The sequence below is a fragment of the Streptomyces sp. NPDC000880 genome (genome assembly GCF_053599675.1).
This window is the reverse complement of the sequence record NZ_JBSFMS010000004.1, coordinates 1-57,671: the sequence shown is the minus strand read 5'-3', so window position 1 is coordinate 57,671 and position 57,671 is coordinate 1. Positions and strand designations below refer to the sequence as shown.

42 protein-coding genes and 3 pseudogenes (1 of these 45 running past the window's edge) are annotated in these 57,671 nt (G+C 69.0%); 28 read left to right on the top strand and 17 right to left on the bottom strand.

Features of this window, described 5'->3' with window-relative positions; translation table 11 throughout:
* Positions 1-311, top strand: partial view of an arginine deiminase gene (locus ACWDO5_RS02430; RefSeq protein ID WP_450527697.1) — the final stretch only. It extends 922 nt beyond the left edge of the window; the window shows 311 of its 1,233 coding nt (coding positions 923-1,233); its start codon lies beyond the left edge, outside the window; the stop codon is at positions 309-311.
* A 105-nt stretch (positions 312-416) separates the two neighbouring features.
* The gene (gene argF / locus ACWDO5_RS02425) at positions 417-1,424 is read left to right on the top strand and encodes an ornithine carbamoyltransferase (RefSeq protein ID WP_450527695.1); all 1,008 of its coding nucleotides are present in this window, start codon (positions 417-419) and stop codon (positions 1,422-1,424) included.
* Positions 1,425-1,439: 15 nt separating this feature from the next.
* Here the strand turns inward: argF and ACWDO5_RS02420 are convergent, their stop codons facing one another.
* Positions 1,440-1,862: an ATP-binding protein gene (locus ACWDO5_RS02420; RefSeq protein WP_450527693.1), complete on the bottom strand. Its 423-nt coding sequence runs from the start codon at positions 1,860-1,862 to the stop codon at positions 1,440-1,442.
* Between the two features lie 223 nt (positions 1,863-2,085).
* Here ACWDO5_RS02420 and ACWDO5_RS02415 point away from each other — a divergent pair, with 223 nt between their 5' ends.
* Together ACWDO5_RS02415 and ACWDO5_RS02410 are read left to right on the top strand one after the other, a co-directional pair.
* Positions 2,086-2,913 carry an enoyl-CoA hydratase family protein gene (locus ACWDO5_RS02415; protein WP_450527692.1) on the top strand — a complete coding sequence of 276 codons (828 nt, stop codon included), beginning with the start codon at positions 2,086-2,088 and terminating at the stop codon, positions 2,911-2,913.
* Between the two features lie 233 nt (positions 2,914-3,146).
* Positions 3,147-5,603: a bifunctional salicylyl-CoA 5-hydroxylase/oxidoreductase gene (locus ACWDO5_RS02410; RefSeq protein ID WP_450527690.1), complete on the top strand. Its 2,457-nt coding sequence runs from the start codon at positions 3,147-3,149 to the stop codon at positions 5,601-5,603.
* On the opposite strand, the gene ACWDO5_RS02405 is transcribed toward ACWDO5_RS02410, so the two are convergent.
* Both ACWDO5_RS02405 and ACWDO5_RS02400 read right to left on the bottom strand, forming a co-directional pair.
* Positions 5,590-6,405 carry a PaaX family transcriptional regulator gene (locus ACWDO5_RS02405; protein ID WP_450527689.1) on the bottom strand — a complete coding sequence of 272 codons (816 nt, stop codon included), beginning with the start codon at positions 6,403-6,405 and terminating at the stop codon, positions 5,590-5,592. The two genes, ACWDO5_RS02410 and ACWDO5_RS02405, sit on opposite strands and share 14 nt — an antisense overlap.
* Positions 6,406-6,409: 4 nt before the next feature.
* On the bottom strand, positions 6,410-8,026 hold the full coding sequence (locus ACWDO5_RS02400; protein ID WP_450527687.1) for an AMP-binding protein: 1,617 nt from the start codon (positions 8,024-8,026) through the stop codon (positions 6,410-6,412).
* Between the two features lie 99 nt (positions 8,027-8,125).
* On the opposite strand from ACWDO5_RS02400, the gene ACWDO5_RS02395 reads away from it, so the two are divergent.
* The 5 genes and pseudogenes from ACWDO5_RS02395 (at position 8,126) to ACWDO5_RS02375 (ending at position 13,246) form a co-directional block, all read left to right on the top strand.
* Positions 8,126-9,310: an acyl-CoA dehydrogenase family protein gene (locus ACWDO5_RS02395; RefSeq protein ID WP_450527685.1), complete on the top strand. Its 1,185-nt coding sequence runs from the start codon at positions 8,126-8,128 to the stop codon at positions 9,308-9,310.
* A gap of 12 nt (positions 9,311-9,322) precedes the next feature.
* Positions 9,323-9,721 carry a RidA family protein gene (locus tag ACWDO5_RS02390; RefSeq protein WP_450527683.1) on the top strand — a complete coding sequence of 133 codons (399 nt, stop codon included), beginning with the start codon at positions 9,323-9,325 and terminating at the stop codon, positions 9,719-9,721.
* Between the two features lie 111 nt (positions 9,722-9,832).
* Positions 9,833-11,380, top strand: a complete 1,548-nt coding sequence (locus tag ACWDO5_RS02385; protein ID WP_450527681.1) for an MFS transporter — start codon at positions 9,833-9,835, stop codon at positions 11,378-11,380.
* 259 nt (positions 11,381-11,639) lie between these two features.
* A pseudogene (locus tag ACWDO5_RS02380) lies at positions 11,640-11,912 on the top strand (SpoIIE family protein phosphatase); the annotation flags it as partial.
* 110 nt (positions 11,913-12,022) lie between these two features.
* The gene (locus ACWDO5_RS02375; protein WP_450527791.1) at positions 12,023-13,246 is read left to right on the top strand and encodes a serine hydrolase domain-containing protein; all 1,224 of its coding nucleotides are present in this window, start codon (positions 12,023-12,025) and stop codon (positions 13,244-13,246) included.
* A gap of 118 nt (positions 13,247-13,364) precedes the next feature.
* On the opposite strand, the gene ACWDO5_RS02370 is transcribed toward ACWDO5_RS02375, so the two are convergent.
* A complete protein-coding gene (locus tag ACWDO5_RS02370) occupies positions 13,365-14,894 on the bottom strand; it encodes a helix-turn-helix domain-containing protein (RefSeq protein ID WP_450527679.1) in 1,530 nt (509 codons plus the stop codon).
* A 49-nt stretch (positions 14,895-14,943) separates the two neighbouring features.
* Complete coding sequence (locus ACWDO5_RS02365; protein ID WP_450527678.1) at positions 14,944-15,300, bottom strand: VOC family protein; 357 nt, start codon at positions 15,298-15,300, stop codon at positions 14,944-14,946.
* A gap of 273 nt (positions 15,301-15,573) precedes the next feature.
* Here ACWDO5_RS02365 and acnA point away from each other — a divergent pair, with 273 nt between their 5' ends.
* The gene (gene acnA, locus ACWDO5_RS02360) at positions 15,574-18,291 is read left to right on the top strand and encodes an aconitate hydratase AcnA (protein WP_450527676.1); all 2,718 of its coding nucleotides are present in this window, start codon (positions 15,574-15,576) and stop codon (positions 18,289-18,291) included.
* 81 nt (positions 18,292-18,372) lie between these two features.
* Here acnA and ACWDO5_RS02355 read toward each other — a convergent pair whose 3' ends face one another.
* Entirely contained in the window at positions 18,373-19,284 is a 912-nt protein-coding gene (locus ACWDO5_RS02355; RefSeq protein WP_450527675.1) for an FG-GAP repeat domain-containing protein, read from the bottom strand.
* A gap of 217 nt (positions 19,285-19,501) precedes the next feature.
* Positions 19,502-23,341, bottom strand: a complete 3,840-nt coding sequence (locus ACWDO5_RS02350) for a GH92 family glycosyl hydrolase (RefSeq protein WP_450527674.1) — start codon at positions 23,339-23,341, stop codon at positions 19,502-19,504.
* Between the two features lie 512 nt (positions 23,342-23,853).
* On the opposite strand from ACWDO5_RS02350, the gene ngcE reads away from it, so the two are divergent.
* The 12 genes from ngcE (at position 23,854) to ACWDO5_RS02290 (ending at position 38,489) form a co-directional block, all read left to right on the top strand.
* Positions 23,854-25,302, top strand: a complete 1,449-nt coding sequence (ngcE, locus tag ACWDO5_RS02345; protein WP_450527672.1) for an N-acetylglucosamine/diacetylchitobiose ABC transporter substrate-binding protein — start codon at positions 23,854-23,856, stop codon at positions 25,300-25,302.
* A 50-nt stretch (positions 25,303-25,352) separates the two neighbouring features.
* Positions 25,353-26,276: a carbohydrate ABC transporter permease gene (locus tag ACWDO5_RS02340; RefSeq protein WP_450527670.1), complete on the top strand. Its 924-nt coding sequence runs from the start codon at positions 25,353-25,355 to the stop codon at positions 26,274-26,276.
* A gap of 1 nt (position 26,277) precedes the next feature.
* Positions 26,278-27,195 (top strand): carbohydrate ABC transporter permease, encoded by a 918-nt coding sequence (locus ACWDO5_RS02335; RefSeq protein WP_450527669.1) that lies wholly within the window; start codon positions 26,278-26,280, stop codon positions 27,193-27,195.
* A 93-nt stretch (positions 27,196-27,288) separates the two neighbouring features.
* Entirely contained in the window at positions 27,289-27,765 is a 477-nt protein-coding gene (locus ACWDO5_RS02330; RefSeq protein WP_450527667.1) for a MarR family winged helix-turn-helix transcriptional regulator, read from the top strand.
* A gap of 2 nt (positions 27,766-27,767) precedes the next feature.
* Positions 27,768-28,172 carry a hypothetical protein gene (locus ACWDO5_RS02325; RefSeq protein WP_450527665.1) on the top strand — a complete coding sequence of 135 codons (405 nt, stop codon included), beginning with the start codon at positions 27,768-27,770 and terminating at the stop codon, positions 28,170-28,172.
* 263 nt (positions 28,173-28,435) lie between these two features.
* On the top strand, positions 28,436-29,635 hold the full coding sequence (locus ACWDO5_RS02320) for an ROK family transcriptional regulator (protein WP_450527659.1): 1,200 nt from the start codon (positions 28,436-28,438) through the stop codon (positions 29,633-29,635).
* A gap of 121 nt (positions 29,636-29,756) precedes the next feature.
* Positions 29,757-30,869 (top strand): substrate-binding domain-containing protein, encoded by a 1,113-nt coding sequence (locus ACWDO5_RS02315; RefSeq protein ID WP_450527656.1) that lies wholly within the window; start codon positions 29,757-29,759, stop codon positions 30,867-30,869.
* 178 nt (positions 30,870-31,047) lie between these two features.
* Positions 31,048-31,836: an ATP-binding cassette domain-containing protein gene (locus ACWDO5_RS02310; protein WP_450527655.1), complete on the top strand. Its 789-nt coding sequence runs from the start codon at positions 31,048-31,050 to the stop codon at positions 31,834-31,836.
* Entirely contained in the window at positions 31,833-33,122 is a 1,290-nt protein-coding gene (locus ACWDO5_RS02305) for a sugar ABC transporter permease (RefSeq protein ID WP_450527654.1), read from the top strand. Before ACWDO5_RS02310 ends, ACWDO5_RS02305 begins: the two co-directional genes overlap by 4 nt.
* Positions 33,123-33,323: 201 nt before the next feature.
* Positions 33,324-35,237, top strand: coding sequence for a 1-deoxy-D-xylulose-5-phosphate synthase (gene dxs / locus ACWDO5_RS02300; protein WP_450527652.1), 1,914 nt, complete (start codon positions 33,324-33,326; stop codon positions 35,235-35,237).
* A gap of 142 nt (positions 35,238-35,379) precedes the next feature.
* Entirely contained in the window at positions 35,380-36,897 is a 1,518-nt protein-coding gene (locus ACWDO5_RS02295; protein ID WP_450527650.1) for an amino acid permease, read from the top strand.
* Between the two features lie 95 nt (positions 36,898-36,992).
* On the top strand, positions 36,993-38,489 hold the full coding sequence (locus ACWDO5_RS02290) for an ArnT family glycosyltransferase (protein WP_450527648.1): 1,497 nt from the start codon (positions 36,993-36,995) through the stop codon (positions 38,487-38,489).
* Here the strand turns inward: ACWDO5_RS02290 and ACWDO5_RS02285 are convergent.
* Positions 38,465-38,851 carry an NTP pyrophosphohydrolase gene (locus ACWDO5_RS02285; RefSeq protein WP_450527647.1) on the bottom strand — a complete coding sequence of 129 codons (387 nt, stop codon included), beginning with the start codon at positions 38,849-38,851 and terminating at the stop codon, positions 38,465-38,467. The two genes, ACWDO5_RS02290 and ACWDO5_RS02285, sit on opposite strands and share 25 nt — an antisense overlap.
* Positions 38,852-38,964: 113 nt before the next feature.
* Between ACWDO5_RS02285 and ACWDO5_RS02280 the strand changes: the two genes are divergently transcribed.
* The gene (locus tag ACWDO5_RS02280) at positions 38,965-40,116 is read left to right on the top strand and encodes a hypothetical protein (protein WP_450527645.1); all 1,152 of its coding nucleotides are present in this window, start codon (positions 38,965-38,967) and stop codon (positions 40,114-40,116) included.
* Between the two features lie 103 nt (positions 40,117-40,219).
* Here the strand turns inward: ACWDO5_RS02280 and ACWDO5_RS02275 are convergent, their stop codons facing one another.
* The 5 genes from ACWDO5_RS02275 to ACWDO5_RS02255 form a co-directional block, all read right to left on the bottom strand.
* Complete coding sequence (locus ACWDO5_RS02275; protein ID WP_450527643.1) at positions 40,220-42,352, bottom strand: 3-hydroxyacyl-CoA dehydrogenase NAD-binding domain-containing protein; 2,133 nt, start codon at positions 42,350-42,352, stop codon at positions 40,220-40,222.
* A 100-nt stretch (positions 42,353-42,452) separates the two neighbouring features.
* Entirely contained in the window at positions 42,453-43,673 is a 1,221-nt protein-coding gene (locus ACWDO5_RS02270) for a thiolase family protein (protein ID WP_450527641.1), read from the bottom strand.
* Positions 43,674-44,006: 333 nt separating this feature from the next.
* On the bottom strand, positions 44,007-45,281 hold the full coding sequence (locus ACWDO5_RS02265) for an HRDC domain-containing protein (protein ID WP_450527639.1): 1,275 nt from the start codon (positions 45,279-45,281) through the stop codon (positions 44,007-44,009).
* A 78-nt stretch (positions 45,282-45,359) separates the two neighbouring features.
* Positions 45,360-46,022: a LuxR C-terminal-related transcriptional regulator gene (locus ACWDO5_RS02260; RefSeq protein WP_450527637.1), complete on the bottom strand. Its 663-nt coding sequence runs from the start codon at positions 46,020-46,022 to the stop codon at positions 45,360-45,362.
* Between the two features lie 537 nt (positions 46,023-46,559).
* Complete coding sequence (locus tag ACWDO5_RS02255; protein ID WP_450527635.1) at positions 46,560-47,231, bottom strand: DUF3000 domain-containing protein; 672 nt, start codon at positions 47,229-47,231, stop codon at positions 46,560-46,562.
* 197 nt (positions 47,232-47,428) lie between these two features.
* On the opposite strand from ACWDO5_RS02255, the gene hemE reads away from it, so the two are divergent.
* Positions 47,429-48,436, top strand: a complete 1,008-nt coding sequence (hemE, locus tag ACWDO5_RS02250) for a uroporphyrinogen decarboxylase (RefSeq protein WP_450527789.1) — start codon at positions 47,429-47,431, stop codon at positions 48,434-48,436.
* A gap of 18 nt (positions 48,437-48,454) precedes the next feature.
* Positions 48,455-49,594, top strand: a complete 1,140-nt coding sequence (locus ACWDO5_RS02245; RefSeq protein ID WP_450527787.1) for an acyltransferase family protein — start codon at positions 48,455-48,457, stop codon at positions 49,592-49,594.
* A gap of 42 nt (positions 49,595-49,636) precedes the next feature.
* On the opposite strand, the gene ACWDO5_RS02240 is transcribed toward ACWDO5_RS02245, so the two are convergent.
* Positions 49,637-51,019: an FAD-dependent oxidoreductase gene (locus tag ACWDO5_RS02240; RefSeq protein ID WP_450527633.1), complete on the bottom strand. Its 1,383-nt coding sequence runs from the start codon at positions 51,017-51,019 to the stop codon at positions 49,637-49,639.
* A 28-nt stretch (positions 51,020-51,047) separates the two neighbouring features.
* Positions 51,048-52,007, bottom strand: a complete 960-nt coding sequence (locus tag ACWDO5_RS02235) for a DUF4349 domain-containing protein (RefSeq protein ID WP_450527632.1) — start codon at positions 52,005-52,007, stop codon at positions 51,048-51,050.
* 130 nt (positions 52,008-52,137) lie between these two features.
* Between ACWDO5_RS02235 and hemG the strand changes: the two genes are divergently transcribed.
* Together hemG and hemQ are read left to right on the top strand one after the other, a co-directional pair.
* Positions 52,138-53,559, top strand: coding sequence for a protoporphyrinogen oxidase (gene hemG / locus ACWDO5_RS02230; RefSeq protein WP_450527631.1), 1,422 nt, complete (start codon positions 52,138-52,140; stop codon positions 53,557-53,559).
* Between the two features lie 4 nt (positions 53,560-53,563).
* Positions 53,564-54,283 (top strand): hydrogen peroxide-dependent heme synthase, encoded by a 720-nt coding sequence (hemQ, locus tag ACWDO5_RS02225; protein WP_450527629.1) that lies wholly within the window; start codon positions 53,564-53,566, stop codon positions 54,281-54,283.
* 64 nt (positions 54,284-54,347) lie between these two features.
* On the opposite strand, the pseudogene ACWDO5_RS02220 reads toward hemQ, so the two are convergent.
* Positions 54,348-54,946, bottom strand: a pseudogene (locus ACWDO5_RS02220) (sugar ABC transporter substrate-binding protein); the annotation flags it as partial.
* Positions 54,947-55,371: 425 nt separating this feature from the next.
* Here ACWDO5_RS02220 and ACWDO5_RS02215 point away from each other — a divergent pair.
* Complete coding sequence (locus tag ACWDO5_RS02215; protein ID WP_450527627.1) at positions 55,372-56,772, top strand: OFA family MFS transporter; 1,401 nt, start codon at positions 55,372-55,374, stop codon at positions 56,770-56,772.
* Positions 56,773-56,802: 30 nt separating this feature from the next.
* On the opposite strand, the pseudogene ACWDO5_RS02210 reads toward ACWDO5_RS02215, so the two are convergent.
* Positions 56,803-57,253: pseudogene (locus ACWDO5_RS02210) on the bottom strand (substrate-binding domain-containing protein); the annotation flags it as partial.
* Positions 57,254-57,671: the final 418 nt, after the last annotated feature.

The following is a 57,671-nucleotide window of genomic DNA, read 5'->3' as shown; positions in this document are numbered from 1 at the left end:
CCCTCAAGGTCACCGATCATCCGGCCGAGCACATGCACAGCGCGATCGCCGCCGCGCTGGGGCTGAAGGAGATCCGGGTGCTCACACCGACGCAGGACGTGCACTCGGCGGAGCGCGAGCAGTGGGACGACGGCTGCAATGTGCTCGCCGTCGAGCCGGGCGTCGTCGTGGCGTACGAGCGCAATGTCACCACAAACACCCATCTGCGCAAACAGGGCATCGAAGTGATCGAGATCCCCGGCAGTGAGCTGGGCCGGGGCCGCGGAGGCCCCCGCTGTATGAGCTGTCCGTTCGAACGCGATGCCGTGTAGTGCCGTACCCTCCGCCCCGCGGCCCCGTGGAGGAGGCTGTATAGCAATGCGGAGGCTCGTATACACTTCCAGGGTTACCGCATTCGCGATCCAGGAGCAGCCACCATGGCGATACATCTCGAAGGCCGCCACTTCCTCAAGGAGCTGGACTTCACCGCCGAGGAGTTCCGCGGCCTGATCGATCTGGCCGCCGAGCTCAAGGCTGCCAAGCGAGCGGGCACCGAGGTCCAGCGGTTGCGCGGCAAGAACATCGCGCTGATCTTCGAGAAGTCGTCGACCCGTACGCGCTGCTCGTTCGAGGTCGCGGCGGCCGACCAGGGCGCTTCGACGACGTACATCGACCCGGCCGGTTCGCACATCGGAAGCAAGGAGTCCGCCAAGGACACCGCGCGGGTGCTTGGCCGCATGTTCGACGCCATCGAATTCCGAGGGGACGGCCAGGCCACCGTCGAGGAGCTCGCCGCGTACGCCGGGGTGCCGGTCTACAACGGTCTCACCGACGACTGGCACCCCACCCAGATGCTCGCCGACGTGCTCACCATGACCGAGCACAGTGACAAGCCGCTGGAACAGATCTCCTTCGCCTACCTCGGGGACGCCCGCTTCAACATGGGCAACTCCTACCTGATCACCGGCGCGCTGCTGGGCATGGACGTACGGATCGTCGCGCCCAGGTCGTACTGGCCGGCCGAGGAGATCGTGACCCGTGCCCGCGCGGCCGCCGAGACCAGCGGCGCCCGGATCACCCTCACCGAGGACATCGCCGAGGGAGTCCACGGCGCGGACTTCGTCGCCACCGACGTCTGGGTGTCGATGGGCGAGCCCAAGGAGATCTGGGACGAGCGCATCAAGGTGCTCGGTCCGTATGCCGTGACCATGGACGTGCTGCGCGCCACCGGCAACGCGGACGTGAAGTTCCTGCACTGCCTCCCCGCCTTCCATGACCTCGGCACCAAAGTCGCCCGCGAGATCCATGAGAGCCACGGCCTGACCGAGCTCGAAGTCACCGACGAGGTCTTCGAGTCGGAGCACTCCGTCGTTTTCGACGAGGCGGAGAACCGTATGCACACGATCAAGGCGGTCATGGTCGCCACACTCGCCGCCGCCGGATAGTCATGCGGCAGGAGGTCAGCTCCGCGACGGGAGCGTGAACCAGACCGCCTTGCCCCCGTCGGTGAGGCGGTGCCCGCAGTCCGAGCTCAGTGTGCGTATCAGCAGCAGCCCCCGGCCGTGCTCCTGCCAGACGTCGGGTACCGAGCCCGGCCTGGGCCAGTGGCCCGGCGGGGCGGGGTCGCCGTCATGAACCTCCACCTGGCAGCCCGTCGCCAGGAGTTCCACCACCAGCTCGATGGGGGTCTCGCCACTGGTGTGCTCCACCGCGTTGGCGACGAGCTCCGCCGTGAGCAGCTCGGCCGTGTCCCTGTCCGCCGACACCTCGATGTCCGCCAGCGCCGTACGGATCAGGGCGCGGGCGATGGGCACGGCGGCCGCGGTGTGCGGCAGCGCGATGCGCCACGAGGCGGGGACGGGCAGGTCGGAGCGTTCGAGCAAGGCGTGGGGTCCATTCGAGGTTCGACGTCGTGCTTTCAACCTTATGAAGCGCAAGACGCCGGACAAGGGGTCGGGGTCCGTCACGGATAGGACCTGTGCCACAACTGGGACGGGACCTTTGCATGGATACTCGGCGTATCGCGTAGTCGTGACGGAAGTCACGTAAGGGTGATAGCTTCAAGAGGGCAGGCAGCAGCCCGCCCGCTGAAGGAGGCCACACTCCATGAGCCCCTTTTCCAGCTCCGCGCAGCGCACCGAACAGTGGCGCCATCTGCGGCTCACGACGGACGACGGGGTGGCGACCGTCACTCTCGCCCGTCCCGAGAAGCTCAACGCCCTCACCTTCGGCGCCTACGCCGACCTGCGTGATCTGCTGGCAGAGCTGGCGCGGGAGCGGTCCGTACGAGCACTGGTGCTGGGCGGGGAAGGGCGCGGGTTCTGCTCCGGCGGTGACGTCGACGAGATCATCAGCGCGACGCTCTCCATGGACACCGCCAAGCTCCTCGACTTCAACCGGATGACCGGGCAGGTCGTACGGGCGCTGCGCGAATGCCCCTTCCCGGTGATCGCGGCGGTCCACGGCGTCGCGGCAGGGGCCGGCGCGGTGCTGGCGCTGGCCGCGGATTTCCGTATCGCGGACCCGTCGGCCCGTTTCGCGTTCCTCTTCACCAAGGTGGGGCTCTCGGGCGGCGACATGGGCGCGGCCTATCTGCTGCCGAGGGTGGTCGGCCTCGGCCACGCCACCCGGCTGCTGATGCTCGGCGAACCGGTCCGCGCGCCGGAGGCCGAACGGATCGGCCTGATCAGCGAGCTGACGGAGGAGGGCCGGTCGGACGAGCGGGCCGCGGAGCTGGCCCGCCACCTCGCGGAGGGCCCGGCCCTGGCGTACGCCCAGACCAAGGCGCTGCTCACGGCCGAGCTCGACATGCCGCTCGCGGCGTCGGTCGAACTCGACGCGTCGACGCAGGCGCTGCTGATGAACAGCGAGGACTACGCGGAGTTCCACGCCGCTTTCACGGAGAAGCGCCCGCCGAAGTGGCGGGGGCGCTGACGATGCCACGCCGCCCACCCCGGGGCTCCGCCCCGGACCCCGCGCGGGGGCTCCGCCCCCGGACCCCCGCGCCTCAATCGCCGGCGGGGCTTGAATTGCCCGGGCGGGCTTCACAATCCGGCTCGGCCGCATATCCAGCCCGTCCGGCGATTGAGGACACTCCCTCTACGCCCGGCGGGCGTGGGGGGACCCCCAGCGGGCGTCCGGGGTCTGGGGCGGAGCCCCAGTTCGGGATGGGGGTACTCCCCCTGGCTTCGCCGGGGGCACCCCCACCCAGGCGAAGCTCTGGGGGAGGGCTGGGTGGGGCAAAACCCCCCGCGCCGCAGGCGGCCCGGACCTCCGGCTCCCCGGCCGAGCAGAGGGTCCGGGTCCCCCAGCCCGGCCGGCCGACGGCCACCGCGCCCGAGGCACGCCGACGCGCCCTCCGCGTTGCCGTCATCGGCGGTGGACCCGGTGGGCTGTATGCCGCCGCGCTGCTCAAGCGGCTCGGTCCCGAACGCGACATCACCGTCTGGGAGCGCAACGCCCCCGACGACACCTTCGGCTTCGGCGTCGTCCTCTCCGACGAGACCCTCGGCGGGATCGAGCACGCCGACCCCGTCATCTACCGCGCGCTGCAGGACGAGTTCGTACGGTGGGACGACATCGACATCGTCCACCGCGGCCGCACCCTCACCTCCGGTGGCCACGGCTTCGCCGCCCTCGGGCGGCGCAGGCTGCTGGAGATACTGCACGGGCGCTGCGAATCCCTCGGCGTACGCCTCCGCTTCCGCACCCCCGCCCCGCCCGCCGCCGAACTCGCCGCCGCGTACGACCTGGTCATCGCCGCGGACGGGGTGCACAGCCTCACCCGCGAGGCGCACGCCGACACATTCGCGCCGGGTGTCACCACCCACCGCTGCCGCTACATCTGGCTCGCCGCCGACTTCGCCTTCGACGCCTTCCGCTTCGAGATCGCCGAGACCGAGCACGGGGTGATGCAGCTGCACGGCTACCCGTACGCCCCCGATGCCAGCACCGTCATCGTCGAGATGCGCGAAGAAGTTTGGCGGGCCGCCGGCTTCGATACGGCCGACGAGCAGGAGTCCACCGGACTCTGCGCCAAGATCTTCGCCGAAGCCCTCGGGGGCCGCGGCCTCCGCTCCAACAGCTCCTCCTGGATCGCCTTCCGCACCGTCGTCAACGGCCGCTGGTCCCACGGCAATACGGTGCTTCTCGGCGACGCCGCCCACACGGCCCACTTCTCCATCGGCTCCGGCACCAAGCTCGCCGTCGAGGACGCCCTCGCGCTCGCCGCCTGCGTCGAGGAACAGCCCGACCTGCCCACCGCACTCGCCGCGTACGAGACCGAGCGCCGCCCGGTCGTCGAGTCCACGCAGCGAGCGGCGGCCGCCAGCCTCCGCTGGTTCGAGGAGCTCGCCGGCTACCTCGACCAGCCGCCGCGGCAGTTCGCCTTCAATCTCCTCACCCGCAGCCGCCGCGTCACCCACGACAACCTGCGGCTGCGCGACCCGGCGTTCACCGACGCCGTCGAGCGCGACTTCGGCTGCCCGCCCGGCACACCGCCGATGTTCACCCCCTTCAGACTGCGCGGACTGACCCTCCGCAACCGGGTCGTCGTCTCGCCCATGGACATGTACTCCGCCGTGGACGGCGTCCCCGGCGACTTCCACCTCGTCCACCTCGGCGCACGGGCACTCGGCGGAGCCGGTCTGGTGATGACCGAGATGGTCTGTGTGAGCGCCGAGGGCCGCATCACCCCCGGTTGCACCGGCCTCTACACCCCTGAACAGGGCGCTGCCTGGCGGCGCGTCACCGACTTCGTGCACCACCACTCGCCCGGCACGGCGATCGGCGTCCAGCTCGGCCACTCCGGCCGCAAGGGCTCCACCAAGCTGATGTGGGAAGGCATTGACCAGCCGCTGGACGAGGGGAACTGGCCCCTCGCCGCCGCTTCACCGCTCCCGTACCTCCCCGGCGTCAACGAGGTCCCGCACGCACTGGACCGCGCCGGACTCACCGACATCCGCGAGCAGTTCACCGCCGCGACCCGGCGCGCCGCCCACAGCGGGTTCGACCTGCTCGAACTCCACTGCGCCCACGGCTACCTACTCTCCGGGTTCCTCTCCCCGCTCACCAACCGGAGGACGGATGCCTATGGCGGTTCCCTGGAAAACCGTCTCCGCTTCCCGCTCGAAGTCTTCGACACCATGCGCGGCGCCTGGCCCGACGACCGGCCCATGACCGTCCGTATCTCCGCCACCGACTGGGCACGCGGCGGCACCACAGCTGAGGACGCGGTCCACATCGCCCGCGCCTTCGCCGCCCACGGCGCGGACGCGATCGACGTCTCGACGGGACAGGTCGTCCCCGACGAACAGCCGGAGTACGGCCGCTCGTACCAGACCCCGTACGCCGACCGGATCCGCAACGCCCTCGGGATCCCCGTCATCGCGGTCGGCGCGATCTCCTCCTGGGACGACGTCAACTCTCTCCTGCTGGCGGGCCGCGCGGACCTCTGCGCGCTGGCCAGGCCGCATCTGTACGACCCCCACTGGACCCTGCACGCGGCAGCGGACCAGGATTACGCGGGAACGGCGGCGCTGTGGCCCGATCCCTACCGGCCGGGCAGTCGCAAACCTCCGACCGGCCGCACCGACGCCCCGAAACCGCGGCTCACTCTGAGCTGAGCTGTACGAACTCCGCGCCCGCGTCCCGCAGCAGCTCGTGCAGCCGCGCGAAGACCTCCGCCGACCGTCCGCCGGGCCAGCCCTGCGGCAGCAGTTCGGCCGGCAGCCCCGGATCGATGTACGGCAGCTGCCGCCAGGAGTCCAGCGCCGGCAGATAGTCGCGGTAGGCGTCCCGTGCCGGCACCTCACCGCGAGCCTGCCACGCCCGCAGCACCGGCTCGTACAGATCCAGGAACTCCTCGTGCTCCTTGGCGATCGCGCCCAGATCCCACCAGCGCGCCACCGCCTCCGCCGTCGCCGCGAAGCCCAGATGCTCGCCGCGGAACAGCTCGACGTACGGATCGAGCTGGAGGCGGCGCAGCGTGTGCCGGGTCTCCTCGTACAGCCACGCAGGCGCGATCCAGACCCCGGGCGCCGCCGACCCGAAACCGAGCCGCCCCAGCCGCGAACGGAGCAGATGGCGCTTGTGGCGCTCGGCCTCGGGCACCGAGAAGACGGCGAGCACCCAGCCGTCGGACAGCACAGGGGCGTGCCGGGCATAGATCCGCCGGTCACCGTCGTCGAGCAACTGACGGGCGGCGGGCGACAGGGCGTAGCCGGCCGCACCGTCCGGCGTGCGTTCGGGGACGAGCAGGCCGCGGCGTTTGAGCCGGGAGACCGAGGAGCGCACGGACGGCGCGTCGACGCCGAGAACCGCCAGCAGACGAATGAGTTCGGCCACGGGGAGCGGCCCCTGCCGTTCGCGTCCGTAGGCGCCATAGAGGGTGACGATCAGGGAACGGGGAGTGTGCTGCTCGGCCACGTGATCACTTTAGGGCCCGTAGGCGGAAGCGCTGCAGCTTGCCGGTGGGGGTGCGCGGAAGCGCGTCGAGGAAGACGATCTCACGCGGGCATTTGTACGGTGTCAGTCGCCGCTTCACCGAGTCGGTGAGTGCGGTGGCGGTGTCCTCGCCGGCCCCGACCCCCGCACGCAGCACGACGTACGCCACCACGATCTGTCCTCGCAGCTCATCGGGGCGGCCGACCACCGCGGCCTCCGCCACGTCCGGGTGGTGCAGCAGCGCGTCCTCCACCTCGGGCCCCGCGACGTTGTAGCCGGCCGAAATGATCATGTCGTCGGCGCGGGCGACGTAACGGAAGTAGCCGTCGGGTTCACGCAGGTATGTGTCACCGGTGAGATTCCAGCCGTCGTGCACATAGTCCAGCTGCCGGAGGTCGGTCAGATAGCGGCAGCCCACCGGGCCGCGCACGGCCAGCAGGCCCGGCTCCCCGTCCGCTACCGGTCGGCCGGAACGGTCCACCACCCGCGCCTGCCAGCCGGGAACCGGAATCCCGGTGGTGCCAGGTCTGATCTCGCCGTCCGCCGCCGAGATGAAGATGTGCAGGAGCTCGGTCGTGCCGATGCCGTTGATGATGCGCAGCCCGGTCCGTTCCTGCCAGGCCTGCCAGGTGGCGGCGGGCAGATTCTCACCGGCCGACACACACCGCCGCAGCGAGGCGGTGTCGTGCCCGTCGAGGCCGTTCAGCATTACGCGGTACGCGGTGGGCGCGGTGAACAGGACCGACACCCGGTGCGCGGCGATCGCGGGCAACAGCTGTGCCGGGCCCGCCTGTTCGAGCAACAGCGCGGACGCGCCCGCCCGCATCGGGAAGATCACCAGACCGCCGAGCCCGAAGGTGAAACCCAGCGGCGGGCTGCCCGCGAAGACGTCGTCGGGCTGTGGCCCCAGCACCTGTGCGGAGAAGGTGTCCGCGACGGCCAGCACATCCCGGTGGAAGTGCATGCATCCCTTGGGGCGGCCGGTCGTGCCCGAGGTGAAGGCGATCAGCGCGACATCGTCGGCCGCGGTCGCCACCGCCTCGTACGGCCCACGGGTCCCGGCGGCGGCGAGCCGCAGCAGATCGTCGGGGGAGTCGCCGCCGTAGCCCGTGATGCGCAGCCCCGGCACCTCGGCCTTCGCCAGATCGTCGAGTGAGCGGATGTCGCACAGGGCGTGGCTGACGGCGGCGATCTCGCACACCGTGGCCAGCTCCTTGGCGCGCTGCTGGGCGAGGACGGTGACCGCCACCGCGCCGGCCTTCATCACCGCCAGCCAGCAGGCCGCGAGCCAGGGCGTGGTGGGGCCGCGCAGCAGGACGCGGTTTCCTGGGACGACTTCCAGGTCGGAGGTGAGGACATGGGCGATCCGGTCGACCTGGTCGCGCAGCTCCGCGTACGTCCAGATCTCGCCGCCCCCGGTGCGGAAGACGGGCCGGTGGGCGCCGAAGCGGTCGATCGTACGGTCCAGCAGCTCGGCCCCGCAGTTGAGCCGCTGCGGATAGCGCAGAGAGGGCAGCTCGAAGAGGAGTTCCGGCCACTGCCCGGCGGGCGGGAGATGGTCGCGCGCAAAGGTGTCGCGGTGGGCCGAGGGTGACAGCTCCATGGTTCGCCCCCTTCTCGTAGTGGGGTCGCGAATCGAGCGTATCGTGAAGGTGACGACAGTCAACGGTCCGCGATAGATGCGTCAGAAATGGGGGCACGAATGCCCGTATTCTCGCTCGATCCGGTACAGACTTCCTGGTGTGCGCGATTGCGTACGCTGGCCGCCGAGAAGCTGCGTCCGCTCGCGGAGAAGGCGGAGCCGGGCCGCGTCAACCGACCCTTGGTGGCCGCTCTTGGTGAACTGGGGCTGCTTGAGCGGCTGTTCGGAGCGGCGGTGGGCTCCCGAGGCGGAGCCGGAGCAAGAGCGCTCGAGCTGTGCCTGCTGCGCGAGTCCCTCGCCTACGGATGCACGGAGGCCGAGACCGCCCTCGCCCTCCAGGGGCTGGGCAGCTACCCCATTGTCCAGGCGGGCACGGCCGCGCAGCGGGAGCGCTGGCTCCCCGAGGTGATCGCGGGCCGCGCCGTCGCCGCCTTCGCGCTCAGCGAGCCTGACGCCGGCTCGGACGCGGCCGCTCTCGCCCTCAAAGCCGTTCCGGATCAAGGGGGTTGGCGGCTGAGCGGGGAGAAGCGCTGGATCTCCAACGCCCCCGAGGCCGACTTCTACACCGTCTTCGCCCGTACGACACAGGGCGCGGGCGCCCGGGGTGTGACCGCCTTCCTCGTCCCCGCCGACCGGCCGGGCCTTGCCGGGACCGCACTGGAGATGCTCTCGCCGCATCCCATCGGTGCGCTGACGTTCACTGATGTCCCGGTGACCAAGGACGATGTGCTCGGCGACGAGGACCGGGGCTTCCGTGTCGCGATGAACACCCTGAACCTCTTCCGTCCCAGCGTCGGCGCGTTCGCCGTCGGAATGGCCCAGGCGGCCCTGGACGCGGCGCTCGGCCACACCGCCCTCCGCAGCGCCTTCGGCGGTCCCCTCAAGGACCTTCAGTCGGTCGCCCACCGGGTCGCGGAGATGGCCACCCGCACCGAGGCCGCGCGGCTTCTCGTCTACGCGGCGGCCGCGGCGTACGACGAAGGCGCCCCCGATGTGCCGAAACGGTCCGCGATGGCGAAGCTGCTCGCCACGGAGACCGCGCAGTACGTCGTGGACGCCGCCGTCCAGCTGCACGGCGCACGCGCGCTCCAGCGCGGCCATCTGCTGGAACATCTGTACCGTGAGGTCCGAGCGCCCCGGATCTACGAGGGCGCCACCGAGGTCCAGCGCACGATCATCGCCAAGGAGCTGTACGCCGAAGAACTGCATGCCCAGGAGCTGCACGCCGGCGGACCGTACGCATAAGGAGCCGTACGCATGAGCCTGCACCGCCACAATCCGGCCGAGCTCTCGCCGCCCACCGGCTTCTCCCACGCCGTCACCGCCACCGGCACACGGATCGTGTTACTGGCCGGGCAGACCGCCCTCGACACCGAGGGCAAGATCGTCGGCGAGACGCTGCCCGAGCAGTTCGAGACCGCGCTGGCCAATATCCTCACCGCCCTCGCGGCCGCCGGCGGCGCCCCGCAGGACCTGGCCCGTGTCACCGTCTACGCCACCGATGTTGCCGACTACCGCGCGCATGCCCCCGAACTGGGCCGGATCTGGCGGCGGTTGGCAGGCCGTGATTACCCCGCTATGGCGGTGATCGGGGTGGTCCGCCTCTGGGACGACGTAGCGCTGGTGGAGCTGGAGGGGTTGGCCGTGCTCCCCTGACGGGCCGGTCGGCGGCGGGTCTTGATCGATTGGTGGCGGCCCCGCGCCGGGTTTACCGTCGACTAGTAGACGGAATCGTCTACTACCCTCGTAAGAGGGACGCGATCCGCCATGACGCCCCCGCAGCCGACACCCACCTCGCAGACCACCGCCCCGAAGAAGAAGGGCGGCGGCGATGAGATCGCACTTCTCGTCATCGCCTCCTGTCAGTTGATGGTGGTTCTCGACATCACCATCGTGAACATCGCTCTCCCGCACATCCAGAGCTCGCTGAACTTCTCAACCACGAGCCTGTCCTGGGTGGTCAACGCCTATACGCTCACGTTCGGCGGTCTGCTGCTCCTCGGCGGCCGCGCCGGGGACATCCTGGGCCGCCGCAGGGTCTTCATCTTCGGAGTCCTGCTGTTCGCGTTCGCCTCCCTGCTCGGCGGGGTGTCCCAGAACTCCGGTCAGCTCCTGGCCGCGCGCGCCCTGCAGGGCGTCGGCGGCGCCATTGCGTCACCGACGGCGCTCGCGCTGATCACCACGACGTTCACCGAAGGCCCGGCCCGCAACCGGGCGTTCGGCGTTTTCGCCGCGGTCTCGGCCGGCGGCGGCGCGATCGGTCTGCTGGCGGGGGGCATGCTCGTCGAATGGCTCGACTGGCGCTGGGTGTTCTTCGTCAATGTGCCGATCGCCCTGCTCATCGTTCTGGCGACCCCCCGCCACATCAAGGAGTCCGAGCGCCATCCCGGCCACTTCGACCTGACCGGCGCGCTGACCTCCACGCTCGGCATGGTCGCACTGGTCTACGGCTTCATCCGGGCCGCGCAGGAAGGCTGGCGCGACGGGTTCACGCTCGCGTCGTTCGGGGCCGCTCTGCTGCTCCTGGCCGCCTTCATCCTGGTCGAACGCCGATCGAAGCAGCCGATCACCCCGCTGCACATGTTCGCCGACCGTAACCGCGCGGGCACGTACGGAATCATGCTCAGCCTGGCTGCCGCGATCTTCGGGATGTTCTTCTTCCTCACGCTCTTCGTGCAGAACGTGCTGGGCTTCAGCCCGCTGGAAGCCGGACTCGCCTTCCTCCCGGTGAGCGCGGTCATCGCCGTGGGGGCGGGTATCGCCTCCCAACTCCTGCCCAGATACGGCCCGAAGCCCTTCATGGTGACAGGCGCCATCCTGGCCGCGGCGGGCCTGTCCTGGCTGACCCTGACCGACATCCACTCCACGTATCTGGGCAGCATCCTGGGCCCGATGCTTCTCTTCAGCCTCGGCATGGGCATGAACTTCGTCTCTCTGACGCTGATGGCCGTCTCCGGGGTGCCCACACACGAGTCGGGTGCGGCATCCGGCATGCTCAACGCCACCCAGCAGGTGGGCGGCTCGCTCGGCCTGTCCATCCTGGTCACGGTGTTCGGCACGGCCGGCCGGAACGAGGCCGTGGAACAGCTCCCGCGCTTCCTGTCCCAGGCCGGTCCCAGGGAGCGGCTGTTCTTCGAACGCACCGGTCAACTCCCGCCGCCCTGGGGCGACGAAGTGCTTGCCTCCGGAGTCTCCGCCGCCTTCGTCGTGGCCGCCATCTTCACGGTGATCGCCGCGGTGATCGCGCTGCTGGCCATCCAGGTCCGTCCCGCAGACCTGGAACGCCTGCAGGGAGGTATCAGCCCGGGGCCCTGAGGCTCGCCCCGGCTCCGCCTTGCCGCAATCCGGTCTGCGACTTGCCAATACGGGCAGGCGCGAGTCGCATGGAACTGGGGAGAGGGCCAGGGCCCGGAGGAGGCGATCATGTGAGCGGGAGCCCGGCCGAGAGTCGGCTCCGCGCTGCTCCTGACCAGGGTTCTCACCGACGGGGTGTCCCGCACGCATGTGACCGCAGTCAGCCGCTGCACATGGCACCGTCTGATGATCCACGGAAAAGTCATGGGTGTCGTGGGCGCTCGGCACCGGCGTCGGCGGATACGAAATCATCTCGCGCAGCCTCCAACCCGGTGACACGCTGCTGCTGTTCACCGACGGCTTGGTCGAGCGGCGCGGAGAGGACATCGACTCCTCGCTCGCCCGCCTCGCGCGCGTACACGCCGCCCCCGGCAGCACCGTCGACGAACTGCTCGACATCGTGCTCGGCGAACTCGACGCCGCCCACGCGGAGGACGACGTGGCGGTCATGGCGGCCGCCATCCGACGCCGGCCGGTGGTGGAGCGTCACTGACGGCACCGCCAACCGGCGGGCGCCGCGATGCGAGGGCGCCTCGGCGGGCCTAGCGTGGTAGATGGGTCTTGTCCTCGTCTGCCAGGAGGCTTGCCGTGAGGAAGTCGCAGATGCGTTGGCGCAGGGCGTGTGTGGGGCTGGCCGCGGCCGCGATGCTGGGCGTACCGGCGTCCACAGGGAGCGCGTACGGCGCACCCGCCTTGGAACCGTCCCTCTCCGCGTCGTCCTCCACCGATACCGAGTTCCCCGAGCTCAGCCCGGCCGTTGCTGCGCGTCTGGACACAGCCATCCGGCAGGTCATGCGCGAGGCAGGGGTGCCCGGTGTGATCGTCGGGCTGTCGGCCCCCGGCAAGGGGAGCTATGTCCGGGCCTTCGGCGTCGCCGACAAGGCCACCGGCGCACCCATGGAGCCAGGTCTGTACATGCGGATCGGCAGCGAGACCAAGACCTTCACCGTGACCGCCCTGCTCGAACTGGTCGACCAGGGCAAGGTTGGCCTGGACGATCCGATCGCGAAGTACATCGACGGAGTCCCCAACGGAGACCGGATCACCCTGCGCGACCTGGCGGGCATGCGCAGCGGGCTGTTCAACTACTCCGAGGACGAGGGCTTCTTCAAGGCACTGACCTCCAACCCACGACGCCCCTTCACGCCGCAGGAGTTGCTGGACTACGCCTTCAAACACCCAGTGCAGTTCCAGCCCGGTGAGAAGTTCGAGTACTGCAACACCAACCTGATCCTGCTGGGGCTGGTCGTGGAGAAGGCCGGCGGTATGCCGCTGCACGAGTTCATCGAGCAGAACGTCGTGAAGCCGGCCGGGCTGCGCCACACCATCTTCCCGACCGGCGCCGAGTTCCCCAGCCCCCACGCCCACGGCTACACCAACCAGACCGCCTCCGGCAAGGTCGAGGACGCCACGGACTGGAACCCCTCCTGGGGCTGGGCAGCCGGGGCAATGATCTCCAACCTGCCGGACATGCGCAGTTGGGCCCGTACTCTCGCCACCGGCACCCTGTTGAGCCCCGAGACGCAGGCCCAGCGCCTCAAGACCGGCCCGACGACGATTCCGGGCGCCGGCTACGGTCTGGGCATCTTCAACGTCCAGGGCTGGATCGGCCACAACGGCTCACTGCCCGGCTACGAATCCCTGACCGTCTATCTCCCCGAATCGAAGGCGACGATGGTCGTGCTCCTCAACACGGACATCTTGCACGACCAGGCGGAGCCCAGCACCCTCTTCGGCCAGGCGATCACCCGCATCGTGACCCCCGAGCACGTGTTCAACCTGCCGGTCCAGACGTCCCGGCCGACGACCCAGCCGCCCTCCCCGTGACGGCGGCCCGAAACGACCTGGCCGGCGCCTTACGGACGTGTGCGACAAGGACGGTGACACGGCCGACGGCCCACAGACGGCTCAGGAGGACGGAAGGGACTCCTGACCTGGGTACGCGTCAGATGTCGCGGAAGATCTCGATCTGCGCGCCCACCGAGTTCAGCCGCTCCGCCAGCTCCTCGTAACCCCGGTTGATGACATACACATTGCGCAGTACGGACGTGCCCTCCGCCGCCATCATCGCCAGCAGTACCACCACCGCGGGCCGCAGCGCCGGCGGGCACATCATCTCCGCCGCGCGCCAGCGGGTCGGGCCCTCCACCAGGACCCGGTGGGGGTCGAGGAGTTGGAGGCGGCCGCCCAGCCGGTTGAGGTCCGTCAGATAGATCGCGCGGTTGTCGTAGACCCAGTCGTGGATCAGCGTCTTGCCCTGGGCGACCGCCGCGATGGCCGCGAAGAACGGGACGTTGTCGATGTTCAGGCCGGGGAAGGGCATCGGGTGGATCTTGTCGATCGGCGCCTCCAGCTTGGAGGGCCGCACGGTCAGATCGATCAGCCGGGTGCGCCCGTTGTCGGCGCTGTACTCCGGCGTACGGTCGTGGTCCAGGCCCATCTCCTCCAGCACCGCGAGTTCGATCTCGAGGAACTCGATCGGCACCCGGCGGATGGTGAGTTCGGACTCCGTGATCACCGCCGCGGCCAGCAGGCTCATCGCCTCCACCGGGTCCTCGGAGGGGGAGTAGTCGACGTCCACGTCGATGGTCGGCACACCGTGCACAGTCAGCGTCGTCGTCCCGACGCCCTCGACCTTGACGCCCAGCGCCTCCAGGAAGAAACACAGGTCCTGGACCATGTAGTTGGAGGAGGCGTTACGGATGACGGTCACCCCGTCGTGCCGGGCGGCGGCCAGCAGCGCGTTCTCGGTCACCGTGTCCCCGCGCTCGGTCAGCACGATGGGACGTTCGGGCGTGGTCGTGCGCTCCACCTTCGCGTGGTAGAGCCCCTCGGTCGCTGTGATGTCGAGGCCGAAGCGGCGCAGCGCGATCATGTGCGGCTCGATGGTCCGCGTGCCGAGGTCGCAGCCGCCCGCGTAGGGCAGCCGGAAGGTGTCCATCCGGTGCAGCAGCGGCCCGAGGAACATGATGATCGACCGGGTCCGGCGCGCCGCCTCCGCGTCGATGGCGTCCATGTCGAGGTGCGCGGGCGGCACGATCTCCAGGTCCACGCCCTCGTTGATCCAGCGGGTGCGCACCCCGATGGAGTTCAGCACCTCCAGCAACCGGAAGACCTCTTCGATACGAGCCACCCGGCGCAGTACCGTACGGCCCTTGTTGAGCAGCGAACCGCAGAGCAGCGCGACACACGCGTTCTTACTGGTCTTGACGTCGATGGTGCCGGACAGCCGGCGGCCGCCGACCACCCGAAGGTGCATGGGCCCGGCGTAGCCGAGCGAAATGATCTCGCTGTCTAGCGCCTCACCGATACGCGCGATCATCTCAAGGCTGATGTTTTGGTTGCCGCGCTCGATGCGGTTCACGGCGCTCTGGCTCGTACCGAGTGCCTCGGCAAGTTGCGTCTGTGTCCAGCCCCGATGCTGACGGGCGTCACGGATGAGCTTGCCGATGCGTACGAGGTAGTCGTCTGCCATAGCGGCAGGCTATCTCAAATATGAGATGTGAGCTCGCTGGGGTGGGCCATCAGAGTGACAGGCTGTGGGCAATCGGGTGTCGCGGCTCGTACAGCGGTAGCTCGGCCCCGCTCGGCATTCGTACAGCGGCCAGCACGCCCCACCCCTGATCGCTCGGCTGCTGCGAGATTTCCACGCCGCGCTCCGCAAGCGTGGCTAGTGTCCGCTCGAGGTCGTCGCACATCAGATAGAACTCGGCCTTCGGCTGATCGCCCGTCGGATGCACGGCGACCTCCGCCGGCGGCAACTTGAAGATGAGCCAGCCGTGCCCGGCGTCGACATGGGCGAAGCCCAGCACATCCTGGATGAAGGCTCGGTCGGCATCCGGGTCCTGGCTGTAGAGGATCACATGTGCGCCGCTGAACATGCTCCGATAGTGAGCCGGGCACGGGGGGCGGGCAAGCCTTGCGCCACCGAACGGGCAAGTCCGACGTTGCCCTACCAGCACCGGGACGAGGTCGGGGCATGACCGGGCAGCAGTCATGTACTAGAGTTATCTCGACATCGAGATATCTGCCGAAGGCGTACCGCAGCCGCCATCCGGTAAGGGTCACCTAACTGAGTCTTACCTTAGCGGATCGGCGAGAAGCCGTGGCGGCAGCATTGAGGTAGTACGCGCACATTGATGAAGGAGACTGTCGTGTCGGCCAACAGCTTCGACGCCCGCAGCACGCTGCGCGTGGGCGACGAGTCGTACGAGATCTTCAAGCTGGACAAGGTCGAGGGCTCCGCGCGCCTCCCTTACAGCCTGAAGGTGCTGCTGGAGAACCTGCTCCGCACCGAGGACGGCGCGAACATCACCGCCGACCACATCAGGGCGCTCGGCGGCTGGGACTCCCAGGCGCAGCCCAGCCAGGAGATCCAGTTCACGCCGGCCCGCGTGATCATGCAGGACTTCACCGGTGTGCCCTGCGTCGTGGACCTCGCCACCATGCGTGAGGCCGTCAAGGAGCTCGGCGGCGACCCGGCGAAGATCAACCCGCTCGCCCCGGCCGAGCTGGTTATCGACCACTCCGTCATCGCCGACAAGTTCGGTACCAATGACGCCTTCGCGCAGAACGTCGAGCTGGAGTACGGCCGCAACAAGGAGCGCTACCAGTTCCTTCGCTGGGGCCAGACCGCTTTCGACGAGTTCAAGGTCGTCCCCCCGGGCACCGGCATCGTCCACCAGGTCAACATCGAGCACCTGGCCCGTACCGTCATGGTCCGTGGTGGCCAGGCGTACCCCGACACCCTCGTCGGCACCGACTCGCACACCACCATGGTCAACGGCCTCGGCGTGCTCGGCTGGGGCGTCGGCGGCATCGAGGCCGAGGCCGCGATGCTCGGCCAGCCGGTCTCCATGCTCATCCCGCGCGTCGTCGGCTTCAAGCTGACCGGTGAGCTCAAGCCGGGCACCACCGCCACGGACCTCGTTCTCACCATCACCGAGATGCTGCGCAAGCACGGCGTCGTCGGCAAGTTCGTCGAGTTCTACGGTGAGGGCGTCGCCGCCACCTCGCTCGCGAACCGCGCCACCATCGGCAACATGTCGCCGGAGTTCGGCTCCACCGCCGCGATCTTCCCGATCGACGACGAGACCCTCAACTACCTGAAGCTGACCGGCCGCAGCGAGCAGCAGGTCGCGCTGGTGGAGGCGTACGCCAAGGAGCAGGGCCTCTGGCTCGACCCGGCCGCCGAGCCCGACTTCTCCGAGAAGCTGGAGCTCGACCTCTCCACGGTCGTCCCCTCCATCGCCGGCCCGAAGCGTCCGCAGGACCGTATCGTCCTCGCCAACGCGGCCCAGCAGTTCTCGCAGGACGTGCGCAACTACGTGGACGAGGTGGACGAGGCGGGCAAGGAGTCCTTCCCGGCCTCCGACGCTCCTGCGCTCCACCCCAACGGTTCGCCGAGCCGCCCGACCCTCGTCACGGCTCCCGACGGCTCGACGTACGAGATCGACCACGGCGCCGTCACCGTCGCCGCGATCACCTCCTGCACCAACACCTCGAACCCGTACGTCATGGTCGCCGCCGCGCTCGTGGCCAAGAAGGCGGTCGAGAAGGGCCTGACCCGCAAGCCGTGGGTCAAGACCACGCTCGCCCCGGGCTCCAAGGTCGTCACCGACTACTTCGACAAGGCGGGCCTGACCCCCTACCTCGACAAGGTCGGCTTCAACCTCGTCGGCTACGGCTGCACCACCTGCATCGGCAACTCCGGCCCGCTGCCGGACGAGGTCTCCAAGGCCGTCAACGACCACGACCTGGCCGTCACCTCGGTGCTCTCCGGCAACCGCAACTTCGAGGGCCGGATCAACCCCGACGTCAAGATGAACTACCTGGCATCCCCGCCGCTGGTCGTCGCGTACGCCATCGCGGGCTCGATGAAGGTGGACATCACCAAGGACGCGCTGGGCATCGACCAGGACGGCAAGCCGGTCTACCTGCAGGACATCTGGCCGACCGAGGCCGAGGTCAACGACGTCGTGGCCAACGCCATCGGCGAGGACATGTTCAACAAGTCCTACAAGGACGTCTTCGCGGGCGACGCGCAGTGGCAGGCGCTGCCGATCCCGACCGGCAACACCTTCGAGTGGGACCCGCAGTCCACCTACGTGCGCAAGCCCCCGTACTTCGAGGGCATGACGATGGAGACCACCCCGGTCTCGGACATCGCGGGCGCCCGCGTGCTCGCCAAGCTGGGCGACTCGGTCACCACCGACCACATCTCCCCGGCCGGTGCGATCAAGGCCGACACTCCGGCCGGCCAGTACCTGACGGAGCACGGCGTCGGGCGTCGCGACTTCAACTCGTACGGCTCGCGCCGTGGCAACCACGAGGTGATGATCCGCGGCACCTTCGCCAACATCCGTCTGCGCAACCAGATCGCGCCGGGCACGGAGGGCGGCTTCACCCGCGACTTCACTCAGGACGGCGCTCCGGTCTCCTTCATCTACGACGCCTCGCAGAACTACCAGGCCGCCGGCATCCCGCTGGTGATCCTGGCGGGCAAGGAGTACGGCTCGGGCTCGTCCCGCGACTGGGCCGCCAAGGGCACCGCGCTGCTCGGCGTCAAGGCCGTCATCGCCGAGTCGTACGAGCGCATCCACCGCTCGAACCTCATCGGCATGGGCGTCCTGCCGCTGCAGTTCCCGGAGGGCGCGTCCGCCGAGACCCTCGGCCTGACCGGCGAGGAGACCTTCTCCTTCACCGGCGTGACCGAGCTGAACAACGGCACCACGCCGCGCACGGTCAAGGTCACCACCGACACAGGCGTGGAGTTCGACGCGGTCGTCCGCATCGACACCCCCGGTGAGGCGGACTACTACCGCAACGGCGGCATCATGCAGTACGTGCTGCGGAACCTGATCCGCAACTGAGCACGGCCAAGTAAGCACGGCAGTACGGCAGAAGGGCCGCATCCCGGCGACGGGGTGCGGCCCTTCCACGTCGACGACGGGTCAGAACAGCAGGCGGTAGGTGTTCCAGCCGCCGGCGCCGATCTTGACGCGTGCCTTGAACGGGGCGGCGGCGTTGCCGGTGCCCTTGTAGAGCCAGAGCGCGCCCGAACCGTCACGGGCGATCAGGTCCGTCGTGCCGTCGATGTCGATGTCACCGACGGAGACGAGGTTGTTGAAGAGGTTCCAGCCGCTGCCGATCTTGGTGCGAGCCGAGAACGGCGCGGTGCGGCTGCCGGTGCCCTTGTAGAGCCACAGCACGCCCGAACCGTCGCGCGCGACGATGTCGGCCTTGCCGTCGCCGGACAGGTCGCCCTGGCCGGCTATCTGGTTGTAGATGTTCCAGCCGGGGCCGACCTTCGTGCGGCCCGTCAGCTTGCCGTTGCCGTAACCCAGGTAGATCCACAGGACACCGGAGGTGTCACGGGCGATCAGGTCGTCGGCCGCGGCACCTGCGAGATTGCCGGGGGAGAGAACCTTGTTGTAGATGTTCCACCCGCCGCCGACGGAGATCGGCTCCTCGCCGAACGGGGCGTAGTACATGTACCCGCCGTTGTTGATCTCCCAGACGCCGTCGGAGCTGCCGTCGGCGTCGTGGTCGACCTGGGCGGCCTGCTTGATGACGTTCCAGCCGAAACCAATGTGCTGGCGAACGTCGAGGCCGCCGGTGCCGTTGGGCGGGTAGCCGTAGAGGTCGCCCACCTTGTCAACGCCGTACAGGGCGTTGACCGGTGCTTCGGCGGCCTGCGGTGCGGCTTCGGCCGCGGCATCCATCTCGATGCTCTTCAGGGGGCTGGGCGCGGGTGCGTCCGCCATGGCGGATCCAGCGGTGGTGCCGACCAGGGCAGCGGCTACGACTGCGACGGCAAGACGTGTCGACACGCGTCCGCGCATACGGCCGGGAAGATTGGCCACGTATGACTCCATGTGTGATGAGATGCGATGTACCTCATGAGGTCATCGCAGGATCAGTGCGATCGTTGCACAAAACCTTTACGAATCAACGGGTTTGAAGTGGAGTCAGCGGGTCCGCAGGCTCACGGCCTCACAAACAGACCCGCACCCGGCCAAGCCGGATGCGGGTCTGTGACGGTGTGTCATGGAATCGCCGGACTGGAGCGAATCACTCGGCTCAGGAGAGCAGTTCGACCTCCGCGAGCGCCCCCGAACCCGTCGCCACCAGCCGGTACTTCGCGTACGTGCCCGGCGCGCCCACCGTGAAGACGCGCGTCTGCCTGTCCCAGGCGAACGACTGGCCGGACCGCTTGTCGAGGTCCTTCCAGACCGTCCCGTCCTGCGAACCCTGCAGCACCCACCCCGTAGGGGCCGTTGCCCGTGCTGACGAGGTCAGGGTGTACTGCACGGCCCGGGTCTTCGACGCCACCGGCAGCTCCGCCGTCTCGAACGCGGCCTGGGTGGCGGAGGCGTTGTCGAAGAGCGGACCGCTCGGGGTGATCACATCGTGGCGCGGCGACGGCACGTTGTCGTCCTGGGTGATGGAGACCGGGGCGGCGTTCTTGCCCGTACCCCACGAGGACGGCTTCGGGCCCATCGCGAACTCCAGCGTGCCGCCCTGCGCGATCAGCTGATGCGGCAGAGCAGTGGAGTTCCAGGTCTTGCCGTTCACCTTCAGACCCTGGACGTAGATGTTCTTCGCGCTGTTCTTCGGGGCCTTGACCACCAAGTCGCGGCCGTTCTCCAGATGCACGGTCGCCTTCGTGAAGAGCGGCGAACCGATCGCGTACTCGCCACTGCCCATCACCAGCGGGTAGAAGCCGAGCGCGGAGAAGAGATACCAGGCCGACTGCTCGCCGTTGTCCTCGTCGCCGTGGTAACCCTGCCCGATCTCGCTGCCGGTGTAGAGGCGGGAGAGCACCTCGCGCACCTTCTCCTGGGTCTTCCAGGGCTGTGAGGCGGCGTTGTACATGTACGTGACATGGTGGGCGACCTGGTTGGAGTGGCCGTACATGCCCATCCGGACATCACGGGCCTCCGTCATCTCATGGATGACGCTGCCGTACGAGCCGACGAACTCGGGCGATGCCGTCTCCGGGGTGGAGAAGTAGCTGTCGAGCTTCTCGCCGAGCGCGGAGCGTCCGCCGTAGAGATTGGCGAGGCCGCGGCTGTCCTGCGGGGCCGTGAAGGCATAGCCCCAGCCGTTGGTCTCGGTGTAGTCGTAGCCCCACACCCGCGGATCGTACTTCTCGCTCTCGACCCGCCAGTCGCCCTTGAGATCGCGGCCCTGGAAGAAGCCGGCCTTGGAGTCGAAGAGCGTGATGTAGTTGCGGGCCCGGTTGAGGAAGTACTCGGACTCCTCCTGATAGCGCGCCTTCTTCGTCTTCTTGTAGAGGGCCTGGCCCATCTTGGCGAGGCCGTAGTCGTTGAGGTAGCCCTCCAGCGACCAGGACAGTCCCTCATGGGTCTCGGTGGAGGCGTAGCCGAGGAACGGCGAGGTCTCCATGCCCTTGCGGCCGACGCCCGAACTCGGCGGGACCACCGTCGCGTTCTTCAGCGCCGCCTCGTACGCCGCCTCGGCGTCGAAGTCCACGCCCTTGACGTACGCGTCGGCGAAGGCCACGTCGGAACTGGTGCCGGTCATCAGGTCGGCATAGCCGGGCGAGGACCAGCGGGAGATCCAGCCGCCGTCCTTGTACTGCTGGACGAAGCCGTCCACCAGCTCGCCCGCCTTCTTCGGGGTGAGGAAGGAGTACGCCGGCCAGGTCGTCCGGTAGGTGTCCCAGAAGCCGTTGTTGACGTACACCTTGCCGTCGACGATCTTCGCGCCGGTGTGGGTCGGGGTGTCCGGTCCGGTCATCGGCGAGAACGGGCTCGCGTACTGCTGCTTGGGACGGGACGTGGTGCCGGTGTTCTCGAAACCGGAGTTGGGATAGAGGTACAGCCGGTACAGGCTGGAGTAGAGAGTGGTGAGCTGGTCGTGGTTCGCACCCTCGACCTCCACCTTGCCGAGCAGCCCGTCCCAGGCGCCCTGCGCCTGGTCCTTGACCTGCTCGAAGCCCGTGCCGGCCGGGATCTCGTCGGCGAGGTTCTTCTTCGCCTGGTCGACGCTGATCAGCGAGGTGGCCAGCCGGAGACCGACGGTGCGGTCCGCGCCCGCATCGAAGCGGAGGTGGCCGCTCACGCCGTCGGCACCCGATGCGGTGACCGGCGCGTCGAAGACGCCGTACACGAAGAGCCGGGTGGCGCCGGTGGACAGTCCGCTCTTGACGTCCGAGAAACCGGTGAAGGAGCGGGTGGCCGGATCGAGGGTCAGCCCGCCCTCCTTGGTGACGTTGTCGAAGATGATGCTCGCGTCGTCACCGGGATAGGTGAACCGCATCATCGCCGAGTGGTCGGCCGGGGTGATCTCGGCCTTGAGGCCGTTCTCGAAGGTGACCCCGTAGTAGTGCGGGCGCGCTGTCTCCTTCTCGTGCCGGAAGGCAAGCGCGCGCTTGGTGCGGTCGGTGTCCGGTGTGCCTGCCGCCGCGGACGGCATCAGCTGGAAGGTCTGCCGGTCGCCCATCCAGGGGCTCGGCTCATGGCTGACGCTGAAGGCCTGCACGGTTGGCAGATTGTCCGCGTTGTTGCCGCGCGCGTACTCGTACAGCCAGCTCCTGGACGCGGCGTTGGTCACCGGCGTCCAGAAGTTGAAGCCGTGCGGGACGGCGGTGGCGGGGAAGTTGTTGCCGCGCGAGAAGGCGCCGCTGGAGTTGGTGCCGCGGGTGGTCGACGCGTAGTCCGAGAGATGGGCGAGCCTCTTCTCGGGAGCCTTGGGCGCCAGCGAGATGTCGTCGATCCAGCCTTGGAACTTCGCCGGGCCCTTGGGGGAGTCGTACGCCACCAGGATCCGGTCGACCGTCTTGCCGGCCGCGACCGAGCCGATCCTGGACGCGACTTGGTTCCACTGGTTGACGTAGAGCCGCTTGGCCGCACCTTGGCCCTGCGGCGTCAGCAGCCCGCCGTGCGAGTCGAGCGCACGAAGATCACTCAGATAGGTGCCGTCGGTGAAGGCGAGGTCCACAGCCACATTGGTGGCCGGATAATTGAGATCCGTCTCCGGCAGGGACGGGAAGACCCGGTACGACAGCTCGGTGTCGCGGCCCACGGCCGTATTGACGTCGAAGACCTTGTTGTACGAGTAGGCCCGGCCGTCCGGCGTGTGCGTGCCTGCGTACTTCAGCGCCCGCAGGCCAGTGAATCCGACGTTGGACTTGGCGGTGGGGGAGCCGCCGGGACCGCGGTCGACCTGGCTGCGCATGTCGTCTGGAGTGGGCGTGCTGGTGTCTCCGTTGGAGAACTGCACATCGGCGAGCTGGGTGGCGTCGCCGGCGCCGTTGTTCTTGGTGATCTCCAGCCGGTAGTGGGCGTACGCCGTCGCATTCGTGCCATCGCCGGTGTCGTACGTCTTCGTCTCGAAGCGCTTCTCGAAGGTCTGGCCCTCGCGGGAATCCAGGACCTTCCATTCCTTGCCGTCGGCCGAGCCCTTGAGGGTCCAGTCCTTCGGGTCGCGCTCGGCGTGGTCGTTCGCCGAGGTGAGCGCATACGTGACGACCTTGACCGGCTCGTCCGTGTCGAACTCGATCCAGGCGGTGGGCTCGAACCCCAGCCATTTGGTGCCCGGCTGCAGATCGACCAGGTTCTCCTTGGTCTCACCGGCGCCGGCGTTCTCGTCGCTGGCGCGCAACTCGATTACTTTATCTGTAATATTTCCTGGTATTCCGCTGGAAAATCCACCATCGATGCCGGATGACCGCTTTTGTCCATCGGTTCCGGTGTCAACGGTATTGCGCCAGTCCGGCTGGGGCTCGTCCGCCTCGAAGGACGAGGTGAATTCCCGGTCCGCCGAGGGGGATTGGGCGGACGGTGCGGGCAGCGCGACAGCGGCCGACTGGGCCGTGATCACGAGCATGGAAGCGGCAGCCGCCAAGGCTGCCGCTTGGAATTGTCTCTGCCGAGGTCTGGGGGTGGGCTGCATCCCTGGGGCCTTTCCTCCACTGGAAGCCGCGTTGGACAACGTTGTCAGGCGCGATGCGCAGGCTCTAGTAGGGAGGTAAGTGTCATACGGTGTCAAGGGTGTTGACGGGGTGAGGCGGCTGGATTCAGTCGTTCGCCGCAGAATGCTGTGGTCGTATGGGCGCACACGGGACCCCGGGCATCCGCGAGGTCTCAACTCGGGAAAGACTGCTGCCCAAACTTGCTTTCGATCTTGCTCACCCGATGGGAACTGGACTATACCTGTCGGCACCCTCAAAGCTGTTCCACATGGCAGCGGGCCAGGGGGCGGGGGACGGTGGACCGGCGTCCGTTCAGCGACTGCCGTCCGCGGAAGATCCGTTCCCGCTGCCGACCGTGCACGACCCAAGCTTCACTGAGTTTCCCCCCGGGAAAACACAGCAACTGACCGCGGTGGCAGGGCCCTTCGCCTCAGGCGAGAAGGACGGGTGACCGGTACACCGCCTGCGTCCTGGAGAAGGCGAGGACTTGAGCATGGGATCCACCTCCGCCCACAACAGTGAGGGCCTTGGCCGTCGCGATCTGATCAAGCGTTCCGCAGCAATCGGTTTGATCGCCGTTCCGACAATGAGCTTCCTGTCCGCGTGCGCGAGCAGCGACGACGGCAGCGAGAACAAGGTCGAAAAGGGCAAGAAGACCGCCAAGAACCCGCTCGGTGTCAATGAGACGGCGCAGCTCGAGGTCGTCATCTTCGACGGTGGTTTCGGCCAGCAGTACGCGTTGGACGCCGAGAAGAAGTACCAGGAGGCCTTCCCGAAGGCGCCGAAAGTCAAGCACCGAGCGACGCAGAAGATCCAGTCGGAGCTACAGCCGCGCTTCAACGGCGGCACCCCGCCGGACCTCATCGACAACTCCGGCGCTCAGCAGATGGACATGGGCGTCCTGGTCGGCAAGAAGCAACTCGCCGACCTCACCCCGCTGCTGGACGCGCCGTCCATCGACGACCCGAACAAGAAGGTGCGCGACACGCTGCGCCCGGGCATCGTCGAGATGGGCCAGTTCGACGGCGCCCCGGTCTGGATCCTCTACTACGCGTACACCGTGTACGGCGTGTGGTACTCCCAGACCGCCCTGGAGAGGCTCGACTCCGCGTACCCGGAGACCTGGGACGAGATGCTCGCCCTGTGCGAGAAGGCGAAGAAGCAGGGCATCGCCGGCTGGACGTACGCGGGCAAGCACCCCTACTACCTGCCGTTCGCGCTGTACCCCTTCATCGGCAAGATCGGCGGCCGCGAGGTCCTCGACGCGATCGACAACCTCGAGCCGAAGGCTTGGGAGCACCCGGCCGTCAAGGCCGCCTTCGAGGCGTACTACGAGCTCTACAAGAAGGGCTACGTCCTCAAGGGCACGCCCGGCATCGACCACATCCAGTCCCAGACGGCCTGGACCGAGGGCAAGGCGCTCTTCATCCCCAACGGCTCCTGGGTGGAGAACGAGGCGGCGAAGACCACGCCCAAGGACTTCAAGATGATGGTGGCCGCGCCCTCCGGCCTCGACAAGTCCGACAAGCTGCCGTTCGGCACCATCTGGGCATCCGGCGGTGAGCCCTTCGTCGTTCCGGCCAAGGCGAAGAACGCCGAGGGGGGCATGGAGCAGCTGCGCATCATGCTCAGCGAGGCCTCGTCGAAGAGCTTCACCCAGCAGGTGAAGTCGCTGACGGCGTTCAACGGCGGCACCGACGGCCTGACCCTGTCGACGGCGATGCAGTCCGGCGTCGACGCGCTGAAGAAGGCCGGCGAGAACGTCGTCAACCCGCGCCTGCAGGACTGGTACGTGAAGCTGCAGAAGGAGCAGATCGGTGTCGGCGGTCTGGGCGAGATGATGGCGGGCCGAGCGACCCCGGCCGAGACCATCAAGAAGATTCAGGGCTTCGCGGACGCGGCGGCCAAGGACCAGTCCATCAAGCACTACAAGCACCAGTGAGCTCGCGTCACCAGCGGCGGCACTAGGCCGGAAGATCGGGGTCGGTAACCATGCAACACGGCAAGTACCGGTTCATTGTGGGGTTCTTGGCGGCCCCACTGGCGTTGTACGCAATCTTCGTCATCTGGCCGTTCATCCAGTCCATTTACTACTCCTTCACGGACTGGACCGGCCTGAGCCCGGACTTCAAGATGGTCGGCTTCGACAATTACAGCAGAATGCTGGACGACGAAATCTTCTGGAAGTCGCTGCAGCACAGCCTGTGGTTCGCGCTGCTGCTGCCGCTGGTGACGCTCGGCCTCGCGTTGTTCTTCGCCTTCATGCTCAATGTCGGCGGGCGGCGCCGTAAGGGCGCCGCCATCGGTGGAGTGCGCGGTTCGTCCTTCTACAAAATCGCGTACTTCTTCCCGCAGGTGCTGTCGATCGCGATCGTCGCCCTGCTGTTCCAGTTCGCGTACAACCCCAACGAGGGCGCGATCAACGGCGCGTTGCGGGCCGTGGGCCTCGACAGCATCCAGCCCGGCTGGCTCGGCGACCCCGATCTCGCCCTGTGGTGCGTCATGGCAGTCCTGGTCTGGAGCACGGTCGGCTTTTTCGTCGTGCTGTTCTCCGCGGGCATGTCGTCCATTCCCAGGGACTTCTACGAGGCGGCGCTGCTGGACGGCGCGAACCGGTTCACCACCTTCTTCCGGATCACCCTGCCGCTGCTGTGGGACACCGTGCAGTCGGGCTGGGTCTACATGGGAATCCTGGCCCTGGGCGCGGAGTCCTTCGCGGTCGTCCAGATCATGACCGTGGGTCCCGGCGGACCCGACTACTCGACGACGGTGCTCACGCTGTACGTCTACCAAACGGCGTTCCGCGACGGCCAGGCGGCGTACGCGACAACGATCGGTGTTGCCCTGCTCGTCGTCACGCTGGCCTTCGCGGCCGTCGTGATGCGGCTCGGCCGGCGCGAGCGGCTGGAGTTCTGACATGAAGACGACTGACACCCCGCCCGCCGGCATCTCTGAGGACCGCCCGCCGGTGGTGAAGACGACCGCCCCGCCCGCCAGGACGAAGAGGACCGAGGGCGGCGTCCTCAACGTCTTCTCGCACGGTGTACTCGTCATCTGGGCGATCATGGTCGTCCTGCCGCTGCTCTGGGCGGTGATGACCTCGTTCAAGACCGACAGGGCCATCTTCACCTCGCCGTGGTCACTGCCCGACTCACTGCACTTCGAGAACTGGTCGCGCGCCTGGAACCAGGCCCACATGAGCGACTATTTCCTCAACACCGTTCTGGTTGTGGGTGGTTCGCTGGTCGGCACGCTGCTGTTCGGCTCGATGGCCGCGTACGTCCTCGCGCGCTTCGACTTCCCCGGGAACCGCTTCATCTACTTCCTCTTCATCGGAGGAATGAGCTTCCCGATCATGCTGGCGCTGGTGCCGCTGTTCTACGTACTGAACAACGTCGCCCTGCTGAACACGCTGCACGGCCTGATCCTGGTGTACATCGCCTACTCCCTGCCGTTCACCGTCTTCTTCCTCACCGCCTTCTTCCGTACGCTGCCGACCTCGGTGGCCGAGGCGGCGCTGATCGACGGGGCCTCCCACGCCCGGACGTTCTTCCAGGTGATGCTGCCGATGGCGAAGCCGGGCCTGATCAGCGTCGCCATTTTCAACTTCCTCGGGCAGTGGAACCAGTACATGCTGCCGACCGTCCTCAACACCGAGCCGGAGAAGAAGGTGCTCTCCCAGGGCCTGGTCGAACTTGCCGTCAGCCAGGGCTACAAGGGTGACTGGTCCGGTCTCTTCGCCGGTCTGGTGATGGCGATGCTGCCGGTGCTCGCGGCGTACATCATCTTCCAGCGGCAGGTGGTCGCCGGCCTGACCGCGGGCGCGCTGAAGTAGGAGTACCACCGCGGAGCCCCGGCCCCCGCGAGGGCCGGGGCTCCGTGCTTCATAACAGTAGCCATGTACATAGTAGCTATGTACCGTATTTCTATGAGCGCAGCATCCGAGGGCCCCACGCCCGGCTTCCTGGTCTGGCGACTGTCGATGAAGTGGCGGGTCGCCGTCGACCGGGCCGTCGCACCGCTGGGTCTGACCCACGCGCAGTACTCGCTGGTCGCGTCGCTGCTCGGCATGGAGCGCTCCGGGCTCCGGCCCAGTCAGCGGCAGCTCGCAGACCGGACCGGCCTCGAACCGCTCTACGTGTCGAAGCTGGCCCGGGCCCTGGCGGCAGCCGGTCTCGTCGAGCGTGCCCCGGACCCCGCCGACACGCGCGCGGTCCAGCTGTCGCTCACCGCCCACGGGCGTGCGGTCACTCGGCGCGCGATCACTGTCGTCCATCGGCTCCTCGATCAGCTTCTGGAGCCGCTGGGTGGTCTGGAGGGGCGACGTACCGAAGTGCTCTCGCGCGAACTGGCGATCCTGCTCGACACGCCACTCGACCCACCCGACTTCCCGACCGAGGTGTAGTCATGTCCAGCGCACCCACTCTCAACGGCCAGGTCATAGGCCAGGCCCACTACGCGACCCGGGCCGTGCTGGAAGGCCGGCTGGCCCGGACCGGCATCACGTTCCACCAGGTCGTGGCGCTCAACGCCATCGCGGACAACGGTGGTGCCGTCGAGCGCGACTGGCCGGTCGGCCGGATGACCGGCACGCTGAAGATCGACGAGTCGGCGGCAGGGGCGAAGATCGCCGAGCTGACCACGGCGGGGCTGCTGGAAGCCCTGCCCGCCGTTGCCGGCGAGGGAGCTCGCGTCGGGTTCACGGACGAGGGCCAGGTGCCGCACGGCCGGACCGCCGCCACCGCCGAGATCACCGAGCGGCTCTACGGCGACCTCCCCGCCGACGGCCTGGGACCGCGGGTCGCCTGCTGACCCTGGTCACGGCCCGGGCGAACGCCGAGCCGGCCGACGCCCAGGCGCTCTCTGGCCGAAAATAGACCCTCCGTCGACCGCTGTCCCAGCTACCGCTCTGCCTCGCTCATCCGTGGTTGGCCCCGCTCAAGGTCTTGACGGGATAAGGCCCGGGAGTTGAGCTTAGAGTTCACAAGTTGGAGAGACGTCGGGTGCCGCTTCGCGGTGGGCCCGGCCGGGGGCGGCCGTCGTGCCGCCCACCGGGGGCAGGAGTGGATGAGTCGATGGAGACTCCGGGGTCGCAGACATCTCTGCACCGGGCCAACCTGGAGCGGGTCGTACGCGCCGTCCGTATGGCGGGCTCGCTCACGCAGGCGGAGATCGCGAGGAGCACAGGCCTCTCCGCGGCAACGGTCTCCAATATTGTTCGCGAACTGAAGGACGGCGGAACCGTCGAGGTCACCCCCACCTCGGCCGGCGGCCGCCGGGCCCGCAGCGTCTCTCTCAGCGGCGACGCGGGCGTCGTCATCGGCGTCGACTTCGGCCACACCCATCTGCGCGTCGCCATTGGCAACCTCGCCCACCAGGTGCTCGCCGAGGAATCCGAGCCGCTCGATGTGGACGCCTCCTCCGCGCAGGGCTTCGGCCGGGCCGAACAGCTGGTCAACCGGCTGATCGCGGCGACCGGGATCGGCCGGGACAAGGTGATCGGGGTCGGTCTCGGCGTACCGGGCCCGATCGACGTGGAGTCCGGCACCCTCGGGTCCACCTCGATCCTGCCGGGCTGGACCGGGATCAACCCCAGCGAGGAGCTCTCCGGGCGGCTCGGCGTGCCTGTGTACGTCGACAACGACGCCAACCTCGGCGCCCTGGGCGAGCTGGTCTGGGGGAGCGGCCGCGGGGTCCGGGATCTCGCGTACATCAAGGTCGCCAGCGGCGTCGGCGCCGGTCTGGTGATCGACGGCCAGATCTACCGCGGCCCGGGCGGTACGGCCGGCGAGATCGGCCACATCACGCTGGACGAATCGGGCCCGGTCTGTCGCTGCGGCAACCGCGGCTGTCTGGAGACGTTCGCCGCCGCCCGCTACGTACTGCCGCTGCTCCAGTCCAGCCACGGACCCGATCTGACCATGGAGCGCGTGGTGCAGCTGGCGCGCGAGGGTGACCCCGGCTGCCGCCGCGTTGTCGCCGATGTGGGGCGGCACATCGGCAGCGGTGTGGCCAATTTGTGCAACCTGCTCAACCCGAGTCGCGTTGTGCTGGGCGGAAATCTTGCGGAAGCGGGAGAATTGGTCCTCGGACCGATCCGGGAGTCGGTCTCGCGTTACGCGATTCCCAGCGCGGCGCGTCAGCTGTCCGTCCTTCCGGGGGCGCTCGGAGGGCGTGCCGAAGTGTTGGGCTCACTGGCCTTGGCGCTCAGCGAAATGGGCGATTCGTCCCTTCTGGATAGTCCGCTCCCCGTCGGAGCACCTGCCTTCACTTAGATAACGAATGGCACCGTTGTCATCTCGTTAAGAATTTACTCCTTGACGCTGACAGCGGGGCCGAGTTGACTTCCAGCCACCTCGGCCGCAACGACGCGGCCTCGTCAGGGAGGTTTCGAAGATGAACACGCGAATGCGTCGTGCCGCCGTTGCCGCAGTAGCCACCACGATGGCTGTTTCCCTCGCCGCGTGTGGCAGCGCCAAGGAGTCCGGCGACCAGACCAAGGCGACCGGCGCCGGCAAGGGCGACGCGATCAAGATCGGTCTGCTGCTGCCGGAGAACCAGACGGCGCGCTACGAGAAGTTCGACAAGCCGCTCATCGAGAAGAGGGTCAGCGAGCTGACCAACGGCAAGGCGGAGGTCATCTACGCCAACGCCAAGCAGGACGCGACGCTGCAGAACCAGCAGGTCGACACCATGATCACCAATAAGGTCGACGCGCTGATCGTCGACTCGGTGGACTCCAAGGCCATCGCCGGCTCGGTCAAGAAGGCCAAGGACGCGGGCATCCCGGTTGTCGCCTTCGACCGCCTGGCCGAGGGCCCGATCGACGCCTACACCTCGTTCGACAACGAAGAGGTCGGCCACGTCCAGGGCAAGGCGCTCCTCGCCGCCCTCGGTGCCAAGGCCAAGGACGGCCAGATCGTCATGATGAACGGCGCCGTCACCGACCCGAACGCCGCCCTCTTCAAGAAGGGCGCGCACGCCGAACTCGACGGCAAGGTGAACATCGGCAAGGAGTACGACACCAAGGAGTGGAAGCCGGAGAACGCCAACGCCAACATGGAGGCCGCGATCTCGGCCCTCGGCAAGGACAAGATCATAGGCGTCTACTCCGCCAACGACGGCATGGCGGGCGGCGTCATCACCGCCCTGAAGGCCGGCGGCTTCGCCAAGCTCCCGCCGGTCACTGGCCAGGACGCCGAGCTCGCCGGTGTGCAGCGGATCGTCGCGGGTGAGCAGTACGCGAGCGTCTACAAGCCGTACGCTCCGGAAGCCGCTGCCGCCGCCGAGATGGCCGTCGCGCTCGCCAAGGGCGAGAAGCTCGACTCCATCGCCAAGGAGAAGGTGGACAGCCCCACCAACAAGGCAATCCCGACGGTGCTCGTCCCGGTCGTCTCGCTGACCCAGGACAACATCAAGGACACGGTCATCAAGGACGGCGTGTACACGGCCGCCGAGATCTGCACCCCGAAGTACAAGGCCGCCTGCGACGCACTCGGTCTGAGTTAAGTCCCCCATGCCTTACGGGACTTAACCCCCCTGGAAGCCTGTCCGGTGCTCCGCCCTCATCCAGCCCCCGCCATCGGGGGCGGGGCGCCGTACAGAAACGCTTCTCCCTCTTTGCTTCTGCTCAACCACCGCGCCCGTTTCCCCGGCGCGCATCCCCGCCGGTCAGGCGGCGAAGGAGATGATTCACGTGTCCGCTACGCCCGTGCTGGCGTTGCGCGGGGTCTCCAAGCGGTTCGGTGCCGTTCAGGCGCTCACCGACGTAGAGCTTGAGGTCCACGGCGGCGAGGTGGTCGCCCTCGTAGGCGACAACGGCGCCGGAAAGTCCACACTGGTCAAGACGATTGCCGGCGTGCACCCCATCGATGAGGGCGTCATCGAGTGGGAAGGCAGGTCCGTATCGATCGACAGGCCGAACGAGGCCCAGAACCTGGGTATCGCGACCGTCTACCAGGACCTCGCGCTGTGCGACAACATCGATGTCGTCGGCAACCTCTACCTCGGCCGGGAGATCCGCAAGCGCGGCATCCTCAACGAGGTCGAAATGGAGCGCCGCGCCCGGCAGTTGCTCGACACGCTGTCGATCCGCATCCCCAGCGTGCGCATCCCGATCGCCTCGCTCTCCGGCGGTCAGCGCCAGACAGTGGCCATCGCCCGCTCCATGCTCGGCGAGCCGAAGCTCGTCATCCTCGACGAGCCCACCGCCGCACTCGGCGTCGAGCAGACCGCCCAGGTTCTCGACCTCGTCGAGCGGCTCCGCGAGCGCGGCCACGCGGTGATCCTCATCAGCCACAACATGGCCGATGTGAAGGCCGTCGCGGACAAGGTGGCGGTGCTCCGGCTCGGCCGGAACAACGGCGTCTTCGACGTCAAGGTCACCTCGCAGGAAGAGATCATCTCCGCCATCACCGGCGCCACGGACAACGCCGTGACCCGGCGTGCGGCGCGCACCACGGAGGTTCAGAAGTGAACACCGAAAAGACCTCCACCCCCGCCGAGGCGCCCGTCGTCAACCCCGAGGCCGCCCACGACGCGGTCACCGCGGTCGACCCCCGGCTGCTGGTCCGCGAGCAGGGCTTCGCCGGCTACATCACGGAGTTCAAGCGCAAGCTGCACTCCGGCGATCTGGGCTCGATGCCCGTGGTCATCGGCCTGGTCATCATCGCCGTGGTCTTCCAGAGCCTGAACTCGAACTTCCTCTCCGCGCAGAACCTCAGCAACATCGCCGTCACGATGGTCGCCACTGGCATGATGGCCGTCGGCATCATCTTCGTGCTGCTGCTCGGCGAGATCGACCTGTCGGTCGGCTCGGTCAGCGGCGTCGCCGGCGCGATCGCCGCTGTCATGAGCGTCACCCACGGCATCAACGAGTGGCTCGCCCTGATCGTCGCGATCGTCAGCGGCGCGGTCATCGGCGCGCTCCACGGCTTCTTCTTCGCCAGGATCGGCGCACCGGCGTTCGCCGTCACCCTGGCCGGCCTGCTCTTCTGGCTGGGCTTCATGCTTCAGCTCCTCGGCGACCAGGGCACGATCAACCTGGACGGCGACGGTGTGATCGGCAAGCTGACCACGTACTACTTCACGGACGTGGCGGCCGCCTACGGCCTTGCAGCGGTCGCGGTGGCCGGGTTCTTCCTCTCGGCCTTCTTCGACGCCCGCCGCCGTGAGGCCGCCGGCGTCCCGTCCCGGCCGCTCGTCGACATCGTCGTGCGTACGGCTCTGCTCGCCGTGGTTGCCTTCGCCGCCGCGGTCATGTTCAACCAGTACAAGGGCCTGCCACTGGCGCTGGTCCTCTTCCTGGTGGTGCTGGTCCTGACGGACTTCGTGCTCCGGCGCACCACGTACGGCCGCAAGATCTTCGCGCTCGGCGGCAGCGTCGAGGCCTCCCGCCGTGCGGGCATCAACGTCACGGCGGTCCGAATCTCGGTGTTCGCGATCGCCGGCACCTTCGCCGCCATCGGCGGTCTGTTCTGGGCCTCCAAGATCGCGGCGGCCAACCAGAGCGCGGGCGCCGGTGACTTGCTGATGAACGTCATCGCGGCCGCCGTCATCGGCGGCACCAGCCTCTTCGGCGGACGCGGCCGGACCTGGAACGCCCTGCTTGGTGTGATGGTGATCGTCTCGATCCAGTACGGCCTGGCGCTGGAAGGCATCGCTACGCCGATCCAGTACATGATTACCGGCGGCGTACTGCTGGCGACCGTGGTGATCGACTCCCTCACCCGCAAGACACAGAAGACTGCGGGCCGCGCCTGACCGCGGTTCCGCAGGAGTGCCCGGCGCCGTTCGCGGTGCCGGGCACCTCTGCGTACGCGTGCACCTCTGCGTACGCGTGCACCTCTGCGTGTTCACCCGGATGCGTGATGTAGATCGCACCGCCCGGCGACCGGCGCCGCGGGCGGAACACTAGACTCGGCAAACCGGCAAGCTAGACCGCACAACTGCAAGGAGGCACGGGTGGCGCTGCTGACCCGCATCACGGGACCGCGCGATCTGGACCGGCTCAGCCCGGAGCAGCTGGACCAGTTGGCTGCCGAGATCCGGACCTTCCTCGTGGACGCCGTGTCCAAGACCGGCGGCCACCTCGGTCCCAACCTGGGCGTGGTCGAGCTGACCATCGCACTGCACCGTGTCTTCGACTCCCCGAAGGACAAGGTCCTCTGGGACACCGGCCACCAGAGCTACGTCCACAAGCTGCTGACCGGCCGGCAGGACTTCTCCAAGCTCAAGATGAAGGGTGGCCTCTCCGGCTACCCGGCGCGGGGCGAGTCCGAGCACGACATCATCGAGAACTCCCACGCCTCGACCGTGCTCGGCTGGGCCGACGGCCTCGCCAAGGCCAATGAGGTGCTGAAGAAGGACGACCACGTCGTCGCCGTCATCGGCGACGGAGCCCTCACCGGCGGCATGGCCTGGGAGGCCCTGAACAACATCGCGGCCGCCAAGGACCGCCCCCTGGTGATCGTCGTCAACGACAACGAGCGCTCCTACGCCCCCACCATCGGCGGCCTCGCCAACCACCTCGCCACACTGCGCACCACCGACGGCTACGAGCGGTTCCTGGCCCGCGGCAAGGACATCCTGGAGCGCACCCCCGTCGTCGGGAAGCCGCTCTACGAGACCCTGCACGGCGCCAAGAAGGGCCTCAAGGACTTCATCGCCCCGCAGGGCATGTTCGAGGATCTGGGCCTCAAGTACGTCGGCCCCATCGACGGCCACGACATCGAGGCCCTGGAGTCCGCGCTCGCCCGCGCCAAGCGCTTCGGCGGGCCCGTCATCGTCCACTGCCTCACCGAGAAGGGCCGTGGCTACCAGCCCGCCCTCCAGGACGAGGCGGACCGCTTCCACGCCGTCGGCAAGATCCACCCCGACACCGGCCTGCCGATCGCCAGTTCCGGCGTCGACTGGACCTCCGTCTTCGGCGAGGAGATGGTCAAGCTCGGCAAGGAGCGGGGGGACATCGTCGCGATCACCGCGGCGATGCTGCACCCCGTCGGCCTGACGAAGTTCGCCGAGCGGTTCCCCGACCGGGTCTACGACGTCGGCATCGCCGAGCAGCACGGCGCGGTGTCCGCCGCCGGCCTCGCGACCGGCGGACTGCACCCCGTCTTCGCCGTGTATGCCACCTTCCTCAACCGTGCCTTCGACCAGGTGCTGATGGACGTGGCCCTGCACAAGTGCGGCGTGACGTTCGTACTCGACCGGGCCGGTGTCACCGGCACCGACGGCGCCTCGCACAACGGCATGTGGGACATGTCGATCCTGCAGTGCGTGCCCGGCCTGCGGATCGCCGCCCCGCGCGACGCCGACCAGGTCCGCGCCCAACTGCGCGAGGCCGTCGAGGTCGATGACGCGCCGACCGTGGTGCGCTTCTCCAAGGGCGCGGTCGGCCCCGCCGTGAAGGCCGTCGGCAAGGTAGGCGGCATGGACGTGCTGCGCACCGCCCTCACGGACGTACCCGATGTGCTCCTCGTCTCCGTCGGCGCGCTCGCCCCGATGTGCCTGGAGATCGCCGATCTGCTCGACGCGCAGGGCATCACGGCCACCGTCGTCGACCCGCGCTGGGTCAAGCCGGTCGACGAGGCCCTCGTGCCGCTCGCCGAGCAGCACCGCGTCGTCGTCACCGTCGAGGACAACAGCCGTGCGGGCGGCGTAGGTTCGGCCGTCGCCCAAGCGTTGCGCGACGCGGGCGTCGACGTGCCGCTGCGCGACTTCGGCATCCCGCCGCGCTTCCTCGACCACGCCTCCCGCAAGGAGGTCATGGCGGAAATCGGCCTGACCGCGCCGGACATCGCCCGCCAGGTCACCGGCCTCGTCTCCAGGCTGGACGGCCGGTTCGACAGCGAAGCGGTGGAACCCGCCCGCGACTGATCCGTGTCGCCGATGGGCCGGTCGGGCACCCTGTATGGGTGGTCCGACCGGCCCATTCGCGTGAAATCCACCCGTACGGAGCTGTTCCGGGCCGCCAATGTCCCAATCATGGCGTTCACGACGAGTGCGTGGAGGTACGCCGGTGAGTACGCAGCAGGACACAGGTCCAGACGGAGACGGGCTGTTCCGGACCAAGACGGTCGAACAGTCGATCCGCGACACCGAAGAGCCGGAGCACGAGCTCAAGAAGTCCCTCTCCGCGCTGGACCTGACGGTCTTCGGGGTCGGGGTCATCATCGGCACCGGCATCTTCGTACTCACGGGCAAGGTGGCCAAGGAGACGGCGGGTCCCGCGACCGCCCTCGCGTTCGTGGCCGCGGGCATCGTCTGTGGCCTCGCCGCGCTCTGCTACGCCGAGTTCGCCTCCACCGTCCCGGTGGCAGGATCGGCGTACACCTTTTCGTACGCCTCGCTCGGTGAGCTGGTCGCCTGGACCATCGGCTGGGACCTGGTCCTGGAATTCGCCCTCGGCACCGCGGTGGTGGCGGTCGGCTGGTCGGGCTATGTCCGCTCGCTGATGGACAACGTCGGCTGGCACATGCCCGATGCGCTCTCCGGGCCCGATGTGGCGGAAGGATTCGCCTTCGATCTCCTGGCCTTCGTGCTGGTGCTGATTCTCACGGTCATCCTGGTGCTCGGCATGAAGCTGTCCGCCCGGGTCACGGCCGTCGTGGTCGCCATCAAACTGACCGTGGTCCTGATCGTGATCGTCGCGGGCTCCTTCTTCATCAAGGCCGACAACTACTCGCCCTTCATCCCCAAGGCCCAGCCACAGCCCGCCGGTGCGGGTCTGGACGCCCCTCTGGTCCAGCTGCTCTTCGGTTACGAGCCCACCAACTTCGGCGTCATGGGCATCTTCACCGCCGCCTCCGTCGTCTTCTTCGCCTTCATCGGGTTCGACGTGGTGGCCACCGCCGCCGAGGAGACCAAGCTCCCGCAGAGGGACATGCCACGGGGGATCCTCGGTTCGCTCCTGATCTGCACCGTGCTCTATGTCGCCGTGTCGCTGGTGGTCACCGGCATGCAGCACTACACCGAAATGTCGGTGAGCGCCCCGCTCGCCGACGCCTTCAAGTCCGTCGGGCACCCCTTCTACGCCGGTGTCATCAGCTTCGGCGCCGCGGTCGGACTCACCACGGTGTGCATGATTCTGCTGCTCGGGCAGACCCGGGTGTTCTTCGCGATGAGCCGGGACGGGCTGCTGCCGCGGTTCTTCTCCGTCACACACCCGCGGTACGGCACTCCCTACCGGCCGACCATCCTGCTCGGCGTGATCATCGCGATCATCGCGGGCTTCACCAGCATCAACGAGCTTGCGACACTGGTGAACATCGGCACGCTCTTCGCGTTCGTCGTCGTCGCCCTCGGCGTGATCGTCCTGCGCCGAACCCGGCCCGAACTGCACCGAGCCTTCCGCACCCCGTGGGTGCCGGTGGTTCCGATCCTCTCGGTGGCCGCCTCGGTCTGGCTGATGCTCAATCTGCCGGCCGAGACCTGGCTGCGGTTCGCCATCTGGATGGCGCTCGGCTTCCTGGTGTACTTCGTGTACGGGCGCAGCCACAGCCGCCTCGGCCGGCAGGGTACCGACGCCAAGTACTAGACCCTGTTCTGCCCGGCCCCGTATCTTCCGCTTCGGCGGGACTGCGGGGCCGGAAACGTGCCTCTCCGGGTGACCCCGGACCCCGAAAGGCAGGCATGCTCGTCGAGCCGCCGTCATCGCTACGGTACGTATCCCCAACTGCATTGCCCCGGCAGCGAGGCCGTGCCCCGTCCGCCGTCCCCCCGCCCGGCTACTGGCGGCGGCTGCTCCCGGCGCTGGCCCTGCTCGCCCTCGTCACCCGCATCCCTTCCTTCGGACGCCGGCTGTGGAACCCGGACGAGGGCTATCTCGCCGTCCAGGCACGAATGTTGGCCGATGGGGGTGCTCTGTACGACACGGTGGTCGACCGTAAACCGCCGCTGCTGCCCCTGCTGTACCAGGCGTCGTTCGCGGTGTTCGGCGACGAATCCCTGCGCCCTGTCAAGATCTTGGCGGTCATCGCCCAACTGCTCACCGCCGTCCTGCTCGCGGCCATCGCCCGCCGCCGCTGGGGCGACCGGGCCGGACGCACCGCCGGGGTCCTCTATCTGCTGGTCTCCATCGGCCTCAACCCGCAGGACGCGCAGGCGGCCACCTTCGAGGTCTTCATGCTGCCTTTCACGGCGGCCGCCATCTGGTGCGCGGACCGGGGCCGCTGGACCGCGGCGGGCCTCGCGGTGGCGGGCGCCCTCCTCACCAAACAGACCGGCGGAGCAGTCCTGGTCCCCGTCCTGTGGCTGCTCTGGCAGACGTCACCGACCCGAACAGCCCTGCTGCGTACGGGAGTCGGCCTCGGGCTCCCAGTGCTCTGCGCCGCCGGTCTTACCACTCCGTACGGCTTTGTGTTCTGGACGATGACAGGCTCGGGTGCGTACGCCTCCTTCACCGGCTCCGAACTTCACGTCCTGTTCCGGGCCTTGGCCAACACCGCGCTGCTCGGCGCCGCCTGCGCCGGGCTGATCCCGCCGATCGTGCGGGTGCTTCGCGTCGCCAGGACCGGCGCCACCGACCTGTGGCTATGGCTGGCGGTGTCGGCGGGAGCCGTGCTGCTCGGATTCCACTTCTTCGGCCACTACTACCTCCAACTGATCCCGCCGCTGGCGCTGTTGGCGACCGGAGCGCTGCAGATCCTGCCGCGCGACCGGCTCGCGTCGGCGCTGCTCACCTCGGCATGCGGATGCGCCCTGTTCCTCGCCTGGGGGTTGCTGGCGCCGCGCCCGGAGCTGGCCCATGCCGAGCGGCTCGCCGCGGCCGTACAGGCCCGTACAAGCCCATCGGAGCCGGTTCTGGTGTGGGGGATACACCCCGAGACGTACTGGCTCGCCGACCGGGCACCCGCCAGCCGGTATCTGACCGCAGGACTGCTCACGAACTACAGCGGCGGCCGCAACGGTCCCCAGGTGGGTGAGAAGTACGCGGTGGCGGGCGCGTGGCCGGTCTTCGCCGACGAGATGCGGACCCGCAGACCGGCCCTGATCGTCGATGACTCCCGCGGCAAACCGTTTGCTCCCGAGCGGGTCCCCACCTTGCGCAGGCTGCTGTCCTGGCACTACCAGCCGCTGCCCGGCGAGGTCGACGGCGCGGTGCTCTACGTACGCTCGCCGCGGGGCTGAACCGTCCGCGGTCCCATGGTCTCGCAGCCGTACGCCTCGACCCGCTCTCGGAGCTCCCGGTCGGCCGTGACCACGACGCAGGGTTGGCCCGCCGGACGCCCGGCCACCAGCTCCACGATTCTGTCGTCCCCGCTGCCGGGCGCGGACTCGACCCGCACCTGGGGCAGGCTTTTGATCCCGCGGGCGGCCCCCTCCACGACGAGCACCAACTCGACGGGACCAGGATGGCCGGGGGTCCCGGCCGCCGCGACATCGACCAGCCGGTCCCGCAGCCGCTCGGCTGCACCGCAGCGGTCGCGCCACCAGCCGTCCGGCACTGAACCGACCACATTTGCCGCGTCGACGATCACAAGCGTTCGCATCAGAAATCCCTAGAAATTCGCTGACCCGTTGGGTGTTATTGTCGCAGCACTTCATGGAGCGTTGTATTCGGCCGCTCAGTGCGGTTCTCGTCAGGAAAGGTGGCCGGTGAGCCATGGCGTTGGGGGCTGCGCGAAGATCGAAGCAGCAGGCGGGCCGGACTCGCGAGGTTCCCACCGCACAGCGGGGCCACGCACCGGTCAGCACTGCGGAGGACGGCAGTCCGACGGCGAGCGGCTGGCTGCTGCGTGGCAAGGACGGCCGGCTCACGGCGTACGCACCCACCGCAGGCGGTGTGCTCCGGTGGACCGAGACCCGGCCTGCCGGGCACGAGTGGTCGGGCCCCGAGCTGGTGGGCCTGGCCGACGGCCTGCTGCCGTACCTCTCCTTCGCCCAGGGAGCCGACGGCTTTGTGCACCTGTTCGGCCTGCGGCAGACCCCGGCGGGCGGTGACGAGGTCCGGACGGACGTCGTCCATGCGATCCAGTACCAGTCGGGCCGTCCGGTGAAGGACTGGCAGCCGCTGGGCACGCCGTATCCGAACGACTGGAAGCTTGCCCTGCAGATAGGCCGTCCGGCGTCGGTCGTGGACGGCGCCGGCAACGTTCATGTCTTCGTACGCAACGTCGGCGGCGGGGTGTGCGGTCGCAGCCAGATCTCCTCCGGAGCCTGGCGGCCGTGGGCCGATCTCAAGGGCAGCGGAGCCCACGGCAGGCTCGCTGTCGCCGCGACCGGCAGCGGCCGGGCGGAGATCCTGGCGCCCGCGCGCGCGGGCATCATGCGCTGGCTGCAGGACGGCGACAAGCCCCTGTTCACCAGGGACGAGGACATCGCCGCGCAGGTCCGGGACGGCTCCGTATCGGGTGTGGCGACCGGCGAGGACCGGCTCACCTTCTTCTGGCGCGACGAGAAGTCCGCCGAGGTGCACGCCTGGCGTCAGGACAGCGTGCCCGAGGCGCTGGGCGGCGGGACGGGCGCAGGACCGGTGGCTCTGCTGCGGGCCGCCGTGGACGGCCATGACTGCACGCTCATGGCGCAGCGCGATGCCGACGGACGCCCCGCGCTCGCCGCGTATCCGACCGAGGACGAGCCCGCCGGTGCGGTCTGGACCGGCACCGGAGAAGCGTGCGTGGGCGCCCCGGCACTGGCCGTCGACGCCGATGGCCGCGTCGTGCTCGCCGCGTTCGCCCCGGACGGCGGCCTCCGGATCACCCGGCAGAAGACGACGGAGCCCGGTCTGGCGATGGAGGCCTGGACCCGGATCTGACGGCCGGCGCGCCGCCGCCTCCACGACGCAAGCTGCCCCAGCACCGAAACGGTGCCGGGGCAGCTGCTTGCTCGCTTGCTCTTGTGGTTGCTCGTGACAGGCGTTACGCCGGGACGCTCGCCATGCCCTGCGCCAGGAACGGCTTGCCGTTCACGCGCTCGGAGACACCCTCGCGGTCCAGGTACGGCGTGATGCCGCCCAGGTGGAAGGGCCAGCCGGCGCCCGTGATCAGGCAGAGGTCGATGTCCTGGGCCTCGGCCACAACACCCTCGTCCAGCATCAGACCGATCTCCTGCGCCACCGCGTTCAGCACGCGCTCGCGGGTCTGCTCCTCGGTCAGGACGACATCGCCCTGCTTGAGGAGAGCGGCGACCTCCGGGTCCAGCTCCGGCTTGGTGCCGCCGGCATAGACGTAGAAGCCGCGCTTGCCGGCCTTGACGACTGCGGCAAGGTTCTCGGAGACCTTGAAACGGTCCGGGAAGGCCCGGTTGAGGGTCTCGGAGACATGCAGGCCGATCGCGGGACCGACCAGCTCCAGCAGGACCAGCGGCGACATCGGCAGACCCAGCGGCTCGACGGCCTTCTCGGCCACCTCGACCGGGGTGCCCTCGTCGATGACGTTCTGGATCTCGCCCATGAAGCGGGTCAGGATGCGGTTGACGACGAACGCCGGGGCGTCCTTGCACAGCACCGCGGTCTTCTTCAGCTTCTTGGCGACGCCGAAGGCGGTGGCCAACGAGGCGTCGTCCGTCCTGTCGCCGCGGACGATCTCCAGCAGCGGGAGGATCGCGACCGGGTTGAAGAAATGGAAGCCGACCACGCGCTCCGGGTGCTGGAGCTTGGACGCCATCTCGGTGACCGACAGCGAGGAGGTGTTGGTGGCGAGGATCGCGTGCGCCGGGGCGACCGCCTCGACCTCCGCGAACACCTGCTGCTTGACGCCGATCTCCTCGAAGACGGCCTCGATGATGAAGTCGGCGTCGGAGAAGCCCTCGGCCTTGTCCAGCACACCGCTGACCAGGCCCTTGAGGCGGTTGGCCTTGTCCTGGTTGATGCGGCCCTTGCCGAGCAGCTTCTCGATCTCGGCGTGGACGTAGCCCACACCCTTGTCGACGCGCTCCTGGTCGATGTCGGTCAACACGACCGGCACCTCGAGGCGGCGCAGGAAGAGCAGCGCCAGCTGCGAGGCCATCAGGCCCGCGCCGACGACGCCGACCTTGGTGGCCGGGCGGGCCAGTGACTTGTCCGGCGCTCCGGCCGGGCGCTTGCCGCGCTTCTGGACCAGGTTGAAGGCGTAGATGCCGGAGCGCAGCTCGCCACCCATGATCAGGTCTGCCAGCGCCGTGTCCTCGGCGTCGAAGCCGGCCTGGAGGTCACCGTTCCTGGCCGCCTCGATGATGTCCAGCGCGCGGTAGGCGGCCGGGGCCGCGCCGTGCACCTTGGAGTCGGCGATGAAGCGGCCGCGTGCGACGGCCTGGTCCCAGGCCGCGCCGCGGTCGATCTCCGCGCGCTCGATGGCGATCTCGCCCTTGAGAACGGACGCGGTCCAGATGAGCGACTGCTCCAGGAAGTCCGCACCCTCGAAGATCGCGTCGGCGATCCCGAGTTCGAAGACCTGGGCTCCCTTGAGCTGCTTGTTCTGGTTGAGCGAGTTCTCGATGATCACCGAGACCGCGCGGTCCGCACCGATCAGGTTCGGCAGCAGCGCGCAGCCGCCCCAGCCCGGGACGAGACCGAGGAAGACCTCGGGCAGCGAGAAGGCGGGGATCGCCTTGGAGACGGTGCGGTACGAGCAGTGCAGCCCGACCTCGACACCGCCGCCCATCGCCGCGCCGTTGTAGTACGCGAACGTCGGGACCGCGAGCCCGGACAGCCGCTTGAAGACGTCGTGGCCGCCCTTGCCGATGGCCAGCGCTTCCTCGTGGCGCTTCAGCAGCTCCACGCCCTTGAGGTCGGCGCCGACCGCGAAAATGAACGGCTTGCCGGTGATGCCGACGCCGACGATCGCGCCCTCGGCCGCCTCCTTCTCGACCTGGTCGATGGCGGCGTTCAGGTTCGCCAGCGACTGGGGGCCGAAGGTGGTCGGCTTGGTGTGGTCCAGACCGTTGTCCAGCGTGACGAGGGCGAAGGTGCCCGCGCCGGCCGGGAGGTCGAGGTGGCGTACGTGCGCCTGCGTGACGACCTCGTCCGGGAACAGCTCGGCCGCGCCCTTCAGGAGTTCAGCGGTGGTGCTCATGCCACTCCCTCGCTTCGCTCGGTCGAGCGCCCCCAGCCTTCGGCCGGGAGGTGCCCCCGGCACGTGCTGCACCTTCCCATTGCTCGCTCGCTGCGCTCGCTCACTTGCTGCCTCCGTCGAAGTGCGGGTTCTCCCAGATGACCGTCGCGCCCATGCCGAAGCCGACGCACATGGTGGTCAGGCCGTAGCGGACGTCAGGCTGCTCCTCGAACTGGCGGGCCAGCTGCGTCATCAGGCGGACACCGGAGGAGGCCAGCGGGTGGCCGTACGCGATGGCGCCGCCGTACTGGTTGACGCGCACATCGTCGTCCGCGATGCCGTAGTGCTCGAGGAAGGCCAGCACCTGGACGGCGAAGGCCTCGTTGATCTCGAACAGGCCGATGTCGTCGATCGACAGACCCGCCTTGGCGAGGGCCTTCTCGGTCGACGGGATCGGACCGTAGCCCATGACCTCGGGCTCGACGCCTGCGTACGCGAACGAGACGAGCCGCATCCTGACCGGCAGGCCCAGCTCGCGCGCGACGTCCTCGGAGGCGAGGAGGGAGGCGGTGGCGCCGTCGTTGAGACCGGCGGCGTTACCGGCGGTGACCCGGCCGTGCGCGCGGAAGGGGGTCTTCAGGCCCGCGAGCGACTGCAGGGTTGTGCCCGGACGCATCGGCTCGTCGGCCGTGGCCAGGCCCCAACCGGTCTCGCCCGCTTCTGCGTTGGTGCGGCGTACGGAGACCGGCACCAGGTCCTGCTGGATCTTGCCGTTGGCGTACGCCTTCGCGGCCTTCTCCTGCGAGCGCACGGCGTACTCGTCGGCGCGCTGCTTGGTGATGGTCGGGTACCGGTCGTGCAGGTTCTCGGCGGTCATACCCATGAAGAGGGCGGACTCGTCGACGAGCTTCTCGCTCACGAAACGCGGGTTCGGGTCGACGCCCTCGCCCATGGGATGACGGCCCATGTGCTCGACACCGCCGGCGATAACGACGTCGTACGCGCCGAAGGCGATGGAGCCGGCGGTCGTCGTCACGGCAGTCATCGCGCCCGCACACATGCGGTCGATGGAGTAGCCGGGTACGGACTGCGGCAGACCCGCGAGGATGCCGGCGGTGCGGCCGAGGGTGAGGCCCTGGTCGCCGATCTGTGTGGTCGCGGCGATCGCGACCTCGTCGATCCTGGCGGGGTCGAGGTCCGGGTTGCGGCGCAGCAGCTCCCGGATCGCCTTCACGACGAGATCATCGGCCCGGGTCTCGTGGTAAATGCCCTTCGGGCCCGCCTTGCCGAACGGGGTGCGGACGCCGTCGACGAAGACGACGTCCCTGACGGTACGAGGCACGATGGCTCTCCTCCAGGGTGCGGGATGGCACTGCTGCGGGCACGCGCCTAAGCGCGCGCTTCCTTCCCTCATGCTACTTGCGGGTAACCACCCTGCCCACCCCCTGCGGCGGGAGCGGTGAACGTCACACAGCGGGCCTGGTCCGTAGCGGGGCTTCGCCCCCGGACCCACCCCCGCGCCTCGAACTTCCCCGGACTTCGTCCGGGGGACCCCCAGGGGCTGAAAAATTCAGCCCGTCCGGCGATTGAGGACTGGGAGTCCCCCCACGCGGCGGAGCCGCGAACTGAACACAGTCGAAAAGGGGCGGGCAGGGGAACAGGCCCGCCGCGGGCGTCAGGCCGTCGCAGTCAGCGCGCTCGTCAGCAGCGGCGCCACCTGCTCGATCTGCCAGGGGCGTGCTCCGTGCCCGGCCAGCGCCTCGGCCACCGCGGCCACCGTGGGCTCGGCCGGCGGCTCCCAGCAGACCCGGCGGACCGTGTCCGGGGTGATCAGGTTCTCCTGCGGCAGATTGAGCTCCTCCGCGAGCGCCGAGACCGCCGCACGCGCCGCGGAGAGCCGGGCCGCGGCCTCCGGGTCCTTGTCCGCCCATGAACGCGGCGGCGGCGGGCCGTTCAGCGCCTGGCCCGGCTGCGGGAGCTCGGCGTCGGGCAGTGCCTTGGCCCGGTCGACGGCCGCCTGCCACTGCTCCAGCTGCCGCCGTCCCATCCGGTGGCCGAACCCGGGCAGTGCGGTCAGCGCCTGCACATTCGCCGGCACGGCGAGCGCCGCCTCGATGATCGCCGAGTCGCTCAGCACCTTGCCCGGCGACACATCGCGCCGCTGCGCCACCTTGTCGCGGGCCGTCCACAGCTCCCGTACGACCGCCATCTGACGGCGGCGGCGCACCTTGTGCATCCCGGACGTGCGACGCCAGGGGTCCTTGCGCGGGGGAGCGGGCGGAGCCGACGCGATCGACTCGAACTCCTGCAAGGCCCACTCCAGCTTGCCCTGGCGGTCCAGCTCCTTCTCCAGCGCGTCGCGCAGATCGACCAGCAGCTCCACATCGAGCGCGGCATAGCGCAGCCACGGCTCGGGCAGCGGACGGGTCGACCAGTCCACCGCCGAGTGGCCCTTCTCCAGCGCGTAGCCGAGGACGGACTCGACCATCGCGCCAAGGCCGACCCGCGGGAAGCCCGCGAGCCGCCCGGCGAGCTCCGTGTCGAAGAGCCGGGTCGGGATCATGCCTATTTCGCGCAGGCAGGGGAGATCCTGGGTGGCCGCGTGCAGAATCCACGCCGTACCGGCCAGGACCTCGCCGAGCTCGGAGAGGTCGGGGCAGCCGACCGGATCGATCAGCGCGCTGCCCGCGCCTTCGCGGCGCAGCTGTACGAGATAGGCCCGCTGCCCGTAGCGGTAGCCGGACGCGCGCTCGGCGTCCACGGCGACAGGGCCGGATCCCCTGGCGAACGCGGCGATCACTTCGGCGAGTGCCGCCTCGTCGGCGACCACGGGCGGAATGCCTTCACGGGGCTCCAGCAAGGGAATCGGCGCCGGTTCGACGTCGTCCGGGGGAGCGCCCCCGGTGGTTCGCAGTGCGGTCTCTGCTGCGGTCTCTTGGGCGTCGGTCACGTGTCAAGGGTATCCGTCAACTGAGAGCGCCCGTCGACGGAACGTTCCGTCGACGGGCGCGAAGGATATGTACAGCGGTCAGTGGATGATGCCGGTCCGCAGGGCGACGGCCACCATTCCGGCCCGGTCGCCCGTGCCCAGCTTGCGCGCGATACGGGCGAGGTGGCTCTTGACGGTCAGCGCGGACAGGCCCATCGAGACGCCGATCGCCTTGTTCGACTGGCCTTCCGCGACCAGGCGGAGCACCTCGACCTCACGGCCGGAGAGCTCGCGGTAGCCGCCCGGGTGGCTCGGGGCGCCCGGGGGGCGGCGGTGCATCCGGCCGGCCACGGCGCCGATGGGGGCGGCGCCGGGTCGGGTCGGGTGCCCGATGTTGTTACGTGTGCCGGTGACGACGTAGCCCTTGACGCCGCCCGCGAGGGCGTTGCGCACGGCGCCGATGTCGTCGGCGGCGGAGAGGGCGAGGCCATTGGGCCAGCCCGCGGCTCGGGTCTCGGACAGGAGGGTCAGCCCGGAACCATCGGGCAGGTGGACGTCGGCAACGCAGATGTCGCGCGGGTTGCCGACGCGGGGACGGGCCTCCGCGATGGACGACGCCTCGATGACGTCACGCACTCCGAGGGCCCACAGGTGGCGGGTGACGGTGGAGCGGACGCGCGGGTCGGCCACGACGACCATGGCCGTCGGCTTGTTCGGGCGGTAGGCGACCAGGCTTGCGGGCTGCTCGAGAAGAACGGACACCAGGCCTCCTGGGAAGGTGCGGGACGGAGCCGGCTCGGGGGGAAGAAGCCGGGGTGGGCCGTGCAGTTAGGGTCACAGACCTCTTCGGCACCGAACCCGTCCGCCTTTAGAGAATGATCACGATTTGGTTAGTAACAATTGGGGCAATTCGGACGGGTGATCGATCATCCTAAGAACGAACCGTCCGCTTGCGCCTCCGGGCGCGGGCCCCGATTCGTCCCACGCTCACTCGCCCGCCCCGGGTTCCCTGGCGCGTGCGCGCGTCAGTCCCTCGGTGGCAGACCGAGCACGTCCGCGCTCGGTCTGCCGGGCCGGGGCCCCTGGCGTGTCGGCGCGTCGGTCTCTCGGCTGCGACTTCGGGCATGATCCGCCGTCAGCCGCCCGGCGCGTCCCGCGCTTTTCCCGGCCGCGGTCCCGGCGCGTTCCTTCGTGCACGTCCCGGGCGTCAGCCTTCGTGCACGTCCCGCGCCGGGTTTCCCCGCTGCGGCTCCGAGCACCTGCCGGGCTCAGTCTCCCGTGCGCCGCCCCCGCGCGGCGTCAGGGCTGCTGCGGGCCGCGCCGCTGTGGGAGCGAGACCACGCCCGTCGCCGCGTCCACCGGACCGGCCGGCGACGGCGGCAGCCCGGCGACCTGGCAGAGCAGATCGCACCAGGCCGCGAGGTGTGCCGCCGAGTCCGGAACCCCGTCCAGACCCTCGCGCGGTGTCCACGACGCCCGGATCTCGATCTGCGTCGCCGGGTGCCGCCCGGAGAGTCCACCGAAATAGTGAGAGCCCGCGCGGGTGACGGTCCCGCTCGCCTCCCCGTACGAGAGCCCGCGCGCCTCCAGCGCGCCCGTCAGCCACGACCAGCAGACCTCGGGAAGGAGCGGATCGGCCGCCATCTCCGGCTCCAGCTCGGCGCGTACCAGCGTCACGAGCCGGAAGGTGCCCTGCCAGGCGTCATGACCGGCCGGATCGTGCAGCAGCACCAGGCGGCCGTCCGCCAGGTCGTCGTCGCCGTCGACGACCGCCGCCTCCAGCGCGTAGGCATGCGGCGCGAGCCGCTGCGGCGGGCGCGTCGGGTCCAATTCGATCTCGGGGCGCAGCCGCGCGGCCCGCAGCGCGTCGACCGCCAGCCGGAACGCGCGCGGGACAGCATTCCCCTCCGCGCTGTCCGCATCGTCAGCGCTTTTGGAATGATCGGAAAAATGTCCCTGAGCCGCAGCCATGCGGGGAAGAGTAGGCGGAACGGGGGCTTCGCGCAGGGAGGGACACCCGGCCCGGAGCGGCCACTTCAGGTGTACGTGCGAAGATTCTGGGCGTGAGTGCCAATGACCTTCCCTTCGCTCGAGGCTCGGCCCGAGCCGGGGATACCCCATCCTCGGGCCGGCCGACGAAAACACACGCTGTCGAAGAATCAGCCTTTCTGAAGGCGTGCAGGCGTGAGCCGGTGCCGCACACGCCGGTCTGGTTCATGCGTCAGGCGGGGCGCTCGCTGCCCGAGTACCTCAAGGTCCGCGAGGGCATCGGCATGCTCGAGTCGTGCATGCGGCCGGAACTCGTCGCCGAGATCACGCTGCAGCCGGTACGCCGCCACAAGGTCGACGCGGCGATCTACTTCAGCGACATCGTCGTGCCGCTCAAGGCCATCGGCCTCGACCTCGACATCAAGCCGGGCGTCGGCCCGGTCGTCGCCGAGCCGATCCGCACCCGCGCCGATCTGGCACGGCTGCGCGACCTCACGCCCGAGGACGTCTGGTACGTCACCGAGGCGATCGGGCTGCTCACCGGCGAGCTCGGGGCCACCCCGCTCATCGGATTCGCCGGCGCGCCCTTCACCCTCGCGAGCTACCTCGTCGAGGGCGGCCCCTCGCGCAACCACGAGCACACCAAGGCCCTGATGTACGGCGACCCGCAGCTGTGGGCCGACCTGCTCGACCGGCTCGCGGAGATCACCTCGGCCTTCCTCAAGGTGCAGATCGAGGCCGGCGCCTCAGCGGTGCAGCTCTTCGACTCGTGGGTGGGCGCGCTCGCCCCCGCCGACTACCGGCGCTCCGTGATGCCGGCCTCCGCCAAGGTCCTCGACGCGGTGGCCTCGTACGAGCTGCCGCGCATCCACTTCGGCGTCGGCACCGGCGAACTCCTCGGCCTGATGGGCGAGGCGGGCGCGGACGTCGTCGGCGTCGACTGGCGGGTGCCGCTGGACGAGGCCGCACGCCGCGTCGGCCCGGGCAAGGCGCTCCAGGGCAACCTCGACCCGGCCGTCCTGTTCTCCACGCGGGAGGCGGTCGAGGCCAAGACCCGCGAGGTGCTGGACGCCGCCGCGGGCCTGGAGGGCCATGTGTTCAACCTGGGCCACGGCGTGCTTCCGACGACCGACCCGGACACCCTGACCCGTCTCGTGGAGTATGTGCACACGCGGACCGCGCTCTGAGGGGGAGAACCCTTGCTTGTGCAGGACCCGACGCTGCCGCGTGTGCGGGCGGCGCCGACGCCCACCACGACGCCCCCTCGCGTAGGCCGGATATCCGCACTGGACGGCCTGCGGCTGCTGGCCGCGCTGATGGTGGTGGCCTACCACTACATGGCGCTCTACGGAGGGTGGACGAACCGCGGGGAAGCGATCTTCCCTGCCGCGTTCCCCTTCACCGCCTACGGCTGGCTGGGCGTGGAGTTCTTCTTCCTGATGAGCGGCTTCGTCATCTGTATGAGCTGTTGGGGCAGGTCGCTGGGGGACTTCTTCGTCTCCCGGGTGAGCCGGCTGTACCCCGCGTACTGGTTCGCCGTCCTGGCCACCACCGCCGTACTGCTGCTCGTACCGGGTGGCCAGGATTCGCTGCCCGTGGCGGACGTGCTGACCAACCTCACCATGCTTCAGGAGCCGCTCGGCGTCGGCAAGGTCGACGGGGTGTACTGGACGCTCTTCGCCGAGCTGCGCTTCTATCTCCTGTTCGCGCTCATTGCGTGGCGGGGCCTGACCTACCGACGCGTGCTGGCCTTCTGCTGCGTCTGGGCCGCGGCGGGCATGCTCTTCGCCAAGTCCGGCGATTCGGCGCTCCAGTTGCTGATCATGCCGAACTACTGCTGGTACTTCATCGCCGGAATGGCCTTCTTCCTGATGTACCGCTTCCGGCCCAACCTGATGCTCACCGGCGTTGTGCTGGTGTGCTTCGGAGCGGCTTTGCCCTCCGCGCACGACACCTGGAGCCGAAGCCTCGGCTACTTCAAGCAGAGCATCCCCTTCTGGCCGGTCGTCGCCGTCCTTGCCGTCTGCTTCGGGGCGATGGCCCTGGTCGCGACCGGGAAGCTGGGCTGGATGAAGTGGCGCTGGCTCCCGTACGCCGGGGCGCTCACCTACCCGCTCTACCTGCTGCACCAGTACATCGGCTGGGAGCTCATCGGAGCGCTCGGAGACCGGCTGCCGCCGTACACCGTGCTCGCGCTGGTGACCGGCGGCATGCTGGTGGCCTCCTGGCTGGTGCACAGGCTGATCGAACGACCGGTGGGCCGCCTGCTGCGCCCCCGGCTCTCCGGCGCGCTGTCCGAGGCGGCCGCGCGCGGCGAGAGGCGGCGGGGCCCCGCCGGGCGCTGATCGGGAAGCGGGTGCGGCGCCGGCGGATGCCTCGTAGGGCCTCTACAGGGAACCCGCCTCGCGGACTGCTGTCGTCGCCTTTCGCGCCGCCACCAGCACCGGGTCCCAGACCGGGGAGAACGGCGGGGCGTAGCCAAGATCCAGGGCCGTCATCTGCTCCACCGTCATCCCCGCGGTCAGGGCGACGGCCGCGATGTCGACGCGCTTGGCCGCGCCTTCGCGGCCGACGATCTGGACGCCGAGGAGCCGGCCCGTACGGCGTTCCGCGAGCATCTTCACCGTCATCAGCGAGGAGTCGGGGTAGTACCCGGCGCTGTTCGTCGACTCGATCGTGCTCGTGACGTACTGCAGGCCGACCGCGCGGGCGTCCTTCTCCCGCAGACCGGTTCGGGCGATCTCCAGATCGCACACCTTGCTGACCGCCGTGCCGACGACGCCGGGGAAGGTCGCGTACCCGCCGCCGGCGTTCGCGCCGATGACCTGGCCGTGCTTGTTGGCGTGCGTGCCCAGCGCGATATGGCGCTCGCGGCCCGAGACGAGGTCGAGAACCTCCACACAGTCGCCGCCGGCCCAGATGTTCTCGTAGCCGCGCACCCGCATCGCGAGATCGGTGAGCAGCCCGCCGTACGCACCGAGCGGCAGACCCGCGGTGCGGGCGAGGGTGGTCTCCGGCTCGACGCCGATGCCGAGGACCACCACGTCCGCCGGGTACTCCGCGTTCTCGGTGGCGACGGCGCGGACCCGGCCGTCTCCGCCCGTGAGGATCTTGGTGACCCCGGCGCCGTTCACCGTCGTGATGCCGATCGAGTCCATCGCCTCGTGGACCAGGCGGCCCATGTCGGGGTCGAGAGTGGCCATCGGCCGCTCGCCGCGGTTGAGGACCGTCACCTCGTAGCCGCGCTTCAGCATCGCCTCCGCCATCTCGACACCGATGTAGCCGGCGCCCATGACGACCGCGCGCCGCCCGCTGGTGCGCGCGAGGGTGTCCAGCAGGGCCTGGCCGTCGTCGAGGGTCTGCACGCCGTGCACGCCCGGCGTGTCGATGCCCGGCAGCGGCGGCCGGACCGGGCGTGCGCCGGTCGCTATCACCAGCTTGTCGAAGCCCGTCCACGACTTGGCGCCGGTCTGAAGATCACGGGAGCGCACCCGCCCGCCCGGGGCGTCGATCTCCGTCACCTCCGTACGCATCCGCAGCTCGATGCCGCGCTCGCGGTGCTCGGCCGGCGTGCGGGCGATCAGGTCGTCGCGCTCGGGCACATCACCGCCGACCCAGTACGGAATCCCGCACGCCGAGAACGAGCTGAAGTGGCCGCGCTCGAACGCGACGATCTCCAGCTCGTCCGGGCCCTTGAGCCTGCGTGCCTGCGATGCGGCGGACATGCCCGCCGCATCGCCCCCGATGACTACCAGCCGCTCCACTGCCATGGGGAACACGCTACGGCGCGAGGGCCGTTCAGTCCTGACCCGGGGCGGGGGCGGGGGCGGGGCCGGCCGCGGGCTCGGGCGCGGACACCGCGGGCTCAGCCACGGGCCGCTTGGCGAGCCGCGGCCGCAGCACCCAGCGCCACAGCGCGTACAGCACAACAAGAACCGCGGCGAACGGGGCCACCGCGCCCGCCACCACCGCGATCCACCGGCCCGTCGCAACGAGCGCGTCCCAGCCGCCGCCGAGCGCGTCCAGGAAGCCCGGGTCGTCGTCCTCCTTCTTCTGCCCCTTGTCCTCCTTCTCGGAGAGGACCAAGGTGATGGTCGCCAGCGTCGTACGGTCCTTGAGCGCGGCCTGCTGCGCGAGCAGCGACTCCAACTGGGCCTGACGGCTGCTCAGTTGACCCTCCAGCGTGACCACGTCGCTGAGTTTTTCGGCCCGGTCCATCAGCGCCCGTACGCGTGCGACGCTCGCCCGCTGCGTTGCGATGCGGCTCTCCACGTCGACGACCTGGTCGGTGACGTCCTTGGCGTCGGCCTTGCGGGAGAGCAGCTTTCCGGCGCCCGCCAGCTCGGCCAGGACCGCGTCGTACTTCTCCTGCGGGACGCGCAACACGACGCGCGAGGTCACATGGGTGTCGTCGATCCGCTCGGTGCTCTCGTTGGAGACATGCCCGCCGGCGCTCGCAGCGCTCCCGCGGGCCGAGGCGAGGGCCTTCGGGGCGTCCTTGACCTCCACGGCGAGCTCCGCGGTGCGGATGATGTGGGTCGGCGCCAGGGCGATAGGACCTTTCGGCTTCGTCTGCTCTGCGCCGGACGACTGCCGGTCGGAGCCGTAGCCCGCGCCGGCCCCGCCGTCCTGCAACGCGGGTTTCGCGGCGCTCTGCGCCTTGTCGTCTGCGCCGGATTCGGAAGCGACTCCACTGCATCCGGCAAGCGCGAGTGAAGCGGTGAGAAACAGTGCCGCGACCGTACGACGTGCACGCATATCGGCCCCCCCAGGGACTGGTAGTGAGTGTTGCTGGTTCGACGGACGGGGCCGCGGTGCGGGTTGCCCTTCTCCGGTTCCGAAGCGGTCACGGTCAGGACTCGGTAAGGGATTTGAGAGAGTGGGGGACATGGACACACGTACGGGTCATGTCGTCGTCATCGGAGGTGGCATCGCCGGTCTCGCCGCCGCGCACCGGCTGCTCGGCTCCGGCGTGCGCGTCACGCTCCTGGAGGCCACCAGGCGGCTCGGCGGCAAGCTCCGGGCGGGCGAGATCGAGGGCGCCCCCGTCGATTTCGGCGCCGAGTCGATGCTCGCCCGCCGCCCCGAGGCGGTCGAACTGGCCCGCGCCGTCGGCCTCGCCGACCGGCTCCAGCCGCCCGCCACCGCCTCCGCGTCCCTGTGGACGCGCGATGCGCTGCGCCCGATGCCCAAGGGCCATGTGATGGGCGTGCCGGGCGACCCGGCGGCGCTCGCGGGACTGCTGTCGGCGCAGGGCATCGCCCGTATCGAACAAGAGCGGGACCTCGCGCCCGCAGAGCTCGGCGACGATGTCGCGGTCGGAGCGTACGTCGCCGAGCGCCTCGGCCGCGAGGTCGTGGACCGGCTGGTGGAGCCGCTGCTCGGCGGGGTGTACGCGGGCGACGCGTACCGCATCTCGATGCGCGCTGCCGTCCCCCAGCTCTTCGAGGCGGCGAAGACCCATGACTCGCTGCTGGCAGCCGTACGCGACATCCAGGCCACGGCCGCCGGGCAGCAGGCCGCCGGGCCGGTCTTCATGGGCATCGAGGGCGGTGTGGGTCAGCTGCCGCGCGCCGTCGCCGACGCCGTACGCGACCGGGGCGGCGAGATCCTCATGGAGACGCCCGTCCTCGGGCTGACCCGTAGTGCCGAAGGCTGGCAGATCCGCACCGACCAGCGCGTCATCGCCGCCGACGGCGTGGTGCTCGCGACCCCCGCCTGGTCCGCGTCCGCGCTGCTCGCTGCCGAGTCCCCGGCCGCCGCCGCGGAGCTCGGCCGGGTCGAGTACGCCTCGATGGCGCTGGTCACCATGGCCTTCCGGCGTACGGACGTGGCCGGCATGCCGGAAGGCAGTGGCTTCCTGGTGCCGCCCGTGGACGGCCGCACCATCAAGGCGTCCACCTTCTCCACCCGCAAGTGGGGCTGGGTCGACAAGGGTTCCTCCGACCTCTTCCTGCTGCGTACCTCGATCGGTCGCTACGGCGAGGAGGAACACCTGCACCGCGAGGACACCGAGCTCGTCGACGTATCCCTGCGCGACCTCGGCGCGGCCACCGGACTCGCGGCCAGGCCCGTCGCCACCGAGGTGACCCGCTGGATCGGCGGACTGCCGCAGTACCCCGTCGGGCATCTCGCGCGGGTCGCCCGGATCCGCGACGAGGTCGCCAAACTGGCCGGCCTGAGGGTCTGCGGGGCGGCGTACGACGGCGTCGGCATCCCCGCCTGTATCGCCGGCGCCCAGCGCGCCGCCGACGAGATCCTCGCCACGCCCACCCTGGCGCGGGGCACTGATCGTGGCGCGGCAGAATAGCCCTATGAGTGCGCCCGAAAAGATTCCGAACGCAGGCAAGAAGGCCAAGGACCTCAACGAGGTCATCCGGTACACGCTGTGGTCCGTCTTCAAGCTGCGCGATGTGCTCCCCAGTGACGCGGACCGTTCCGGCTACGCCGACGAGGTCCAGGAGCTGTTCGACCAGCTCGCCGCCAAGGATGTCACCGTGCGCGGCACGTACGACGTGTCCGGGCTCCGCGCGGACGCCGACGTCATGATCTGGTGGCACGCCGAGACCGCGGACGAGCTGCAGGAGGCGTACAACCTCTTCCGCCGCACCAGGCTCGGCCGCGCGCTGGAGCCGGTCTGGTCGAACATGGCGCTGCACCGCCCGGCCGAGTTCAACAAGTCGCACATCCCTGCCTTCCTGGCCGACGAGACGCCGCGCAACTATGTCTCGGTCTACCCCTTCGTGCGCTCCTACGACTGGTACCTGCTGCCCGACGAGGACCGCCGCCGGATGCTCGCCGACCACGGCAAGATGGCCCGCGGCTACCCGGACGTGCGTGCCAACACGGTGGCGTCGTTCTCGCTCGGCGACTACGAGTGGCTGCTCGCCTTCGAGGCCGACGAGCTGTACCGCATCGTCGACCTGATGCGTCATCTGCGCGCCTCCGAGGCGCGTATGTACGTCCGCGAAGAGGTCCCGTTCTACACGGGCCGCCGCAAGTCGGTCGCGGAGCTGGTGGCGGGGCTCGCGTAACGAGGGCTCGCGTAACTCGTGAAAAGGGGGCGGCTCCGCACCTTCGTACTCGACGGGCGGGCAGCCCGTCGACCGTCGCGATCCTGACGGCTCCGGCCCGGCTCCGGCCCTTCTTGCCCGTGCCCTTCAGGGCGTTGACGGCGCCGAGGCCCATCTCGTCGTTCTCGGCGCAGATTCCGTCGATGCCGGGATTCGACTGGATGAGCTGCTCGGTGATCTGCCGGCCCTTCTCGCGGGCGAACTCACCCGTCTGCTCGAACACCACTGCAGATCGGGGGCCTTGACCTTGATCCGGTCCTTGAAGCCCTTGGCGCGCTCGGTGGTGACATTGTTTCCGGCGGCGCCGAGCAGAATGGCGACCTCTCCCTTGCCGCCGGTCGCCTCGATCATCTGATCCGCGGCGCAGGGCCCCAGCCGTCGGAGTTGAGCGGGGCTGTCACCAGCAGGTCGGCGCCCTTGGCGAACAGATCCTGGACATCGCTGATACAAGGCGTTGGCCTCCTTCTCGGACTGCGAGAAGCCGACCGTGGCGCTCTTCAGATCGAGCGTCTCGCCGCCGAACTGGTCGACGGTGCAGGTCTTCTGGTCCCCGGGGGACGGCGTGGCGACGACCTGTCCCGAGTCGCCGCCCTTCCCGGTGTCCTGGTTCTTGGTGCCGTCGTCCCCCAGGCGCTCAGCCGGCGGCGCCCAGTGCTCCGGCTCGCGTGGGAGATGGGCTCGTGCCGTCACTCGTCGTTCCGGAGCACGCACTTCTTACATCGTTGGAAGGGCGCAGTAGACCCTCCGTTTCATGGCTTCTCGCGGCGCCTCTCATGGCTGGTTGGTCAAGCCGCGTATCGCGGGTGCCATGACTCCGTTATGGCTCGGCAAGCGTTGCGCAAAGTGCTGACCGGGCTCTGGACACCGACGATCAACTGAGGGATACATGCCAAATACAGTATTCGTAGACTGTATACAGTCCGTCACCTCCGGTGTGGGACCAGCCGGGGCGTACGTCAACTGACCGTGAGGAGGGCGGACTTCGTCATGCCCGAACGCGCCGTTCAGGGGGGCGCCGACCGGGTTTGCGCCGAGCTTGAGAGGACGACATGAGTACTGAGGCGCAACGGTATGCGGCGACGGCCGCCTACCGAGAAGTGACTGACAGTAAGGGCCGTATCTATCGCGTGGGCGAGAGCGACCGGGAGATTCTTGGGCACTCGCGGCGCCTCATGGTGTGGCTGCCGTGGGTCGCGATGATGGCCATCAGCGTTTTCGAGTACGCATATGGGTCGGCCGAGGACACCCTCTCGGCGGCCCACGGTTGGACCCAGAGCAACACCTTCTGGATCCTCAGCGTCTGGACCTTCTTCCAGGCGGGCGTGTCCTTTCCGACGGGCTGGATGCGGGAGAAGGGAATCCTCAGCGCCCGCGGGGCGATGCTCGTCGGCTCCGGGCTCGCGTTGGTGGGCTTCCTTTCCATATCCCACTTCGACAACGTGTGGATGGCGATCACCGGATTCGGTCTCTTCGGAGGCGTAGGCTCCGGCTTGGTCTACTCCACCTGTATCAACATGGTGGGAAAGTGGTATCCGGAGAAGCGGGGCGGCAAAACCGGATTCGTCAACGGCGGATTCGCCTACGGCTCCGTTCCTTTCATCTTCATCTTCAACTTCGCCTTCGACACCAGCAATTACCAGACGGTGCTCGATCTGATCGGGCTCTACGCCCTGGTCGCGATCGGCGTCTGCGGCTGGTTCTTCAAGGACCCACCCAAGAACTGGTGGCCGGAGAGCGTCGACCCGCTGGAGGCGCAGAAGGCCAACGCCAAGTCCGCACGGAGCCTGGCCAAGAACCCGCCGGCGTCGAAGCAGTACACCCCGATGGAAGCCATCAAGACCGGTCAACTCCCGCTGATTTGGCTTCTGTTGGTGCTCACCGCAGGCGTCTCGATCTTCGGCATCTCCTTCCAGGTCCCGTTCGCCAAGGACGTCGGATTCGGCCCGCTCGTCGCGGCCCAGTCGGCCGGCATCCTGGCGATCGTCAACGGGGTCGGCCGTGGCGTCGTCGGGTGGCTCTCCGACATCTGGGGCCGCAAGATCTCCCTGATCTTCGTGATCCTGGTCCTCGGCTTCTCGCAGTTCGGCGTGCTGTGGGCGGGAAACAACGGCAACGAGGGGATGTTCCTGCTGTTCGCGTTCTTCTCGGGATTCGGTGGCGGCGCCTTCTACCCGATGTTCGCCTCCCTGACGCCGGACTACTTTGGTGAGAACAACAACGCCACCAATTACGGCATCGCCTACAGCGGCAAGGTCATCAGCGGCCTGTTCGGCGGCGGTCTCGGGTCCATGGCGGTTGGGGCCTGGGGATACAGCGGCGCCTACATCCTCGCCGGCGGCATCTCGCTCGTGGCCGCCGCTCTCGCACTTCTCCTGCGCAACCCGGGCCAGCCACGGGGCGAGCGCAAGGGGCTCCGTACACCGCTGAAGACGAGCCCCCAGCAGACCTGATCCACCACACCCAGGCGAACCACCGCGGACTCACCGTCGCCCCACGGTGATCTCCCGCTCCATCAGGAGATGTCCGCGGTGAGTTCACGACCGCTCCGGCTCCGGCCGGAGCGGTCCCGGCCCCCCGCAAGCGGCTGATCACCGACTCGACCGCGAGCCGCGCGATCGACCGCTTGTCGGGGGAGTCCGTGGTGAGCGTGACGGCCCCGTACCGCCCCTCGGCGATGTCGTCGAACCCAACGACCGCCACGCCCCACGGCACCCGCAGGCACCGCTCGTGCAGCACCCGCATCGCACCGATCGCGACGGGTCGTTGTACGCGAAAACCGCGTCGGGCCCGCGACCCCGGTGGCCGTCAATTCCTCGCGCCGGCCCCGGAGTCGGAGATGCGCGGGCCGGTTGGCGGTGTGCGTACGGGCGCCTAGGAAGGCGATCCGGGCGCGGCGAGGCCGAGCAGAAGACGCACCGCCGTCCGTGAAGAGCGTCCAGCCATGCTGGTCACGGGCGTGGCACATGAGCCGGTGCCCGTGGATCAGTCGTCGGACCGACAGCACGCCGTCCGCCTGGGAGGCGTAGTCGACCGCTCACCCCAGGACGTGAGGTCCGGCCCGGGTTGTGCTCGCTTCTCTGCGATCAGCTGAGCGAGCAGCCCGGCAAGGCGGGCCCGCCGGCCTGGGCCGTGGCCGGCTCGGCGTCGATCATCTGGGCGCACGCTGTGGCCGTGTCCTCGACGGCCTCGTCGCGGCGTCCGAACAGTGGCGTGCTGGGCGACGAGTTCGGCCTGACCCGCCGCGCGAACCGTCTCGTACAGCTGCAGCCCACGCAGCGTCGAGACCGTCGGCGGCAGCCAGCAGGAACTCGTGGACGCGCTGACGCCCGTACTCCCCAAGGGGGTCGAG

Bases quoted from the DNA above. Each gene is read 5' to 3' on its own strand.
- ACWDO5_RS02340 (WP_450527670.1), top strand. From the start codon at position 25,353: ATGCAACACGGCAAGTACCGGTTCATTGTGGGGTTCTTGGCGGCCCCA.
- ACWDO5_RS02240 (WP_450527633.1), bottom strand. From the start codon at position 51,019: ATGGCAGTGGAGCGGCTGGTAGTCATCGGGGGCGATGCGGCGGGCATG.
- ACWDO5_RS02310 (WP_450527655.1), top strand. From the start codon at position 31,048: ATGATTCACGTGTCCGCTACGCCCGTGCTGGCGTTGCGCGGGGTCTCC.
- ACWDO5_RS02395 (WP_450527685.1), top strand. From the start codon at position 8,126: ATGCCCGTATTCTCGCTCGATCCGGTACAGACTTCCTGGTGTGCGCGA.
- ACWDO5_RS02215 (WP_450527627.1), top strand. From the start codon at position 55,372: ATGAGTACTGAGGCGCAACGGTATGCGGCGACGGCCGCCTACCGAGAA.
- ACWDO5_RS02255 (WP_450527635.1), bottom strand. From the start codon at position 47,231: ATGGCTGCGGCTCAGGGACATTTTTCCGATCATTCCAAAAGCGCTGAC.
- hemQ (WP_450527629.1), top strand. From the start codon at position 53,564: ATGAGTGCGCCCGAAAAGATTCCGAACGCAGGCAAGAAGGCCAAGGAC.
- ACWDO5_RS02350 (WP_450527674.1), bottom strand. From the start codon at position 23,341: ATGCAGCCCACCCCCAGACCTCGGCAGAGACAATTCCAAGCGGCAGCC.
- ACWDO5_RS02290 (WP_450527648.1), top strand. From the start codon at position 36,993: ATGCTCGTCGAGCCGCCGTCATCGCTACGGTACGTATCCCCAACTGCA.
- ACWDO5_RS02275 (WP_450527643.1), bottom strand. From the start codon at position 42,352: ATGAGCACCACCGCTGAACTCCTGAAGGGCGCGGCCGAGCTGTTCCCG.
- ACWDO5_RS02325 (WP_450527665.1), top strand. From the start codon at position 27,768: ATGTCCAGCGCACCCACTCTCAACGGCCAGGTCATAGGCCAGGCCCAC.
- ACWDO5_RS02390 (WP_450527683.1), top strand. From the start codon at position 9,323: ATGAGCCTGCACCGCCACAATCCGGCCGAGCTCTCGCCGCCCACCGGC.
- ACWDO5_RS02335 (WP_450527669.1), top strand. From the start codon at position 26,278: ATGAAGACGACTGACACCCCGCCCGCCGGCATCTCTGAGGACCGCCCG.
- argF (WP_450527695.1), top strand. From the start codon at position 417: ATGGCGATACATCTCGAAGGCCGCCACTTCCTCAAGGAGCTGGACTTC.
- hemG (WP_450527631.1), top strand. From the start codon at position 52,138: ATGGACACACGTACGGGTCATGTCGTCGTCATCGGAGGTGGCATCGCC.
- ACWDO5_RS02235 (WP_450527632.1), bottom strand. From the start codon at position 52,007: ATGCGTGCACGTCGTACGGTCGCGGCACTGTTTCTCACCGCTTCACTC.
- ACWDO5_RS02315 (WP_450527656.1), top strand. From the start codon at position 29,757: ATGAACACGCGAATGCGTCGTGCCGCCGTTGCCGCAGTAGCCACCACG.
- ACWDO5_RS02370 (WP_450527679.1), bottom strand. From the start codon at position 14,894: ATGGCAGACGACTACCTCGTACGCATCGGCAAGCTCATCCGTGACGCC.
- ACWDO5_RS02385 (WP_450527681.1), top strand. From the start codon at position 9,833: ATGACGCCCCCGCAGCCGACACCCACCTCGCAGACCACCGCCCCGAAG.
- ACWDO5_RS02285 (WP_450527647.1), bottom strand. From the start codon at position 38,851: ATGCGAACGCTTGTGATCGTCGACGCGGCAAATGTGGTCGGTTCAGTG.
- ACWDO5_RS02375 (WP_450527791.1), top strand. From the start codon at position 12,023: ATGCGTTGGCGCAGGGCGTGTGTGGGGCTGGCCGCGGCCGCGATGCTG.
- ACWDO5_RS02330 (WP_450527667.1), top strand. From the start codon at position 27,289: ATGAGCGCAGCATCCGAGGGCCCCACGCCCGGCTTCCTGGTCTGGCGA.
- ngcE (WP_450527672.1), top strand. From the start codon at position 23,854: ATGGGATCCACCTCCGCCCACAACAGTGAGGGCCTTGGCCGTCGCGAT.
- ACWDO5_RS02400 (WP_450527687.1), bottom strand. From the start codon at position 8,026: ATGGAGCTGTCACCCTCGGCCCACCGCGACACCTTTGCGCGCGACCAT.
- ACWDO5_RS02415 (WP_450527692.1), top strand. From the start codon at position 2,086: ATGAGCCCCTTTTCCAGCTCCGCGCAGCGCACCGAACAGTGGCGCCAT.
- ACWDO5_RS02365 (WP_450527678.1), bottom strand. From the start codon at position 15,300: ATGTTCAGCGGCGCACATGTGATCCTCTACAGCCAGGACCCGGATGCC.
- ACWDO5_RS02320 (WP_450527659.1), top strand. From the start codon at position 28,436: ATGGAGACTCCGGGGTCGCAGACATCTCTGCACCGGGCCAACCTGGAG.
- ACWDO5_RS02280 (WP_450527645.1), top strand. From the start codon at position 38,965: ATGGCGTTGGGGGCTGCGCGAAGATCGAAGCAGCAGGCGGGCCGGACT.
- ACWDO5_RS02410 (WP_450527690.1), top strand. From the start codon at position 3,147: ATGGGGGTACTCCCCCTGGCTTCGCCGGGGGCACCCCCACCCAGGCGA.